This is a genomic window from Geodermatophilus sp. CPCC 205506 (genome assembly GCF_051383635.1).
Taxonomy (GTDB): domain Bacteria; phylum Actinomycetota; class Actinomycetes; order Mycobacteriales; family Geodermatophilaceae; genus Geodermatophilus.
The window spans coordinates 57,017-105,074 of the sequence record NZ_JALPKP010000015.1 but is presented as its reverse complement, the minus strand read 5'-3'; the positions used below and the strand labels follow the sequence as shown (position 1 = coordinate 105,074).

Sequence of the window (48,058 nt, the reverse complement as noted above, 5' to 3'; positions counted from 1 at the left end):
CGCCGAGTCCGCCCGCGAGGGCGCCGACGCCGTCACCACCCGGGCGCAGACCCTGGCGGCGCGGGCGGCGGACGTGCGGCGCGGGGCGGCGTCGGTCCACACCCGCCGTGAGGCGCTGCGCACCCGGCACGAGCGCCTGGCGCCGGTGATGAGCGAGCTGCGCCGCCGGTACACGCACGGCGCGTGGGCCGGCGTGGAGCAGGCGCCGCAGCGGGCGGCGCAGGCACTCGCCGAGGTCGACGACGTGCTGGGCCGGCTCGACGGGCTGCTGGCCGCGCCGGTCCTCGACGTGCCGGCCGCGGCCGCCCTGCTCGACCAGGTGCGCGGCGCGGCGGCCCGGGCCGAGCAGGCGATCCGCTCGGCGACCGACCGGCTGGCCCAGCTGGACGCCGCGTCGTCCGACCCCGGCGCCGTGCTCGGCGCGGTGGAGCACGAGCTGGTCGACGCCCGCCGGTTCCTCGCCGCCCTGCCCGAGGGCCGCGGCCAGCGCTACCGGTCGACGTTCGACAACCTCGCCCGCCGGCTGCAGGCGCTGCAGCAGGAGGTGCGGGCGCCCCGGCCGGACTGGGGACACGTGGTCGACGAGGCGCGGTCGGTCACCGCCGGGCTGGACGCCATGATCCGCACCGCCCGCGCCGGCTGAGCCGCGCCCCTCCGCCCCGGCCGGGCCGCGCTCAGCCCGCCTCGGCCAGCAGCCAGCGGAGGATCTCCTCGCCGGCCCGCACGCCGCTGGCCGCGGTCACCTCGACGCCGGCGGCCGACCAGCCCTGCTCGTGCAGCTCCCCGTGCGCCGGCCGGATCGCGGCGTCGGCGGCCGCGAGCATCGGGGCGTCGAGCAGGCTGTCCCCCGCGCAGAGCAGCCGGACCGGGCTCCCGGCGCCGTCGGCCACCTGATCCCGCAGCCGCAGCAGCGCCCCGGCCTTGGTCAGCCCGGCCGGGACCGCGTAGACCTTGCGGCCCTGCAGGCTCACCGTCCACCCGGCGTCCGCGGTCGCCGTCGTCAGGTCGGCCAGCCAGCGCGCGGGGACGGCGGCCCGCGAGCGGGCGACCAGGTAGACGAAGAGGTCCTCGGCGGAGCGCACGGTCTTCACCCACGGCTCGCCGTCGACCGCGGTGAGCAGCCGGAGCACCTCCGGCAGCGGCGCCGACCGTGCGACGACGTCCGCCGCCCAGCCGTCCCAGCCGGGGTCGCGGACGCCGTCGACGAGCAGCGCGCCCCCGTTGGCGCACAGCGCGTACCGCGGCACCGCGGGGAGGCCCACCCGCCGGTACTGGGCCTCGGTGCGGGTGGTGACCGGCACGACGAGCGCCCGGTCCATGAGCTGTCCCAGCAGCGCCCAGGCGCTGTGGGTGACCCGGGACAGCGGCGCGCCGTCGTAGTGCTCGACCACCCGCAGCGGCGGCAGCCCGGCCGGGTCGCCGGCGGAGCCCGCCGAGTAGATGAGCGTGCGGTCGAGGTCGACCGCGACGAGCGCATCGGCCTCCAGCACCGCCGTCACGTGCTCACCGGCCGGATCAGGCCGACGCAGGAGTACGGCAGGTCGGGCACCTCGACCACCGGGACACCCCGGGCCTCGGCGAGGGCGCGGACGTGCCGCAGGTCCTCGGCCCGCCCGGGGTGTGCCAGCACCCGCCAGGGGACCCGGCGCAGCAGCACCCGGGTGGTCTCCCCCACCCCGGGCTTGACCAGGTTGATGTCGGCGATGCCGTGCTCGGCGGCGATCCGCTCGACCGCCGCCCAGCCGGCCCAGGTCGGCCGGCGGTCCGCGGCGGCGTGCGCCGGGAGCGTGGCGGCGACCTGCCCGGCGACCTCGGGGAACCGCGCCGCGACCGTGTCGACGAACAGCCGGGAGACGTCGCCTGCGGCGTGCTCGGCGTAGTACTTCGCACCGTGGAACATGCCCGGTCCGATGAGGTCCCCGCGCAGCACGGTGCGCGACACGAGCCCGGAGACGGTGCTGTTCAGGCAGGCGCTGGGGATGAGGAAGTCGTCGCGGGTGCCGTACAGGTCGGTGCAGCTGCCCGGGTCGGCGAGCACGGCCAGCCGGTCGTCGAGGTCGGCGTGTTCGGGGTGCCGGTCCCGCCAGGCGGCCACCGCGGCGGTCAGCTCGCGCTGGATGGCGCCCTTGCCGGTCCAGCCGTCGACGAAGCGGACCGCGCCGGCGGGGTGCCGGGCGAGCACGGTGGCGAGCGCGACCTCGTCGATGCCCCGGCCGCGGACGATCGAGATCGTGTAGTGCGGCACGTCGGTCCCGGAGGCGGCGGCGAACCAGCGGCGCAGGAGCACACCGACGGGGGTCCCGGCGCGAGCGAGGGAGACCAGCACCGGCCGGTGCCCCGCCTCCGCCGCGGCGGTCCGGACCAGCTCCCCGACGAGGGCGACCGCCTCGGCGAGGCGGTCGGCGCTCTGCGCGAGCGCGGTGTGGAACAGCTCGAGGTAGGCGGCGTCGGGCTGGTACTCGACCGGCAGCATCTCCGAGTAGTGCGTGCCGCCCTGGATCGCCTCCTCGCGGTCCTGCGTGCCACGCTCGAGCGCGACGCCGGACAGGTCGGTGAGCAGCCAGGTGACGTCCTCGACCGGGTAGGACCCGAACCGGCCGGGCACGGCCGCGCGCAGCGCCGGGGCCTCGACGGCGGTCATCGCAGTGCCTCCGGCTCGGCGCCCGGCACGGTCACGAGGTGCACCGCCCGCGCGGCGAACGGCCGCAGCGCGGCCAGCAGCCCGGCGCAGTCGGCCGCGGGCGCGTCCACGACCACGACGACGTCGTCCGCGCGCAGCTCCGACCAGGGCACGCCCGGCGGCGGGACGGCGGCCGGGTCGGTGAGGTTGTGCACCAGCGAGCGCCGCGCAGGGTCGTCGGGCGCGGGGAAGGCCACGGTGCGGCGGACCGCGTAGCCGGGGTCGTCGGCGGCGTGCACCGGGCTGCGGGTGGTCGACTGCAGGAGCACCGGCGTCCCGGGCAGGCGCGTGGCGAGCCGGTCCCCGAGCACCGCGGGGGCGTACATGAGCTCCTCGGTCCCGAGCACCAGCACCCCGCGGCTGCCGATCAGTGCCGGTGCCAGGCGCGCGGCGGCGCTGTCGGCGGCCGCGGCGAGGCGGGCGGTGCCGTCCGGGGTCAGCCCGTGACGGGCGGTGGTCGGGGCGCCGTCCGGCCACAGACCCGGGTGCTCGGCCACCGTGGCGCGTGCTCCGGACGGCGGCGGCGCGGGCGGCGGCAGCGCGTCGCGGGCGGCCGCGGCCCGGCCCAGGACGTCGGGCGGGAAGGTGAGCCGGGCGGCGACGACGGCGGCCACGTCGACCCGGACGCCGAGCTCGGCGGCCCGCTGCTCGAACGCGGCCCGCAGCTCGGGGGTGCGCGCGTCGAGCAGCGCGGCGACGACGTAGCGCGGTCGCGGGAACCGGGCGTGCAGCTCGGCGACGGTGTTCAGCGCCGTGCGGCCGGAGGTCAGCTCGTCGTCGACCAGCACCAGCGGGCCGTTCCCGGCCAGCGAGACCTGACCCGCCGGCTGCAGGGCGTGCGCCACGGCGTGCGAGTGCTCCTCCTCGAACCGGGCGGCGACCGGGACCTCGGGGTGCAGCCGCCGGGTGGTGTGCAGGTAGGCCGCGCCGAGCCGCGCGGCGGCGGCGTGGCCCAGGCCGGTCGCGGTCTCGCAGTAGCCGATCACCAGGTCCGGGGCGTCGGCACCGAGCACCGCCGCGACGGCGTCCCCGACGGCCGCGCCCGCCGCCAGCACCGCGGACGGCGCGGCCGGGACGTGCTTGCCGAGCACGCGGGAGACGACCAGCTGGGCCCGTCGCGGGTTGTCCCGCAGGGCCAGGCCGGCCCACTCGGGGAACGCGGCCGCCCCGGGGCCGGACACCTGCGCGTCCAGGAGGCGGGCGACGGTGGCCGACAGCGGAACCGTGTCCGGCGGCGCCGCGGCGAGGGTGCCGGTCATGCCGGCAGCGCCGGGGCGAAGACGCGGGCCACCTGGCGCTGCCCGGCCCCCAGCAGGTCGACCAGCGCCGACTCGTCGGCGACCACGCCGTACACGGCCGCCCGGCGGCTGATCAGCTCGGCCCACAGCGCGTGCGGCCCGAGCTCGTTCATCCGGCCGTGCGCCGAGGGCAGGACGCCGCCCCGGGCCCCGGCGGTCAGGATGTCCAGCGCGTCGTCGTACTCCGAGCGGGCCACGGTGAGCAGCGCGTTGACCACCGACACGTGCGCGGGGTGGATGACGGTCTTGCCGTGCATGCCGTTGGCCTTGTCGAGGGTGGTCTCCCGGATCAGGCCGTCGAGGTCGTCGTCGATCAGGTGCTGGCGCAGGGCGGTCTCCCGCTGGTCGGAGAAGGGGGTCTGCCGCAGCTGCGGCTTGAACAGGCGGGGGCCGGGGATGTGCTCCCAGACGGCGGCGGTGACCACGTGCTCCCCGTTCCGGGCGAACCGGTTGACGATGTCGGCGAGGCAGTCGCGGACCACGGCGACGTCCCAGATGGTGGTGCCGCGGTCGCGGCGCAGCCCGAACAGGCCGGACAGGTCCGATCCCCCCACCCGCACGCAGAGCACCTCGTCGGCGTACCGGTCGACGACCTCGGCCACGGCGGCCAGAGCCGCGGCCCGGGTCTCGGACCAGGCGACGTCGGGCGTCTCGAGGATCGGCATCGCGTAGAGGGGGTGCGCGCACCCGGCGCTCACCTCGGCGACGGCGGCGAGCATCTCGCCCAGCCCGGCGCCGGTCGCCTTGGGCAGGCTGAACCCGGTGAGCCGGGAGAGCGCCGGTCCGGCGGCCGCGGCCACCCGGTGGATCTGGGCGGCCTCCCGGACGCGGACGAACAGCAGCGGGAGGTCCTCCGCGCGGCCGCGGTCGTGGATCCGGCGCAGGGCGGCGACCACGGTGGCCTCGGCGGCGGCGACCTCGGCGTGCGGGATCGCGTCCTCCAGGCACCAGACCATGCTGGTGGCGCCGATCGCCGCCGCACGGGCGGCGTCGACGTCGAGCGCGGGCCGGGTGCCGGGGCTGTAGAGCGTGGCGCCCAGCGCGAGGGCCAGGGTGGCCCGCGGGCTGGCCGGCGTGACCGTGCCCGGGGGCACGGCGAAGAGCCGGTCGTGCTCGTCGTCGGTCAGGTACGCGAAGTGGCGCACGGCTGGCCTCGCTTCTGGGCTGAACGGTGGGCGAGGGCGGGTGGTGCGGTCGGTCAGCCGGCCAGCAGGCCCTGGGCGCGGGCCCGGCGCAGCCAGTCGGGGTACTCGGTCATGAGCCGGTCGAACAGCTCGTCGTCGCTGATCGGCGTCCGGCCCATGAGGTCCTTCTCGTCGACGGCGAAGAAGTCGGCGTTGTCGGTGAAGCGACCCTCGAGATCGTCCAGCCGCTGCAGGAAGGTGAACTGCCGCGGCGAGCCGATGCCCATGAACTGCCAGAACACCGGCTCGTAGGACGCCGACCGGATCTGCGCCGTCGCCACTGCCTTGTCGCTGGGTGCACCGTCGGTGAGGAACATGACGTACACGGGGACCCGGTCGGACAGCGGCGCACGCCGGTCCTGGCTGGAGCCGAAGTAGTGCTGCCGGACCGCTGACATCGCGGCACCGTATCGAGTGTCGAATTCCAGCCGGTGCTTCTTCGTGACGGCGGAGATGAACTCCTGGTGACCATCCAGTCGCAGTCCGGTCTCGGGCTGGTGCACCTGCTTCCCGAACAGGAAGACGTCGACCACGCCGTCGTCGTCGAAGCGCAGGCCGAGCGCGAGCACCCGCTCGGCCAGCCGCTGGACCGCGCCGGAGCGGTAGAGGCCGGCCATCGAGCCGGAGATGTCCAGCACGAGGGCGACGCGCGCGGTGTGCTCGCCCAGGCCCCGCTTCTCCAGGCTGACGCCGGCGGTCTTGACCAGGGACAGCAGCTGCGGCGCGGAGGTGGCCAGCTTCTTCTCGAGGTCGACCAGCCGGCGCTTCTCCATGCTGATCGGGGGGCCGGCGGGTGGACTCGCCGGCGGGCTCACCGGCGGACTCGCCGGTGTCGCGGCGGCGGCCGGGACCGGGGCCGGTTCCTCGTCGACGTCCACGCCGACGTCGGTGGCCAGCCCCGCGAGGCCGTTGGTGTAGCCCTGCCCGACGGCGCGGACCTTCCACTCCCCGCCCCGGCGGTAGACCTCGGCGAACACGAGCGCGGTCTCCTGCCCGGCGGTCACCTCGCAGCGGACCGCGGCGGGCGCCTGCTCGTCGGCGGCCACCTCGACGCCCACGCCGGCCAGGCCGCCGAAGGTGCCGGGGCCGTCCAGCGAGGCGCCGATGACCACCTTCTCCACGTCGGCGGGCAGCCGGTCGGGGTCGATCCGCACCCGGTCGACGGTGACGGCGCCACGGGTGGACTTGCCCAGGTGCCGGACCGCCCCGCCCGCGCCGTCCGGCTGGTTGTAGAACACGAAGTCGGCGTCGCTGCGGACCTTGCCCGCGCCGGTGGTGAGGAAGGCGGACAGGTCGGCGTCCAGCCCAGGCGCCGGCTGCCAGGTCAGGGTGACCACGACCGGCCCGCGGAGGCCGACGGCGGCCAGGCCGACGTTGCCCCCGCGCGGGAGGAGGTGGGTCACTTGCGGCCCGCGGTCCAGTTCATGCCCCACCCGTAGGCGGCGTCGAGGTCGCGCTGGACACCCGGCAGGTAGCGGATCTCCCGCTGCACGGTCAGCGCCCCGCCCGAGTTGGTGAGCAGCGCGATGGCGCAGGACCGGGCGTTCGAGGCGTGCTCGTCGAGCCGGACCTCGATGGGGGCCGCCCCCTGCGGGAACAGCGTGACGACGGCGTCGGCGGCGGCCCAGTTCGGCACGCCCTCGTAGATGTAGGCGAAGACCAGGATGCGCTTGATGGCGTCGAGGTGGTCCAGGTTCACGACGAGGTTCTCACCGCCGGAGACCTTGCCGGAGCGGTCGTCGCCGTCGAGGAACACGTAGGGCGGGCGGTCCAGCGAGCCGAAGGCGTTGCCGAGCGCCTGGACGACGCCCTTCTTCCCGTCGGTCGTCTCCCAGAGACACGCCAGGTCCAGGTCGACGGCGGGGGTCTTGCTGAACAGTCCGCGCTTCTGCGCACCGGAGTTCCAGTTGAGGTTGATCCGCATCTGGCCGCCGGCGCCGCGCCCCTTGGTGAGCGACACCGAGGGCGCGCCCTTGGTGAGGGTCACCTTGGACATCGAGACGCCGCCGGAGGGGGTGGCCGGGGGCTGGGACGGGCGGGTGTAGTCGACCATGACGGGACCTTCCTGGGTGCTGGGGTGCGGGAGGCGCGGGGCGGCCGGGCCCGGACGGCGTCCGGGCCCGGCCACGCCGGTCAGCCGACGTTGACGCCGAAGTCCTGGGCGATGCCGCGCAGGCCGGAGGCGTAGCCCTGGCCGACCGCGCGGAACTTCCAGTCCGGGCCGTTGCGGTACAGCTCGCCGAAGACCATGGCGGTCTCCACCGAGGCGTCCTCGGTCAGGTCGTAGCGGGCGATCTCCTGCCCGTTGGCCTGGTTGACGACGCGGATGAAGGCGTTGCGGACGGCGCCGAAGTTCTGCTTGCGCGTGTCGGCGTCGTAGATGGACACCGGGAAGACGATCTTCTCGCAGGTCGGCGGGACGCCGGCCAGGTTGACCTGGATGACCTCGTCGTCCCCCTCGCCCTGCCCGGTGAGGTTGTCGCCCACGTGCACGACGGAGCCGTCGGGGCTGCGCAGGTTGTTGAAGAAGACGAACCCCGAGTCGTCGGGGGTGACCCGGCCGCCGGCGTCGAGCATGATCGCCGAGGCGTCGAGGTCGAAGTCGCCCCCGGAGAAGGTGTTGACGTCCCAGCCCAGACCGACGTTGACCGCGGTCATGCCGGGCGCCTCCTTGGTCAGTGAGACGTTGCCGCCCTTGCTGAGGCTGACACCCATGTGGAGAACTCCCAATCCATCGCCAGGATGAGCGCAGCGGCGGTTGCCGCTCCGCGAGCGCGGGGGACGGCCGGCCCTCGGGACCGGCCGGAGCCGCCCCTGGTGGTCCGGGCGGAGCGCGCCCGGACCGGTTCCCCCCGCTTCCGTTCCTCGTGGACGGGCCACGAGCAACGGACGTTCGTCGGATACTGCCGCACCTGCTCCGGCGGCGACAGGTTCGGTGGAGCGCCCGCTCAGGGGTGCACCGGCCGGGTCGGCGTCCCGCGGCGGCGCACCGGAGCGGACCTCACCGGCGCTCGTCGTCGGCCGAGCGGACCGCCGCCGTCCGGCCGGTGGGCGGCGCGTCGCCCCGGCCGGAGGTGGGCAGGTCGTCGTGCGTGTGCGGCGCGGCGACCGCGCGGCCGTCGGACCCGGCGCCCGCGTCGGCGGCCTCCGTGTGCCCGGTCCGGCCGGCGGCGGCGTCCTTCTTGTTCTTCCGCAGGCTGGCCCAGGTGGTCACCAGCAGGGTGACCACGATGACGGCCAGCGACAGCCAGGTCGGGATCTCCGGGACCGCGGTGACGTGCTCGCCGCCGTTGATGAACGGCAGCTCGTTCTCGTGGAGCGCGTGGATGACCAGCTTGACGCCGATGAAGCCGAGGATGACCGCGAGGCCGTAGGCCAGGTAGACCAGCTTGTCCAGCAGCCCGTCGAGCAGGAAGAACAGCTGGCGGAGGCCGAGCAGGGCGAAGGCGTTGGCGGTGAAGACCAGGTAGGTCTCCTGGGTGAGACCGAAGATCGCCGGGATCGAGTCGACGGCGAAGAGGATGTCGGCGCTGCCGATCGCGATGAGCGCGATGAACAGCGGGGTGATGTACCGCTTGCCCTTGACCTTCGCGGTCAGCCGGTCGCCGTGGTAGTCGTCGGTGGTCGGCAGCAGGCGACGGGTGAGCCGCAGGAAGCTGTTCTCCTTGAACTCCTCCTCGTCGTCGTGGCCGCCGCTCCTGGCCTGCGCCCACGCGGTGTAGATGAGGAAGCCGCCGAAGATGTAGAAGACCCAGCTGAAGTTCTCGATGGCCGCGGCGCCCAGGAAGATGAAGATCGTCCGCAGCACGAGGGCGAAGGCGATGCCGAAGAGCAGCACCTTCTGCTGCAGTTCCCGGGGCACGGCGAAGCTCGCCATGATCAGGACGAAGACGAACAGGTTGTCGACCGAGAGGCTCTTCTCGGTGATGAAGCCGGCGAAGTACTCACCGCCGTACTGCGGGCCGGCGAACCAGAGCACCAGCAGCCCGAAGACGATGGCGATGCCGACGTAGACCGCCGACCAGGTGGCCGACTCACGCAGCGTCGGGGCGTGGGGCGTGCGGACGTGGCCGACGAAGTCGAACACGAGCATGCCGATGATCGCGGCGATGGTGATCGCCCAGATCCAGAGCGGGACATCCATACAGGGGTACCTCCGGAGGACTGGCAGCTGTCAGCACCGGAGGTCTCTCCCGCCGCCCGGAAGGACCGGACGACCGGCAGCGCCGGGGATCACTGGACCCCGTGTTGACGACGCTGCCGAGTGGGGATACTCCCCTCCACGGGACCGGCCAGCCTGCGTCGAGGCGTGCCCGGTCCCAGAGGGTCCAACGGCCGGGCCGGCGGCGGGGTTCCCGAACTCCCAGGGAACCTCCAGCCGTCGGTCACGCCGTCGGTCACGCCGTCGGTCACGCCGTCGTGGGCCGCCGGCTCCGGGGCAGTGCGGCCACGATCGCGTCGTAGGAGGCGTCGACCAGCTCACGGACCTCGTCGTCGGGCACGGGGCCGGTCCAGTCGACGGCGTTCCAGCCGTACCGCCCGACGTAGGCGCTCTGCGTGATCGCCCCCGGGTAGCGGTCCCGCCACTCGGCGGCCTCGGCGGCGTCCCGGCCGCACTTCACGCCGACGGTGCCGCTGTCCAGGCCGATGAACGCGAAGGCCTTGCCGCCCACCTTGGCGACCAGCTCGGCCTCCCCCCAGGGGTAGCTCTCCTCCGCGCCCGGCTTGCCCAGGCAGTGGGCGACCAGCTCCTCCCTGTGCATCAGGCGTGCGCGGCGTCGAGCTGCCGGAGCTCCTTCTTGAGCTCGGTCAGCTCGTCGCGCAACCGGGCCGCCACCTCGAACTGCAGCTCCCGGGCGGCGGCGAGCATCTGCTCGTTCATCTGCGTGATGAGATCGGCCAGCTCGTTGCGCGGCAACCCCTGGACCTCGATCGCGCCGGCCTTCCCGGCCTTCTTCCTCGACGAGAGCCCCGGCACCGGCGACTTCCCGCGGGACTGCTGCCGCCCCGAGCCGCCGAGCAGCTCGGCGGAGGCATCGGTGTCGTCGGCCGCCTGGTAGATGCCGTCGAGGATGTCGACGATCTTCTTCCGCAGCGGCTGGGGGTCGACCCCGCGCTCGGTGTTGTAGGCGATCTGCTTCTCGCGCCGGCGGTTGGTCTCCTCGATCGCGTGCGCCATCGAAGGGGTGATCTTGTCGGCGTACATGTGCACCTGCCCCGAGACGTTGCGGGCGGCGCGGCCGATCGTCTGGATCAGCGAGGTCCCCGACCGGAGGAAGCCCTCCTTGTCGGCGTCGAGGATCGCCACCAGCGACACCTCCGGCAGGTCCAGGCCCTCGCGGAGCAGGTTGATGCCGACCAGGACGTCGTACTCGCCCTGCCGGAGCTCGCGGAGCAGCTCGACCCGGCGCAGGGTGTCGACCTCGGAGTGCAGGTAGCGGACCCGGATGCCGAGCTCGAGCAGGTAGTCGGTGAGGTCCTCGGCCATCTTCTTGGTCAGGGTGGTGACCAGGATCCGCTCGTCCTTCTCGGTGCGGACCCGGATCTCGTGCACCAGGTCGTCGATCTGCCCCTTGGTCGGCTTGATGACGACCTCCGGGTCGACCAGGCCAGTAGGGCGGATGACCTGCTCGACGAACTCGCCCTGCGTGCGGCCCAGCTCGTAGGGGCCGGGCGTCGCGGACAGGTAGACCGTCTGGCCGATCCGGTCGGTGAACTCCTCCCACTTCAGCGGGCGGTTGTCCATCGCCGACGGCAGCCGGAACCCGTGCTCCACCAGCGTCCGCTTGCGGCTCATGTCGCCCTCGTACATGCCGCCGATCTGCGGCACGGTCACGTGCGACTCGTCGATGACCAGCAGGAAGTCGTCGGGGAAGTAGTCGATGAGACAGGCGCCGGCGGAGCCGGGCGCGCGCCCGTCGATGTGCCGCGAGTAGTTCTCGATGCCCGAGCAGAACCCGACCTGGCGCATCATCTCGATGTCGTAGGTGGTGCGCATGCGCAGCCGCTGGGCCTCCAGCAGCTTGCCCTGCCGCTCAAGCTCGGCCAGCCGCTGCTCGAGCTCGGCCTCGATGCTCCCGATCGCCCGCTCCATGCGCTCGGGGCCGGCGACGTAGTGGGTGGCCGGGAAGACGAACAGCTCCTCGACCTCGCGGATGACCTCGCCGGTCAGCGGGTGCAGGTAGTACAGCCGCTCCACCTCGTCGCCGAACATCTCGATCCGGACGGCGAGCTCCTCGTAGACGGGGAAGACCTCGATGGTGTCGCCCCGGACCCGGAAGGTGCCGCGGGTGAAGGACAGGTCGTTGCGGGTGTACTGCTCGGTGACCAGCGTGCGGAGCAGCTCGTCGCGGTCCCGCTCCTCCCCGACCGAGATCTTCAGCGCGCGGTCGACGTACTCCTGCGGCGTGCCCAGGCCGTAGATGCAGGACACCGTGGCCACCACGACCACGTCCCGCCGGGTGAGCAGCGCCTGCGTCGCCGAGTGCCGCAGCCGCTCGACCTCCTCGTTGATCGAGGAGTCCTTCTCGATGTAGGTGTCGGTCTGCGGGACGTAGGCCTCGGGCTGGTAGTAGTCGTAGTACGAGACGAAGTACTCGACGGCGTTGTCGGGCAGCAGCTCGCGGAACTCGTTGGCCAGCTGCGCGGCGAGGGTCTTGTTCGGCGCCATGACCAGCGTCGGCCGTTGCACCTGCTCGACCAGCCAGGCCGTCGTCGCCGACTTGCCGGTGCCGGTGGCGCCGAGGAGGACGACGTCCTGCTCGCCGGCGTTCACCCGCTCGGCGAGCGCGGTGATCGCCGCCGGCTGGTCGCCCGAGGGCTGGAAGTCGCTGACGACGCGGAAGCGCCCCTGGGTCGGCCGGAGATCGGTGGTCGCGCGCACGGGTCGACGGTACGACGGGGGTGTGACAGGACGGCGTCCGTGCGACGCCCGCGCACTCCCGGGGCGGACGGGACCGATCCACTGGCCCCGGGTGCTTGCCCTGGGGTATCCGACCCGCCTAGCGTCCCCGGTCGCAGGAGCGGTCACCGCCGGGGACCAGCGCCACCCGGGGACACCCGGGCGAGGTCGGACCCCGGCGCCGCTGCCGGCCGGACCTGCGCACGACGCCCCCCGTGGAGAACCGCGGGGGGCGTCGTCGTCCGGGGTGAGCGAGATCTCCCCCGCCGGGCACCGGACCGAGGTGTGCGGGCCCCCCGGAGGGGGCAACGGGGGCATGGTGCACCACGTGTGACCCGACCTCCTCGCCCGTGCCCCGCGGCGGGAGGCCACCGGCCCCCGGCCTCCCGGGGGCGCCAGCGCAGGAGGACCTCGTTTCATGACCCAGGTGTGGCCTGGTACCGCCTACCCCCTCGGTGCCACCTACGACGGCACCGGCACCAACTTCGCGATCTTCAGTGAGGTCGCCGAGAAGGTCGAGCTGTGCCTCTTCGACGACGCCGGCAACGAGGAGCGCATCCGCCTGCCGGAGATGGACGGGTTCGTCTGGCACGCCTTCCTGCCCGGCATCCAGCCCGGCCAGCGCTACGGCTACCGCATCCACGGCCCCTACCACCCGTCGCAGGGCATGCGGTGCAACCCGAACAAGCTGCTGCTCGACCCCTACGCGAAGGCCATCGACGGCCGGGTCGACTGGGACCCGTCGGTGTTCGGGTACGACTTCGACAGCGGGGAGCGCAACGACGAGGACTCGGCCGCGCACATGCCGAAGTCCGTCGTCGTCAACCCGTACTTCGACTGGGGCGTGGACCGGCCCCCGCGGACCCCGTACCACAAGTCGGTGATCTACGAGGCCCACGTCAAGGGCCTCACGATGACCCACCCGGACGTGCCGGAGGACCTGCGCGGCACGTACGCGGGCATCGCGCACCCGGCGGTCATCGACCACCTCACCGGGCTCGGCGTCACCGCGATCGAGCTCATGCCCGTGCACCAGTTCGTGCAGGACGACACCCTGGAGCAGAAGGGCCTGCGCAACTACTGGGGCTACAACACGATCGGCTTCTTCGCCCCGCACAACGAGTACGCCAGCAACACCGACAACGGCATGCAGGTGGCGGAGTTCAAGGGGATGGTCCGGACCCTGCACGAGGCGGGGATCGAGGTCATCCTCGACGTGGTCTACAACCACACCGCCGAGGGCAACCACCTCGGGCCGACGCTGTCGTTCAAGGGCATCGACAACCGGGCCTACTACCGGCTGGTCGAGGACGACCCGCAGTACTACATGGACTACACCGGCACCGGGAACTCGCTCAACGCCCGCACCCCGCAGGCCCTGCAGCTGATCATGGACTCGCTGCGGTACTGGATCACCGAGATGCACGTCGACGGCTTCCGCTTCGACCTCGCCTCCACCCTCGCCCGCGAGCTGCACGCCGTCGACCGGCTGTCGGCCTTCTTCGACCTGGTGCACCAGGACCCGGTGGTCAGCCAGGTCAAGCTCATCGCCGAGCCCTGGGACGTCGGCGAGGGCGGCTACCAGGTCGGCAACTTCCCGGCCCTGTGGACCGAGTGGAACGGCAAGTACCGCGACACCGTCCGCGACTTCTGGCGCGGCGAGGACGCGACCGTCGGCGAGTTCGCCAGCCGGATCACCGGTTCCTCGGACCTGTACCAGCACTCGGGCCGGCGCCCGGTGGCCAGCATCAACTTCGTCACCGCGCACGACGGGTTCACGCTGACCGACCTCGTCTCCTACAACGAGAAGCACAACGAGGCCAACGGCGAGGGCAACAACGACGGCGAGAGCCACAACCGCAGCTGGAACTGCGGGGTGGAGGGCGAGACCGTCGACAAGAAGGTGCTCACCCTGCGGGCCCGTCAGCGCCGCAACTTCCTGGCCACGCTGATGCTCAGCCAGGGCGTGCCCATGCTCCTGCACGGCGACGAGCTGGGCCGGACGCAGCAGGGCAACAACAACGGCTACTGCCAGGACTCGCCGCTGACCTGGGTCCACTGGGACGAGGTCGACGAGGGGCTGCTGGAGTTCACCAAGCTGGTCACCCGGCTGCGTGCCGAGCACCCGACGTTCCGCCGTCGTCGCTTCTTCCACGGCCGGCCGGTGCGGCGCGAGCGGGGCGCCCCGGTGCAGGACATCGCCTGGCTCACGCCGGACGGTGACCTGATGACCGAGGACGACTGGGACGCCGGCTTCGCCAAGTCGATCGCCATGTACCTCAACGGGCACGGCATCCGGTCGACCGACGAGCGCGGCGAGGACGTCGTCGACGACCACTTCTACCTGGCGTTCAACGCGACGCACGAGCCGATGGACTTCACCCTGCCGGCCGAGGAGTACGCCGCGGCCTGGACGGTCGTCCTCGACACCGCCGAGATGGAGGCCGTCGAGCCGACGCAGCTCAAGCCCGGCGAGACGATCACCGTGGAGGACCGGTCGATGGTCGTGTTCAGCGCCCCGCGTCGCGCGTGAGCGGGCCCGAGATGAGCGAGCCGGGCACGAGCGAGCCGCTGAGCCGGGAGCGCCGGCGCGCGGTGCCCACCGCGACCTACCGGCTGCAGGTGACGGCGGACTTCACCCTGGACGACGCCGCGTCGGTCGCCGGCTACCTGGCCGACCTCGGGGTGAGCCACGCCTACACCTCTCCCCTGTTGCGCGCGGCCGCCGGCAGCACGCACGGCTACGACACCGTCGACCACGCGCACGTCGACGAGTCGCGGGGCGGGCAGGCCGGCTTGGACCGGCTGGTCGCCGCGCTGCACGCGCAGGGGCTGGGCCTCGTGCTCGACCTGGTGCCCAACCACATGGGCGTGGCCGATCCGGCCGAGGCGCCGTGGTGGTGGGACGTGCTGCGGCACGGCCGGGACAGCGCGCACGCCGGCGCGTTCGACATCGACTGGGACTTCGGCGGCGGCAGGGTGCGGCTGCCGGTGCTGGGCTCGGCGGACGACGTCGAGAAGCTGGAGGTGGTGGACGGGGAGCTGCGGTACTACGACAACCGCTTCCCGATCGCGCCGGGCACCGGGCAGGGCACCCCGCAGGAGGTGCACGCCCGCCAGCACTACGAGCTGGTCGACTGGCGGCGGGCCGACGCCGACCTGAACTACCGGCGGTTCTTCGCGATCAACACCCTCGCCGGGCTGCGCGTGGAGGACCCGGAGGTGTTCGCCGCGACCCATGAGCTGGTCCTGCGGCTGGTCGAGGTCGGCGCCGTCGACGGCCTGCGGATCGACCACCCCGACGGCCTGGCCGACCCCAAGGGCTACCTCGACCGGCTGGCCGAGGCCTCGGGCGGGCGCTGGACCGTGGTGGAGAAGATCCTCGAGCCCGGGGAGGACCTGCCGGAGAGCTGGTCGACGGCCGGGACGACGGGCTACGACGCGCTGGCCGAGGTGGACGACGTGCTCGTCGACCCGGCCGGCGAGGCGGCGCTGACCGCGCTGGACACCGAGCTGTCCGGCGCGCCGGTGGACTATGCGCGGTTGGTGCACGACTGCAAGCGCGAGGTGACCGACGGGATCCTCGGCTCGGAGGTGGCCCGCCTGGTGCGGGTCATCGGCGAGTTGCCCGGCATCGACGTCGCGCAGCAGACCGAGGCGCTGGCCGAGCTGCTGGCGGGCTTCCCCGTCTACCGCACCTACCTGCCCGACGGCCGCGAGCACCTCGACGCGACCGTGGCCGCGGTCCGGGAGCGCCGTCCCGACCTCACCGACGCCGTGGACGCACTGCACACGGTGCTGTCGCAGGCGGGGACCGAGGCCGCCACCCGCTTCGAGCAGACCAGCGGTCCGGTGATGGCCAAGGGCGTCGAGGACAGCGCCTACTACCGCTGGGCGCGGTTCGTCGCGCTCAACGAGGTGGGCGGCGACCCGGCGCGCTTCGGCAGCACGGTCGAGGAGTTCCACGAGGCGCAGCAGCGCCGCCTGGCGCGCAGGCCCGAGTCGATGACCGCGCTGTCGACGCACGACACCAAGCGCAGCGAGGACGTGCGCGCCCGGCTGGCGGTGCTCGCCGAGCTGCCCACCGAGTGGGCGCAGCTGGTGCGACAGCTGCTCTCCCGGCACCCGCTGGCCGACCGACCGCTGGCCCACCTGGTGTGGCAGAACCTGGTCGGGGCCTGGCCGCTGTCCCGCGAGCGGGCGCACGCCTACGTGGAGAAGGCCGCCCGCGAGGCGGGGACGTCGACGACGTGGACCGACCCGGCCGAGGAGTTCGAGAACCGGCTGCACGCGCTGGTCGACGCCGCGTTCGACGACGAGCAGACGAACGGCGCGATCGAGGACCTCGTCGCCCGGATCGCGCCCTTCGGGAGGTCCAACTCTCTGGCGCAGAAGCTCCTGCAGCTCACCATCCCCGGCGTCCCGGACGTCTACCAGGGCACCGAGCTGTGGGACCTCTCCCTCGTCGACCCGGACAACCGCCGTCCGGTCGACTACGAGCTGCGCCGCCGGCTGCTGGCCCGGCTGGACGGCGGCGAGGTGCCCGCGGTCGACGAGAGCGGCGCGGCCAAGCTGCTCGTGGTCTCCCGCACGCTGCGGGCCCGCCGCGAGCACCCGGAGTGGTTCGCCGGCTACCAACCGGTGGCGGCGACCGGCGCGACGGCGGGGCACGTGGTCGCCTTCGACCGCGGGGGTGCGGTGACGGTGGCCACCCGGCTGCCGGTCGGGCTGGCCGGCGCCGGCGGCTGGGGCGACACCGCGCTGCAGCTGCCGAACGGCGCCTGGCGGGACCTGCTCACCGGAGACTGCTTCGTCTCCGACGCCGCCGGGATGCCGGTGCGCGACGTGTTGGGGCGGCTGCCGGTCGCCCTGCTGGTCCGCGACTGAAAGTGAGGGGCCTGGGACGGTGCGCCGTCCCCGGCCCGGCCTGTCGCGCCACGCCGGGGTGACACGCCGGGTGCCGCGGAGTCGCTCGATGGCCTCCGCCTACCGTCCCCCGGGTGCCCGGCCGACCGGCCGGGCACGGCGCCGTCCCGCCCAACCCCGTCCGGCGGCGTCCTGACCACAGCACAACCGTGGACGGGGGTGGGGGAACCACATTCGACGCCACGTGCGTCTCGGGGTGAAGCCGCGTTCCGCGGCCGGGCACCGATCGTCCGAACCCGACAGCTCACCCCGCAGGCGGTCGATCGGAGGATCCCCTTGTCCCAGCACGATCGTTCCTGCCTGCCTGCCCGCGGTCTGCGCCGCGGTGCCGTCGTCCTCACCGGCGCGGCGGCCCTCTCCCTCGGCGCCCTCGCCGGCCCGGCGCTTGCCGCCGGCCCCAACAACTGGGACGCCGTCGCCCAGTGCGAGTCCGGCGGCAACTGGAGCATCAACACCGGCAACGGCTACTACGGCGGCCTGCAGTTCAGCCCCGGCACCTGGGCGGCCTACGGCGGCACCGCGTACGCGGCCCGCGCCGACCTCGCCTCCAAGGAGCAGCAGATCGCCGTCGCCGAGCGCACGCTCGACGGCCAGGGCCCCGGCGCCTGGCCGACCTGCGGGAAGGGCCTCGACCCGGCCGCGCCCGAGTGGGGCGCCCCGGCCCCCGCGGCCGCCCCCGCACCCGCCGCGGCGTCCGCCGGGACCTACGTGGTCAAGCCCGGCGACACGCTCGGCAAGATCGCCGCCGCGCACGGCACCCCCGGTGGGTGGCAGGCGCTGTACGAGAAGAACAGGAACGTGCTGAGCAGCCCGCACGTCCTCCAGGTCGGCCAGACGCTCGTGCTCTGACGCCGGTGTCCGGGATCCGGGGCGCCGCCGTCGGCGGCGTCCCGGAGCCCGGTGGGTGAGCGCCGCGCAGGTCACGATTGGCCTCCGGTCGGACGGGCATGTTCTGGCCGCCGGTCCCCCGGCCGATCCGTCCCACCCCGCCTGGAGGCCCCCGCATGTCCGCACCCGTCGACTTCTCCGTCTGGGCACCGCTGCCGAAGCGGGTCCGGCTCCAGGTCGACGGCACGGTGCACGAGATGCACCGCGGCGACGGCGGCTGGTGGCGCGCCGAGGTCGAGGCCGGGCCGGAGGCGGACTACGGCTTCCTGCTGGACGACGACGACACGCCTTGGCCGGATCCGCGCTCGCGGCGCCAGCCGAACGGCGTGCACGGACTCTCCCGCCGCTTCGACCCGGCGGCGTACCGCTGGGTCGACCGGGCGTGGACCGGGCGGCCGCTCGCCGGCGGCGTGGTCTACGAGCTGCACGTCGGCACGTTCACCCCCGAGGGCACCCTCGACGCCGCCGTCGGCCGACTGGACCACCTCGTGGAGCTCGGCATCGACTTCGTCGAACTGCTCCCGGTCAACGGCTTCAACGGCACGCACAACTGGGGCTACGACGGCGTCCTCTGGTACGCGGTGCAGGAGGAGTACGGCGGCCCGGCGGCCTACCAGCGCTTCGTCGACGCCTGCCACCAACGCGGCCTGGCCGTGATCCAGGACGTCGTCTACAACCACCTCGGTCCGTCGGGGAACTACCTGCCGCTGTTCTTCCCGGTCTTCGCCGAGGGCGGCGCCACCACGTGGGGCAACTCGGTCAACCTGTCGGGGCCGGACTCCGACGAGGTGCGCCGCTACATCGTCGACAACGCCCTCATGTGGCTGCGCGACATGCACGTCGACGGGCTGCGCCTGGACGCCGTCCACGCGCTGGTCGACGAGCGGGCCACCCACGTGCTGGAGGAGATGGCGCAGGAGGTCGACCGGCTGTCGGTCGCCGAGGGCCGCCCACTGACGCTGATCGCCGAGAGCGACCTCAACGACCCGCGCCTGGTCACCCCGCGCGTGGCCGGTGGCATGGGGCTGACGGCGCAGTGGAGCGACGACTTCCACCACGCGCTGCACGCGACGCTGACCGGCGAGGGGCAGGGGTACTACGCGGACTTCGCCGCCGCCGGGCTCGCCGGCCTGGCCAAGACGCTGACCGGCGCGTACTTCCACGACGGCGCGTGGTCGAGCTTCCGGCGGCGGCACCACGGCCGGCCGGTGGACACCAACGTGCTGCCGGGCTGGAAGTTCCTCGCCTACCTGCAGGACCACGACCAGATCGGCAACCGGGCCGTCGGCGACCGCATCTCGGCCTCGCTCTCCCCCGACCTGCTGGCGGTGGGCGCCACCATCGTGCTGACCAGCCCGTTCACCCCGATGCTGTTCATGGGCGAGGAGTGGGGGGCCGCGACGCCGTGGCAGTTCTTCACCAGCCACCCCGAGCCGGAGCTCGGCAAGGCCACCGCCGAGGGCCGGATCGGCGAGTTCGCCGAGCACGGGTGGGACGCCGCGGTGGTCCCCGACCCGCAGGACCCGGAGACCTTCACCCGCTCCAAGCTGGACTGGAGCGAGCTCGAGCGGGAGCCGCACTCCCGGCTGCTCGGCGCGCACCGGGCGTTGCTGGCGCTGCGCCGGGCGCACCCCGACCTGCTCGACCCCGACCTGTCGGCGGTCGACGTCAGCTGGGACGACGCCGACCGCTGGCTGGTGGTGCACCGGGGCTCGCTGCGGGTGGTGGCGAACCTGTCCGGCGAGCCCCGCGAGATCGACCTCGACGCCCCCGCCCGCGAGGTGCTGTTCGCCAGCGGCGAGCTGCCGGTCCTGGACGGCAGGACGGTGACCGTGCCCCGGGAGAGCGCCGTCGTCCTCTCCACCCGCTGACCGTGCGCCGGCTGCTGCCCACCCCGGCCGGGGACCTCCGGGACGACGAGCTGCCCGACCACTACCGGCTGCCGCCGGGCCGCGCGCTGCGGGTGAACTTCGTCGCCTCGCTCGACGGAGCGGTCACCGTCGAGGGGGTGAGCGAGGGGCTCGGCTCCCCGGGTGACCGGCGGGTGTTCCAGGTCCTGCGGTCCCTGGCCGACGTGGTGCTCGTCGGGCACGGCACGGCGGCCGGCGAGGGGTACCGGCCGGTGGCGGCGGACTCGACCGTGGGCCGGCTGCGCGCCGCGCTCGGCCGGCCGGCCGAGCTGCCGATCGCGGTGGTCTCGCGGCGGGCGTCGCTGGCTCCCGGGGACCGGCTCGCGGCGGCCCCCACGCTGCTGGTCACGTGCGCGACGGCCGATCCCGGGCGGCGGGCGGCGCTCGCCGCGGCCGGCGTGACCGTGCTCGTGTGCGGGGAGGACGACGTCGACCTGCCGCTGGCGCTGGACCGGCTGGCCGACCTCGGGCACGAGCAGGTGCTGTGCGAGGGCGGCCCGGCGCTGCTGGCCTCCGCGCTGGCGGCCGGGGTGGTCGACGAGCTGGACCTCACCGTCGCGCCGGCGCTGGTCGGCGGGCAGAGCCGGCTGCTGCCCTCGGCGCTGCCCGCCGTGGTCCGGCCCCGGCTGGTGCAGCTGCTCGAGGAGGACGGCGTCCTCTTCACCCGCTACGCGATCGGCTGAGCGCCGATCAGCCGGACGACGTCGCCGTAGCCGGTCAGGCGGGCGTCCGCGGTCAGCAGGACGACCCCTTCCACCGAGGCCTGAGCGACGAGGAGCCGGTCGAACGGGTCGCGGTGCACGACCGGGAGGTCCTCGACGGCGGCGGCGTGGTCCGCGGTCACCGGCAGGTGGTCGAGCACCAGCTCGCGGGTCACCCGACGCAACCAGGTCCGGACGTCGGTGCCGAGAGACAGCTTGCGCGGGTGCTGCTTGATGGCCAGCTCCCAGACGCTGACCGCCGACACGATCCGCTGGTCGGCGTCCGCCAGGAGCTCCTCCGCTGCGCCGAGTCGTTCCGGTGTGGTCGCGGCCCACACGAGCACATGGGTGTCGAGGAGGAGCCTCACTCCTCGCCCTCGAAGGCGCGCTGCAAGTCCTCCGGCAGCGGGTCGTCGAAGTCCTCGGCGATCCAGACCCGGCCGCGGTCGAAGCCGAAGTTCGGTGTCCGGCGAGCCGGCCCGACGAGCCGGGCCACCACCCGGCCCCGGTTGGTGATCTCCACCTCTTCCCCGGCGGCGACCTTCTCGAGCAGCCGGGACAGGTGCGTCTTCGCCTCGTGCACCCCGGCGGACGTAGTCACATCACTTGGTCTACTCGCGGACGTCGGTATCCGGCGTCCGGCTTGGAGGCGAGGAACGCCGCGAGGGCGGCCCGGGAGATCCCGGACCGCCCTGGGCGGGTGTGCGAGGGTCAGACCTGCTCGAGCGTGAAGTCCACGTCGAAGGAAGCCGTCTCGCCCTGCACCCGGTCAGGAGCCGACCCCGGCGTCCCGCGCCCGGGCGACGGCCCCCGCGCGCGTGCTCACCCCCAGCTTCAGCAGCACGTTGGACACGTGGTTCTGCACGGTCTTCACGCTGATCCCCAACCGCTCGGCGATGGCGTCGTTCGAGACGCCGGCCGCGATCCGCTCGAGCACGTCGTGCTCCCGCTCGGTCAGCTGGGGGAACGGGGAGCGCTGGGCAGGGCCGCCCGAGAGCAGCGCCCCGGCGACGGCCGGGTCGAGGATCGCCTGGTCGGCGTGCACCGCCTCGATCGCCCGGAGGATGTCGTCGGGCGGGGCGTCCTTGACGACGTACCCGCGGGCACCCGCCCGCAGGGCCTCACCCACCCGCCGCGAGTCGGCGTGCATGGTCAGCACGAGGACCCGCGCGACCGGGCACTCCCGCACGATCCGTTCCGTCGCGCGGACACCGCCGCCACCGGGCATGTCGAGGTCCATGACGACGACGTCCGGCGTCAGCTCCACGACTGCGGCGACGGCTGCCTCGGTGTCGGCAGCCTCGCCCACCACCTCGACGCCGTCGACCGTGTCGAGGAGTCGGCGCATCCCAAGGCGGAAGACCGAGTGGTCGTCGGCCACGACGACCCGGATCGGCTGGGCGGCGTCGCGCACGGGGCATCCTCCAGGGGGAACGTGGCGTGCAGCCGCGAGCCGCCGCCGGGTCGGGAGCCGAGGGTGAACGACCCGCCGAGCTCGAGGGCACGCCGCCGCATCGAGCCGATCCCCACGCCGGCCACGTAGGGCTCGGCCAGCCCCGCGCCGTCGTCGGTCACCTCGATGTCGAGAACCGCGCCGTCGCGCGCCATGCGCACGGTCGCGTGCCGGGCACCGGCATGGCGCACGACGTTGGTCACCGCCTCCAGGACGAGCACGTAGGCGGCCTCCTGGACGTCGTCGGGCAGGCGGTCGGCGACGTCCCCGGTGAGCCGGATGGACGGCGTCCCCTTGAGCTGGGTCAGCCGGTCGAGGTGGTCGCGCACCGCCTCCTGCAGGCCGAGCTCCAGCAGCCGGGCCGGTTGCAGCCGGTCGACGATCTGCCGCACCTCGGCCGACGCGCTGCGCAGCTGTCCGGCGACCTCACCGAGGCCGTCGGCCGCCGGACCGTCGCCGGCAGCGCTCCGGCGCATGGCGTCGACGGTCAGCCCCGTCCCGACGAGGAGGGGCATGAGCCGGTCGTGCAGCTCGCGCCGCAGCCGGTCCCGCTCCGCGCCGGCGGCCCGGGACGCCCGTTCCGCGGCGGCCCGCAGGTCCCGCCGCAGCCGGGCGGCGTGCACCGCCGCGGCCACCTGGTGGGCCAGTTCGGTGAGCAGCGCCGCATCCGCCCGGCCGAACGGCACACCGGGGTCGCGCAGCCCGACGGTCAGCGTGCCCAGCAGCTCCGACCGGTGGACCAGCGGGAAGGAGACGTCGTCCGGGCCGCGGGGGCCGACCCGGCCGATCTCCCGTGGCTCCCCGTCGGTGAGCAGCGCCAGCCCGACCGCCCGCGTCCGCACCAGCCGGGGCACCACGTCGGTCACGACGGCGGCCAGCTCGGCGTCGCCGTCGGCGTCCCCCAGCCGGTCCCGGAGCACCGCCAGCGCCTCGAGCGGTTCGTCCCGGCGACCGAAGAGCAGCCGGGTCGTTGCGCGCTGCAGCCGGCGGCGCGCCGGTTCGGCCAGCGCCGCGACGACGACCGCGGCGACCAGTGCCGCCCGTTCCGACGGGGTCGTGCCGGTGGCCGCGGCGACCGCCAGGTAGGTGAGGAAGACCAGGCCGGTCACCCCGGCGAAGACCGTCGTCCGCCGGATGGCGAGGTCGACGTCGTAGAGCCGGTAGCGCACCACGGCCAGGCCCACGGCGCCGACCAGCGAGAGGGGCACCATCAGGAACGCGGCCTGCCTGGCGTGGTAAGGCAGCAGGTCGGCGACGGCGTACAGCAGCACGACGAGCAGCGCCGCCAGCAGGAGGTACTTGATCTGCTGGCGGGCCAGGCCGTCCGACCTGCGCCACCGCTGGACCAGGCCGGCCACCGCGGCTGCCCCGGCGAGGATCCACAGCGGGCCTCCCACGGTCACCGCCAGCAGGTCGGACCGGAGGGCCGAGCCCGCACCGACGACGACCGTCGCCGTCCAGCCGAGCCAGACGACGGGCCGCCACCGCGGGGTCGGTGCCCGTCCGTCGGGGAAGACGGCGAGCAGCACGGTGGTCAGGGGCACGACGGCGAACGCCCACAGCCACTCGTCCGACGCGCGGCCGACCACGTCCGCCGCCGGCCACCCCCAGCGCAGGCCGGCGACCGCGTACCCGCCGCCCCCGATCGTCGCGGCCATCACCGTCCCGGCCCCGAGGAGCAGCAGCCCGACCGGCCGTCCCTGCGGACGCCGGGCCAGCGGTGTCCCGACGCCCACGAGAACCAGCGCCACGACCACCGGCGTGACCAGACCCCAGCCGAGCGAGGCGCGCAGCCCGTCGGCCGCGACGAGCAGGGCGAGGCCCAGGACCGTCGCGGCCGCGGCTGCCGCGGCTGCCGCGGCGAGCGTCCGCACGGGGTCAGGGTGCGGTCGCGGCCACCGGGCTGTCCACCGACGAGGGGCGCCAGCGGTTCCGGACGACGAGCAGGGTGCCGAGAACGGCGCCGACCACCAGGGCGCCGAACGGCAGCCAGGCCGCCACGGGCAGCGCGATGACCAGGAGTCCCTGCCACCGCGGCAACGCCGGGTCGCGCAGCATGGCGATCCCCGCGAGGACCAGTCCGGGCATCAGCAAGTAGGCCAGCCACTCGACGGCCATGAAGCCCCTCGGCAGATCGCCGCGGCCGAGCACCCCCTGGACCAGCGCGCCGGCCGTGACGACCGCGTAGGTCAGCGGTCCACCGACCAGGTTCAGCCAGGCGCCCACCCGGCCGATCCGGCCGTGGGTCTCCCGGCGGCGGGCCCACAGGATCAGCCCGACCAGGGGAAGGAAGGTCCAATACCACATGACCGTCAGCCTGGCGACCCACTGGGGCCACTCCTCCTGGCCGGGTGCGTGCATGTGCACGACCAGCTCGTCGTGCACGGGGATCAGCGCCCCGCCGACGACGAGCAGGAGGGCGACGGCGGGGTCCGGGACGCGGGCGAGGGAGCGCCAGATGGCTGTCATGGCCGAGAGCGTCGGGGCGGTTCTTCCCGGAGGGACAGGGAGCAGGACCCCGGGCCACCGGGAGGATGCGGCGGGGGTCCTCTCCTGCGGGGCCGTCCTCGCGGTGCGGCCGCCGTCCCACCCGCTCGACGCGCAGTCGGCGCCGGCGCCGTGAGGTCGGCGATCATGGACCGGCGTGGCCTCCACGCAGGCGCCAACTGATTCACTGACCGGCATGGACCTGCCCGTGCTGCCGCCGGTCAAGCCGATGCTGGCCAAGGCGTCGACCAAGCTGCCCACCGCCGAGGGACTGTTCTACGAGCCCAAGTGGGACGGCTTCCGCTGCATCGTCTTCCGCGACGGCGACGAGGTGGAGCTCGGCAGCCGCAACGAGCGCCCGCTCACCCGGTACTTCCCGGAGGTGGTCGAGGCGGTGAAGGCCGCACTGCCCGAGCGCTGCGTGGTCGACGGCGAGATCGTCGTCCCGCAGGGCGACCGGCTGCACTTCGAGGCGCTGCTGCAGCGGATCCACCCGGCCGAGTCGCGGGTCACGCTGCTGGCCGAGCAGACCCCGGCGTCCTTCGTGGCCTTCGACCTGCTGGCGATCGGCGACGATTCGCTGATGGAGACCCCGTTCGGCGAGCGGCAGGCCCGGCTGCGCGAGGTCATCGGCGCGGGCACCGAGTCGGTCCACGTCACCGCCATCACGCAGGACGCCGGCATCGCGCAGCGCTGGTTCCAGGAGTTCGAGGGCGCCGGGCTCGACGGCGTCGTCGCCAAGCCCGCGGACCTGCCCTACGGCCCCGACCAGCGGCTGATGACCAAGGTCAAGCACGTGCGCACCGCCGACTGCGTGGTCGCCGGCTTCCGCTGGCACAAGAGCGGCCCGGTGGTGGGATCGCTCCTGCTCGGCCTCTACAACGACGCCGGGGATCTCCAGCACATCGGCGTCGCGGCGTCCTTCCCGATGGCCCGGCGGGCCGAGCTGGTGGAGGAGCTGGCGCCCTACCGGGCCGACGCGCTCGCGGGGCACCCCTGGCAGGACTGGGCGAACGCCGAGACCAACGGCGACGGCGAGCACCGCATGCCGGGGGCGCAGAGCCGCTGGAACGCCGGCAAGGACCTCTCCTGGGTGCCGCTGCGCCCGGAGCTGGTGATCGAGATCAAGTACGACCAGCTCGAGGGGCGCCGGTTGCGGCACACCGGCCACTTCCTCCGCTGGCGCACCGACCGGGAGCCGCGCAGCTGCACCTACGACCAGCTGGAGGTGCCGGTGAGGTACGACCTGGCCGAGGTCTTCGCGGGGTGACCGGCCTGTCGCGGACCCGGCGGAGCCGTTTCGCGACCTAGAGTCACCACCCGTGTCGAATCGCGCGGGAGACCTGGTGCGGACGACGGCCCGCGGTGTGGGCCAGGCGTTCCTCACCGTCGGCTTCGTGCTGCTGCTCTTCGTCGTCTACGAGCTGTGGGTGACCGACCTCCAGAGCGCCGCCGCCCAGGAGGAGCTCACCACCGACCTGCGCGAGGAGTGGAGCCGGGCGACGCCCGCCGACCGGGCCGTGCCGACCGAGCTGACCTCCGGCGAGGCGTTCGCGTTCCTGCACATCCCGCGGCTGGGCGAGGACTACGCCCGCGCCGTCGTCGAGGGCACCGCCGCCGAGGACCTGGAGCAGGGTCCCGGCCACTACACCGGCACCGCGATGCCCGGCGAGCAGGGCAACTTCGCCGTCGCCGGCCACCGGGTGGGCCGCGGGTCGCCGTTCCTGGAGCTCGACGAGATGCGCCCCGGTGACCCGATCGTCGTGGAGACCGCCGACAGCTGGTTCGTCTACCGCGTCCTCGGCGACCCCGTGACCGGGGACCCGGCCGGCGGCCCCGTGCCGGGCCAGCACATCGTGTCGCCGAGCGACGTCTCGGTGATCGCCCCCACCCCCGGCGGCGTGGACGACGGCCCGACGACCGGCGCGTACCTGACGCTGACCACCTGCCACCCCGAGTACTCCGCGCGGCAGCGGCTGATCGTGCACGCCGTCCTCGACGGTGCGCCGATCGCCCGCGCCGAGGCCCCCGCCGGTCCGCCGGCACTGCGCGGAGAGTGAGGACGACCGACCGTGTACACCTGGATCTGGCGGCACCTGCCGGGCGGCACCGCCGCCAGGACGTTGCTCTCCCTCGTGCTCGTGGTTGCGGTGAGCGCGCTGTTGCTCTTCGTCGTCTTCCCGTGGGCGGAGCCGTACGTGCCCTTCGCCGACGTCACCGTCGACCAGTGACGGCCCGCCGCCGGGAGCTGTGACCCGGCGGACTACTCGGTGCGGGGCGGCGCCCCGCCTCATACGCTCGTGATCATGCGCCTGTCCCCCGGCCTCGTCGCCGCAGCCTCCGCGCTGCTCGTGGCGGTCTCCGGCTGCACCTCGTTCTCCGACTCGACCGCGCCGGAGTCGTCCCCGGCGACGGAGTCCTCACCACCGGCCGAGCCGGAGGCGGCGGACATCACCTGGACCGACTGCAACGACCAGATCCAGCCGCTGGTCGCCGGCCGGCCGGGCAGCGAGCGGCCGCTCACCTTCGAGTGCGGCCGGACCGAGGTCCCGATCAGCTACGACGAGCCCGACGGCGCGACGATGCCGATCTTCCTGGTCCGCGCGCGGCTGGCCGGCCAGACCGACCGGATCGGCTCGCTCCTGCTCAACCCCGGCGGCCCTGGCGCCTCCGGCGCGGACGCCGCGATCGGGCGGGCGCTGACCCTCCCCGAGGACGTGCTGCGCCGCTTCGACCTCGTCGGCTTCGACCCGCGGGGCGTGGCGCTGTCGACGCCGGTCGAGTGCATCCCCGACGAGCTCAAGGACCGCATGATCGCCGCCGAGCCGCGCCCGGTCTCGGAGGAGCAGCTCGACGCGGTCTTCACGCTGACCCAGGAGGCCGCCGACGGGTGCGCCGAGGAGTACGGGGACGCGCTGGGCACGTTCAGCACCACCGCCACCGCCCGGGACATGGACCTGCTGCGCCAGGGACTCGGCGACGAGCAGCTGACCTTCCTCGGCTACTCCTACGGCACCACGCTGGGGTCGACCTACGCCGAGCTGTTCCCCGACCGGGTGCGGGCGCTCGTGCTCGACGCCGCGGTCGACCCGGACGCCGACCAGCGGGCCGACGCCGAGGCCGGCGCGGCCGGGTTCGAGGCCGGCTTCGACGCCTTCGCGGCCAACTGCACGCAGCTGGTCGCCGGCTGCCCCCTGGGTGGCGATCCGCGGGGGTTCGTCAACGACCTGCTGGCCCAGGCCGGCGCGGCCCCGATCCCCAGCGCCCGCGCGGGTGAGACACGGCAGGCCACTCCCGGCGTGATCATGACCGCCATCCAGGCCGCGCTCTACAGCACCACCGCCTGGCCGCAGCTGGCGCAGGGCCTGGCCGCCGCGGCGCAGGGCGACTCGCAGGCGCTGTTCTCGCTGGCCGACACCTACTACGGCCGGCTGCAGGACGGCACCTTCTCGAACCTGATCGACGCCAACATCGCGATCACCTGCGCCGACCGCGACCCCGGCCAGGAGCTGGCGGAGGAGGACATCCGGGCACTGGCCGCCGACTGGGGTCAGCGGTATCCGCTGTTCGGCGCCGGCGCCGCGGCCAGCCTCTACACCTGCACGGTGTGGGAGGCCGAGCGGACGCCGCTGCCCGAGCGGGACGCCCAGGGGGCGGCGCCGATCCTCGTCGTCGGCAACTCCGGTGACCCGGTCACGCCGTTGCCCGGGGCGGTGGACCTGGCCGAGGACCTCGAGTCCGCCGTGCTGCTCACCTGGCAGGGCCAGGGGCACACCGCCTACCCGAAGACCGACTGCGTCAGCGGGGCGGTCAACGCGTACCTGATCGACCTGACGGTGCCCGCGGAGGGGACGACCTGCCCGCTCTGACGGGGGTTCGTCCTAGGGTGCCCGGGTGACGAGCCACGGGTCGGGTCGGTGATGGCGTCGGCGAAGGACGCCGTCGTGCTGCAGGTGGACGGGCGGGAGGTGCGGGTCTCCAGTCCGGAGAAGCCGTACTTCGGCGAGCGCGGGATCCGGAAGATCGACGTCGTCGAGTACTTCATCAGCGTGGGCGACGGCATCCTGAACGCGCTGCGGAACCGGCCGACGACGCTCGAGCGGTGGCCCGGGGGTGTGTTCGAGGGAGCCCGCATCTCGACCCGCGTGGACAACACCGGCGACGCCTTCTACCAGAAGCGGGTGCCCAAGAACGCCCCCGACTGGGTGCCGACCGCGCACATCACCTTCCCCAGTGGCCGGACGGCGGACGAGATCGCGCCCGACTCGGTCGCCGTCGTCGCCTGGTGCGCCAACCTCGGCACGCTGACCTTCCACCCGTGGCCGGTGTCCAAGACCGACGTCGAGTCCCCCGACCAGATCCGCATCGACCTCGACCCGCAGCCGGGCACCGACTTCTCCGACGCGGTGTGGGTCGCCCCGCACGTGCGCGAGCTGCTGGCGGAGTTCGGCATGCAGGGCTGGCCGAAGACCTCCGGCGGCCGCGGGGTGCACATCTACGTGCCGATCCAGCCCCGCTGGACCTTCCCCGAGGTGCGCCGGGCGGTCATCGCATTCGGCCGGGAGCTGGAGCGGCGCCTCCCCGACCGCGTGACGATGTCGTGGTGGAAGGAGGAGCGCGGCGAGAAGATCTTCATCGACTACAACCAGATGGCCCGGGACCGCACGATCGCCTCGGCGTACTCGATCCGGCCCAAGTCGCACGCGCCGGTCTCCGCTCCCCTGGACTGGGACGAGCTGCCCGACGTCACGCCGTTCGACTTCGACGTCCTGACCATGCCGGCCCGCTTCAAGGAGGTCGGGGACAAGCACGCCACGCTGGCCGACCACGCGTTCGGGATCGAGCCGCTGCTGGAGCTCGCCGAGCGGCAGGAGAAGGACGCCGGCCTGGGCGACCTGCCCTATCCCCCGGACTACCCGAAGATGCCGGGCGAGCCGATGCGGGTGCAGCCGAGCCGCGCCAAGCGCGTGAGCAGCGAAAACGAGTGAGTTCTCGGTCCTCGACGGGCTAGCACAGCGCTCACTCGCCCGATAACCTGCCGCCGTGGCGATCCGGCTGGAGGACCTGCTGGCGTCCTTCCGGCGGCACCTGCGGGCCGCCGCCAAGGCACCCCGGACGATCGAGCTGTACAGCCAAAGCGTGCAGTACTTCAGCCGCTGGCTGACCGACCGCGGGCGCGAGCCGGTACTCGACGAGCTGACCCGGCACGCGATCAGCGCCTGGCTGGCCGAGCTGGCCGAGACGTGCGAGCCCTCCACAGTCGGCACGCGGCTGCGCGGGATGCGCCGGTTCTGCCGCTGGCTGGTCACTGAAGGAGAACTGGAGAAGGCCCCCACCGACGGCATCGAGATCCCCAGCCCGCCCGATAAGCCGGTGCCGATCCTCACCGACGACGAGATCGCCGCCCTGCTCAAGGCCTGCGCAGTCGGCCGCGGTCGGCCGGGCGTCTTCGACCGCGCTGTCTTCCTCGGCCGCCGCGACGAGGTGGTGCTGCGGCTGCTGCTAGACACCGGCGTGCGGGTGTCCGAGCTGTGCGGGCTCGCGCTGACCGACGTCGACCTGGACCGGGAGCTGGCCTACGTCACCGGCAAGGGCTCCCGCCCCCGGGTCGTGCCGTTCGGCGCCAAGACCGCCCAGGCCGTCGACCGCTACCTGCGGGTGCGCGCCCTGCATCCGCACGCCCGGTCCCCGCTGCTGCTCCTGGGGCAGCGCGGCCCGATGACCCCCGACGGAGCCCGCGACGTGCTGCACATCCGCGCCGGGCAAGCCGGCGTCGCCGACGTCCACCCGCACCGCTTCCGGCACACCTTCGCCCACCGCTGGCTGGCCGGCGGCGGGCAGGAGCGGGACCTGATGATGCTGGCCGGCTGGCGGTCGGACGACATGCTGTCCCGCTACGCCGCATCGACTGCCGTCGAGCGCGCCCACGACGCGCACCGGCGTCTCGGCCTGGGAGATCGACTATGAGCCGCGCAGGTGACTCCCAGATCAGCCGGGGATCGGCGCAGCGGGTCGCGCGCCAAGACAACTCGGCTGTGAGGGGCAGTTCTGGGGACACGGCCCATGTCCTTACCGGGACCTTCGAGCTGACCATGCCGGTGAGCCCGGCCAGCCGCTCGACCCGCAACGGCACGCCAGGGCGCCCGTACCGTTCCCGGCGGAGTACTGGAGAAGTAATGGAGGACCGCCCGCGAGGCTGCCCCTTCTCAGCCCTGTGGACCTCTGGTCTCCGCGAAGCAGGTCGCGCATCGGTCACGCCCCCCTCATGCGACCGGTGATCGTCGCGCTCGCGACACGCGCCGACTCGGCGGGCCGGTACGGGGGTCAGTCGGCAGCGCGAAGCTGGAGATGCCGCCGAGCAGCGATCCGCTGAGCGATGTCCTGCGACGTGAGCCCCAGGCGCTCCGCGGCCGCCCGGCTGTAGATGACGACGGCGTAGACGGCGTACTGCCACAGCGGGGTCTGCCACCAGCCGGCATCGCTCAGCAGGTCGGGCTGCAGGCCGCCGCGCATGCAGGCGGCCGCGTACAGGGCGTACTGGCTGTTGCGGTGCTCGACGCGGCCGCGAAAGGTGACCTCGGGCAGGTAGCCCTCGCGTAGCCCCTCGTACTCCAGCGGCTCGGCACCCGGCGGGCAGGCCAGGTCGAGCGCCGCGGCGGCGAGCTCCAGCAGGGCCACGTCCGGCGCGAAGCGGCCGGGCACGTGGTGTGGAGCCACCGCGTCGATGAGCTCATGGACGCTGTCACCCCGAGCAACGCCGGTGAGCATCGCGATCTGGGCCCGGCTGTGCAGAACGTCGAGGTTGATACCTACCCGTTTCGCCACGACTGCAGTGTCCCGCAGCGGGCTTGCCCACTCGGCTCGAGATCTCAAGGCGCTTGTGGCTACAACAGTCCATCAGGACCATGCTGCGCACCCACAGAACTGGGGCATTTGCCCGTTGGTCGTGCAATCGACATCCATGCGGCTCGGCAAGCGGAACCATTAATCGGGCGATTACCCGGATCTTCTTACCGTGGTTGTCCGCCACGCACCGATTCTGCCCCTGACGTGCAAGGTTCTAGCGACCTCACGTGGCGACCCGTACCGTGACGCACCGCCGATAGCCGCCATTTTTCAGGGGTAGATCATGGGCAGACCCGGTCTGGCGCTCGGGACCGCAGGCAAGATCCGGGTTCACGCCACGCCGTCCGGGCATCGCGCCGTCGCCTGGTACCGCGACTACGACGGCAGGTGCCGCCAGGTCGAACGCCACGCCACGAGCAAGGCTGCGGCTCAGGCGGCGCTGCGGCTCGCCCTTCGAGATCGTGCCCGGTTCGACGTCGGCGGCGAGATCAGCCCCAACACGCGAGTGAACGTGCTGGCCGAGGCTTGGTTCGCCGGCCTGAAGAATCTCAGCCCGACGACGATGCAGGCCTACCGCAACCGGCTGGATCAGCAGGTCCTCCCCGGCCTGGGCAACCTCCGGGTGCGCGAGCTCACGGTGGGCACGCTCGAGCGGCACCTGCGCCTCATCGCCGACAAGCACGGCCCTGCGATGGCGAAGATGACCAAGAGCGTCCTGAGTGGCGTCTGCGGTTTGGCAGCCCGTCATGACGCGCTCGAACGCAACCCCGTCCGTGACACCGGCGGCATCCAAGCCTCGGTCAAGAAGGCGCCCATGGCCCTGACCGCAGACGAGGCACGTCAGCTCCTCACCGGACTCGACGCCGACGTCGCGGCTGGGAAGGCCGACGTGCCCGACCTCGTGGCATTCATGCTCGCCACAGGGTGCCGCATCGGCGAAGCCGCGGCCGTGACGTGGGACGCGTTGGACCTCGACGCCGGGACCGTTGAGATCACCTCGACCATCGTCCGAGTGGCGGGTCAGGGTCTGGTACGCAAGGGCACCAAGACCGCCTCGGGCTCCCGCACGCTGCTTCTTCCGCCGTGGTGCATGGAGAGGCTGCGGAGCAGGGCCTCCTGTGTCGGCCGCTCGAAAGGTGGAGCGAGACACGAGGAGCCGGTGTTTCCTGCTCCGCTTGGCGGCTGGCGAGACCCTTCGAACACGCAGTCCGACCTGCGTGCCGCCTTCCACAACGTCGGCTTCGGCCACATCACCAGCCATGTCCTCCGGAAGACGACAGCGACGGTGCTCGACCACGCCGGCCTGTCCGCCCGTGCAATCGCCGACCAGCTCGGTCACGCCAACCCGAGCCTCACTCAGGATGTCTACCTCGGTCGCCAGGTGGCCTCTACCGGCGCCGCGGTGGCGCTCGAGGCGCTGCGACCCTCCGTCCCCGGCCACGACCGGGACGAGGGGCGACGCTGAATGAGTCGGGCCGTACGCCGCCCGGCGACAGTTCCCCTGCAGTAGTCCTCCAGTACGACGCCACTTTGAGCCTCGTCAACCACGCGGGCTCGTGCACCGCGATGCCTTGTCGAGTACCGGGTGCCTGAACGCGGACAGGAGGAAGACTCCAGACCGGTGGAGGAGCGTGCCTCCATGGACTCCCAAGTCGTGGCCAGAGAACCCGTGGGCCTCCACTCCGCCGAGACCGACGAGTTGCTGACCCCCGGCCAGGCCGGTGACTACCTGCGGACCGGCGAGCGGTTCATCCGCCGCCTCATCGCAGAGCGCCGCATCGACTACATCAAACTCGGCAGGCACGTCCGCGTGCAGCGATCGGTTCTCGACGCATTCATCGAATCCGGGCGGATCCCCCAGGCACCGGAACCCCGCTGACCGGGCGACGCACCGTTTACGTCACAGGGGAATCCACAGCCTGTGCAGACGCGTCCGCGTCGCTCCGCAGGTACTTACTGATCACTTCACCGAGCTGGCGGAGCTTGTTCACGTCGGCACGGTTCCGGGCCCACTCGCGGTAGGCCGTGTCGACGGGTTGGAAGCGGCGCCGAGCCTCAGCGACGGCCGGCCCCGCGCTCTCAGGGGAGACGAGTTCGGCGCGCGTAAGCCCGCCGACGCGAACCCCGTCCCGCCGCCGGTAGCGCTCCTGATAGGCGCCGTACCTGGTCGTCACCTTCACGAGAATGTCGGGTCCCGCGGCGCGGACGACGGTGCCAGTGGCGTGCCGGGCCCGACCGTGATCCGCGGCGGACTCGATGGTGACCGAGTCGCCCGGCGCCAGTGCGGCGAGCTGATCGACGCTCAACCTGTTCTCCGCGGCCACGAGTCCTCCCTCCGGTCCAACAAGCCCGGGGGGAAGCCGTGGCGGCTACAAGACTAGCTCCGCAACCGAGGGCGGCCGGGAGCTCACCTCAGCCGCAGCCGTTCCGGCGGCACCGTCGGCAGGTGCTTCCCCCGGCCCCACTCGTACTCGGCGACATACTCGACATCGGCACGCCAGCCGCGTCCGTCGTCGCACAACCGCCACGCCCGCTGAATGCCCGCCCACCAGCGTCCGTCGTGCTCGACCAGGACCGACCGGGGCGGGTCGTAGCTGCGTTCCTCCAGCAGGCGGATCGGGACGGCCATACCGGTGATGTACCCATGCCGACCCATGCGCCACGAGGCGCCACACGGTCGTGTGACGTGGCGTTACCGAGACGTTCCGTATGCCCGGAGATGAGCCATCGTGGATAGGTGACCCTGACGGCCCAAGCGGCGTACCCGTACGCCAACGAGGAGCGGGCGACCGCAGGGCTGCGGGGTCAGCTGCGGGAGCAGGCGGCAGCGGCCGGCCAACTGCCGGACTGGTCAACCCTCGCGGTGGCCGAGCCCACCGAGCACAGCGGCGCCCATGGCCGCCGCTGGTTCGAGTGGGTGGCCACGGTCGAGACACGGCCCGTGAACGCCGCCCCATGACCACCCAGCGCTGCACCGCCTACGTCACCGTGGCCGCCGGCCGGGACGTTCGTTGCACCGGCCGAGCGGGTCACGGCCCAGCTGAGGACATGCATCAGGGGCTTCTGCGGGTAACGCTCCCGGACGGCCGCGAGCACGCCGCCTCCCTGGTGTGGAGCACCTCGGCGAGCCCCTGGGAAGAAGAGATCCTCAATCGGTCGACGTAGCGACGGCAAGAACAGCCGGGGATGATGGGAATGCGGCACTCGAGGTCTTCGGCGACGTCGGCGCCGCCAATGCGCAAGAACCACGACGGGTGCCGTCAAGCGCAACCACAACTGCGACCAATGTCGACGATCTTCGATAGGTGCGGCCCTTTTCCCCCAGTCACATTCGGGGCATCCGCCGAGGTTCGTAAGAGTGCTCGAAATGCACGTCAACGGCTCCTTGCATCCGTCGCCGTGCGTCCCCATCCGCAGCCGATCGGCGCGCGTTGCTGTACCGGTTTGCTGTACATCTCCCCCACGCTCGGGCGTGTCGGGAGGTTGCAGCCGTGGCTACCCGCGCCGCCTCGGTCGGCCCACGGCGTCATCCCCCACCTTTCGAAGGTCACCCCTTCCAGCGGGGCCCGGGTCCGCTTAAGGCTCTCCTACAGCCAGCCGACTTCCTCCGGTCCTTCTCCAGTAGATCTTTTGGGCTGCGCTCCCGGCATCGCTCAGGGTGAGGGCCGCCGATAATCCTGCGAGTTGATCTTGGCGGCGTGGGGTAGCGGTTGGTCAGCGATGAGTGCGCAGGTCAATGAGGCTCACCATCAACCGACGCCGTTGATTGCCGTCGGCCTGATGGTGATTTGTTTGGTCGGCAGTTCATCCCGTCGCCTCGCCCCTGACTGCGTTCCTTCCCTCACGCCGGGGAGCTGGCCGACGAGCGCACCGTCCAGCTGCCGGGCTGGACGGTCCGTTGCCACCGAGTACACGAGCCATGTTCGTCACCACCACGCTCTGGCCCACCGGGAGAGCGGCGCCGACTTAGAGATCGTTTCACTATGAGTTCGGCGTGCCTGCTTCGTCGGTCGGGTAGGCGTGCCGAGGCTGTGGTGGGTGATCGAGGAGCTTGTCCCTGACGGGCTGTGGGAGCGAGTCGTGCCCCTGCTTCCACCGCCGAAGCCTCGCCGACACCGCTATCCGGGCCGTCGGCCGATCGATGACCGGGCCGCGTTGGCCGGGATCGTGTTCGTGCTCAAGACCGGGATCACCTGGAACCAGCTGCCCACCAGCCTGGTCGGCTGCTCGGGAGTGACCTGCTGGCGCCGGCTCCGCGACTGGACCGAGGCCAGCGTGTGGCCGGCGCTGCACGAGCTCCTGCTGGCCGAGCTGCGCGCCGCCGGCGCGTTGGACCTGGAGGTCTGCGCGGTCGACGGCTCCCACCTGCGAGCGCTCAAAGGGGGGATCACGTCGGCCCCTCGCCGGTCGACCGCGGTCGCCCCGGCTCCAAGCACCACCTGATCTGCGACGCCGCCGGCATCCCGCTCGCGGTCACCCTCACCGGCGGCAACCGCAACGACATCACCCAGCTCATTCCGCTGCTGGACGCGGTCCCGCCGATCCGCGGCCGGCGCGGACGGCCCCGCCGCCGACCGCGGGAGCTGTTCGCCGACCGCGGCTACGACCACGACAAGTACCGGCGGATCCTGCGCGCCCGAGGAATCACTCCACGGATCGCCCGCCGCGGCATTGCCCACGGCTCCGGGCTGGGCAAGAAGCGCTGGGTCGTCGAGCGCGGCTTCGCCTGGCTGCACGCCTTCAAGCGCCTCCGGACCCGCTATGAGCACCGCGCCGACATCCACCTCGGACTGATGCAACTGGCCTGCGCCCTGATCTGCTACCGCCAGCTCTCCGGCGTTCTGAAATGAGTTCTTACTCCCCGGGATGACCAGGCCGCTCTCGCATGCGATCACGACCAGTCAGGCGCGGTTGCGAGCCTCCAGCTTGGTCAGCAGTCGGGAGACGTAAGTGCGTGCCGTGGCCGGCGGGACGAACAGCTTCCGGGCGACCTCCTATTTGGACAGCCCCCGAACCACGAGGGCGAGAACCACCCTCGCTCGCTCGGCGAGCGCCTGCAGCGGCGTGTCGTCCACCGAGCCCTGCAGCCGGTCGGCAAGTGACGCAGCACCGTCCGGGTGACCGAGGGGGACAGCAGCGACTCGACGGCATATGACTGGCGCAATCCGTCCCCGAGTCGGCATTCCCCTACGCGAACCCGCACACCGCACACCGATCCGGCTCGCTGTCCCAGCGGGGACCCCACCTGCTACCAGGTGCAGCCCCGGGGCCCAACTGTCTCGACCGGCGGTCGTGAGGAGCGATTGAGGTCGCGAGCCGAGACAGACCGGTCAATGAGCAGCGGCGGGCAGGTGTCACCCGGACCTCGACCGGTGACTACACGCGAGTCCCGCAGCGGCCGGAACCGACAGATCCCGAATGACCCGAAGCCGGTAAGGCACAGGTCAGGAACGACCGCTGCGGGGCCCACCCCACATCCTGGGTGTCGGTCGCAAATCGTCGAGATCGTTGCAACGGCGCCGAACGCCACCGCTCAGACCAGGCGCCCTAGCGAGGCGCTCCAGGCCGCAGCAACCGGGTGAGGTCCCGGAGGTCGCCGACGTCCTCCAGGTTGAGAACGGCCTCGATCACCGCATCAACCTCGTGATCCGCGAGTACGCCCTTCGCGTTGGTCCGGAACTTCGCCACGAGTTCGTCGGTCGACATGGTGGTCGACGGGTCGGCTGAAGGGGTTCCCTTGGGGAAGGTCCGCTCCTCCACGAATGTCGTTCCACGAGCGTCGATCTCGACTCTTACCGGCCTCGTGGTGGGGTACTGCGTGAGATAGCCGCTGTACTGGGGATGACTGTCGGTGACGACTTTGCCCATGAGCTCGATGACCGAGGGGTCGAACACCACTGCGGGATCCTGCCAAGCCTTGCTGGGTGGGATCCGATGCGCCGCGAGTGCCAGGCCATGGGACATGCTGTTCTGGGCATCGATGACGTGCTCGATCTTGGTGTTCAGCCAGACGGGCTGTCGGTGCCAGCTCTCGCCCCACGCTCGGATCTGGACGATCTCCTCAGGCTTCAGATCGTGTTGCTCGGTGAGTGAGGTGACCGTGTCCATCAGGCCGTGAAGAACGCGGCAATGCGGGTAGGGCTTGTACGTCTGGAGCTTGGGGAAAAGCCACTCGCCGCCGAGATCGCGTGTGATGGCCTGGTGGTCCCAGCGGGACGTGCCGATGAAGCGGGGGAACCCGAACTCAGTGTCGTCCAGCATCTGGAGGTCGCCCCGATGACCGAACCGAGCCATGTAGGCGGCGGTCAGGGCGGTCTGTGTGAACACGCCGGCGACCATGTACTTGATGGTGGTGATGGGCGTGTGCATGCTCCAGGCACCCTGCGAGTGAACAGGCGCGATGCTGCCGGCGATCCCGATCGCACTCGCGGTGGACGGGGTCGAGAGGTGCATCAGCTTCGTACTGGTCGCCGTGGCCCCGAAGACGATGCAGCTGTACCCGACGACGGGGTGCTGGACGATCACCCCGTTCTCGACGTCACGGAGACCGTCCATGGCGAGCGCGATCCGACACGAGATCTCATGTCCGACCGCGATCGCGGTGAGGACTTCGTTGCCGCTTGCGCCGGCCAGCTCTCCGGACGCGAGGGCAACCGGGATGACCACGGGTGCCACATGACCCGGAGCGAGGATAGGGTCGAAATCGAGCGCGCTGATGAGCTCCGCGTTGGCGAAGGCCGCCCCGAACACGGAGCTGGGAATACCGCCGCCGATGACCGTCGCTCCCTCTCCGGCCCCCCCGCTGAGATCGGCCAGATTCCGTCCCACGACGCCCTTGAGCTGGTCCTGCCCGGCGAGTCCGCAGCCGATCGAGTCGAGCAGGACCCGCTTGGCCTCCGCCGCCACGTGCGGCGGCAGGTCCGAGAAGGCGGTGTCACAGGTGAAGTCGGCGAAGGCTTCGACGATCGTCTGCCTCGCCTCTGTGTCTCGTGCAGAGGTCACTGTGAGAGCTCCCAGAGTCGCTGGCCGATGAATGGCGTGATGCCGGGGGGCTGGGCGGTCATGCCGGCATCGACGGGAAGGGCGACACCGGTGACGTACTTGGCGGCGTCAGAGGCCAGGTAGAGCATCGCCTCGGAGACCGCATCGGCCTCGATCCAGGGCACCGGCAGGAGGTTCAGGGTCTGGGCCGGCCACTTCATGTCTTCGATGGTCTTGTCGGGATCGGTTCCGCAGAACGCCTTGATGTGGGCGTCGTTGAGGAACAGCGGGGTCGCGACCGCGGTCGGGCACACCGCGTTGACGCGGATCCATTTCGGCCCGAGCTCGGCGGCCAGCGTCCTCACCAGGCCGATCACGCCGTGCTTGGCGGCGGCGTACGCGGTGTTGCCGAAGAGGGGGACGAGGCCGGCCGCGGACGCGGTCACGATGATCGATCCACCGTTCTCCAACATGTGCGGAACGGTGGCCCTGACGGTCTTGAACACGGCCGACAGGTTGGTGTCGATGATGAGGTCCCAAATCTCGTCTGCGTCCTCGCTGTGGACGTCGTGCCGGGTCGAGATGCCGTGGTTGATGATCACGGTGTCCAGCCGACCGAGCTGTGCCACGGCCTCGTTTACCACCTCGCGCATCCTGCTCACGTCTCGCGCGTCAGCCTCGTAGCTCAGGCAGGTGCGGCCGGACTTCTCGACCAGGGCGACGGTCTCGGCGAGGTCCTCCCGCGTCGACATGTCGTAGTCCACAAACGGAAGCTGCTCGCAGACATCGGTCACGATGATGTCGGCACCCTCCTCCGCCATCCGCACGGCGTGCGAACGGCCCTGGCCCCGCGCTCCCCCCGTGATCAGGACGACCTTGCCGGACATCTTTCCCATGACGATCCCTCTCTCTGTGTGCGCCGATCGGGAGGGTCCCTAGCATTGAGGGCCGCGATTCGGTCGGATTTTGGTCCAGTGACTTCGCCCGTAGAGCTGCCAGCCACGAGCAGACGCAAGAATGGAACTTCGTGGATGGCTTTCTACACTCCGACGCTCGGGCGGACGGCGGTGCGTGGACCCGTCCTCCCCTGATCGAGGCCTTCGCCCCACGATCCGGCGAAGGACTCGAGTCAGGGGAAAGGCCTACAGTCGGTAGACGCTGCGTGCAGTGCCCGCGAACATGGACGCCTTCTCTTCCGCCGAGTAATCGGCAGCGATGATCTTGAACGAGTTCCACAATGTGCGGTAGGAACCGGAGAGCTTGTCTGGGGAGAAGTTGCTCTCGAACATGCAGCGGTCGGGCCCGAAAGACTGGATGGCATGGTCGAAGTACTTCCCGGTCGCGTCGACCAACTGCCGCGAGGACGGACGACGCTCACCCTTGTGCCAGTTGAAGCCGGCAATGAACATGTTCATGCCACCGAGCTTGAGGTAGACGTTGGGCTCCCGTGCAATGGTCGCTATGTCCTCCTTCCACTGCGGAAAGAGCTCGTCCCTGCGCCCGGTCCAGGGACGGATGCCGACCAACCCGCCGAGGTGGTTCAGCACGAACGTGACCTCAGGCAGCGCCCGGACCGTCGCGATCACATCGGCGAGCTGCACCTGGAAGACGTACACGTCGTACGTCATTCCTCGGGCCGCGAGGCGCCGAAGTCCTTCCCGGTACTCCGGCTGCAGCAGGAGGTGGGGATCGCCCGCGACGTTCGCGCGATCGAGCGTGACGGTCATGTCCCGGATGCCGCGGAGACGGTGCGGCGCCGCGGCCTGGTGCGCGTCCAGGACGGCCTCGACAGCGGGACCGAGACCCACGTCGGCATGGGCGACGATCGCGGCGGCTACGCGTGTCGTCATCCCGCGCCGCGCCGCCTCCTCCCCGACGGCGTTGGCGAACTCCGTTTCGCCGACGGAGCGGAGTTCTGGCGGGCCGTCCGAACGGTGGCGGGCTTCCGCCTCGACGAACACCGTGGCCTCGATGTTGTGCCCGCTGGACACGTCTGCGGCCAGGTCGTCGAGGAGGTACTCCTCACGCATCATCGGGACGCTCTCGTCCCAAAGGTGGTGGTGCGCGTCCACGATCGGGAGGTCGGGCTCGAGCACCTCCTCGACGAGATCCGGCTTGGCCGGGCCCCGGGACACCCCGCAGGCTCGACCGGCGGTCACTGTGAGAGCTCCCAGAGTCGCTGGCCGATGAATGGCGTGATGCCGGGGGGCTGGGCGGTCATGCCGGCATCGACGGGAAGGGCGACACCGGTGACGTACTTGGCGGCGTCAGAGGCCAGGTAGAGCATCGCCTCGGAGACCGCATCGGCCTCGATCCAGGGCACCGGCAGGAGGTTCAGGGTCTGGGCCGGCCACTTCATGTCTTCGATGGTCTTGTCGGGATCGGTTCCGCAGAACGCCTTGATGTGGGCGTCGTTGAGGAACAGCGGGGTCGCGACCGCGGTCGGGCACACCGCGTTGACGCGGATCCATTTCGGCCCGAGCTCGGCGGCCAGCGTCCTCACCAGGCCGATCACGCCGTGCTTGGCGGCGGCGTACGCGGTGTTGCCGAAGAGGGGGACGAGGCCGGCCGCGGACGCGGTCACGATGATCGATCCACCGTTCTCCAACATGTGCGGAACGGTGGCCCTGACGGTCTTGAACACGGCCGACAGGTTGGTGTCGATGATGAGGTCCCAAATCTCGTCTGCGTCCTCGCTGTGGACGTCGTGCCGGGTCGAGATGCCGTGGTTGATGATCACGGTGTCCAGCCGACCGAGCTGTGCCACGGCCTCGTTTACCACCTCGCGCATCCTGCTCACGTCTCGCGCGTCAGCCTCGTAGCTCAGGCAGGTGCGGCCGGACTTCTCGACCAGGGCGACGGTCTCGGCGAGGTCCTCCCGCGTCGACATGTCGTAGTCCACAAACGGAAGCTGCTCGCAGACATCGGTCACGATGATGTCGGCACCCTCCTCCGCCATCCGCACGGCGTGCGAACGGCCCTGGCCCCGCGCTCCCCCCGTGATCAGGACGACCTTGCCGGACATCTTTCCCATGACGATCCCTCTCTCTGTGTGCGCCGATCGGACGGTCGCCCGATGGCTGGTCGATCTCAGGTGCAGGGAAGCTGCCGTTCGTTTGAGAGATCCCAGACCACCGCCTTCGTTTTGGGTGTGGTCGAGCATTGCCTCGAAGTCGTCAGCTCCGCCGTATCCGCTCTGCTTCCTGGGCGCCGGGTAACGAGGCGGCGCGTGTGTCGGTCGGCGCCTCAGTCGAAGAGGACGACGCCGCGGATGTTGCGGCCTGCGTGCATGTCCCGATACCCCTGCGCGACGTCGTCCAGCGCATAGCTGTGGGTGACCATCTCGTCGAGCTTGAGCTTGCCCTCCTTGTAGAGGCGGAGCTGCCGCGGGATGTCACTGGTGGGGTTCGTCTCGCCGAACAGGGACCCCACGAGTCGCTTCTCGGACATCACGAAGTCGAACAGCGGGATCTGCGCTCCGACATCGCTCGAGGGAGCGACTGCGGTGAGAACGCACGTGCCGGCCTTGCGAATAGCGGCGACCCCTTGTCCGACGTGCTCAGGCTTGAGGACGCCGACTGTGAGGATGGCCGAGTCCGCCCCCTGTCCGTGCGTGAACTGCCGGGCGAGCTCGGTGGCCTCTTCCATCGACGCGACGGCATGAGTTGCGCCGAAGGCGGTCGCCTTCTCCCGCTTGAAGGCAACGGGGTCCACAGCGATGATCTGTGACGCCCCGGCGTGCGCAGCGCCCTGCAGGGCGCTCGCGCCGATGCCGCCGATGCCCATGACGATCACCGTGTCACCTGGCTGGACCCTCGCGGAGTTGACCGCCGACCCCCAGCCGGTGCCGACTGCGCAGCCGGCGAGGCAGGCCTTGTCCAGGGGGATGTCGTCGTCGATCTTGATGATCGACTCCACGGGGGCGGTCGTGGTCTCCGTGAACGTCGAGATGCCACACATCTGTCCGACCGGAACGCCGTCCGCGGTGTGCAGCCGGTAGCTGCCATCGGTCCATCGCACCCCGGCGAGCATGTTGGCGCTGAGATCGCAGAGCGTCTGCATGCCCGACGCGCAGTAGCGGCAGCGTCCGCACGACGGCATCGCCGAGAAGACGACGTGGTCACCCTCCTTGATGCCCCTGTCGTTGGCGAACGCCTTCGTGACGATGCCGGCACCTTCGTGACCAGTCGCGAACGGGTACGTCCCGACAGGCAGATCGCCCGTGGCGATGTGATCGTCCGAGTGGCACATCCCCGATGCCGCCAGCTTGACCTGCACCTCGCCCGGCCGCGGATCGTCCAGTTCGAGATCCACGACCTCGAACTCACCTGGCGCCTGCCGGAGGATGGCTCCACGGGTCAGCATCAAGGGGTCTCCCATTCCTCAGGTGATCGGGTTCACACATCATATATAGGATGTTCTCTCACTTGCAACGGCTGACCGCCTGGGGGCCAGCCGAGGCGGCCTGTGGCGAGAGGACGTGAGCCGATCCCCCTCGGGCCAGGACGCGTTGTCCATCACGACCCGCAACCTGGAAGGCAGGGTGATAGCCGCCGTTTTGCGGTGCGCCATGTGGCCGCTGACCTCGCGGCCGTACGTACCGGCCCCGCGGGCCACCTCCGGCAGTGGACACTCCGGCCGACGTGACGACGCCGATGAAGGCGGCCGCCGGCTGGGATCTGGTGCTCCTTTCGATCCCGAACCAATGACCGCCACCGCCGGGAGCACCGGGCCGTTCCGCGCCGGCGACATCGTCAACAACGCCCCCGACGCCCGACTGGCACTCAATCTCGGACGCGTCCACCAACGCGTTCAGCCAGTCGGCGGGACGGCGCGCGCATGGCGGACACACGGCCCGGTACGCGACGGGCGGCACCGTGGTCCCCGAGATCATGATTGAGGCCGTCCCACCCGTAGCGGACAGCCTCCGCTGTCGACCCGCGCGTCCCGGGTGGTCGCGCGACGGGAGCGGCCGAGACGAGAACGTCCTTGGCTGGAGCATGGTGGCGCCGAGCCGCTGATCCGTCGGTCAGGACCCGGCCCCGCCACCCCTAGCTGTACAAGCAGATCCACCGCACCCAACCGAGCGCCTCCCTCGGCTGGGTGCGGGTGCGGGTGCTGATGCGGGCGGAGCACCGCGCCGAAGCGTGCCCAGTCTTGTGTCAAATATATGATGTGCCTAGACTGTGAGCTGTGTCGCACGGCGGGCCGCTCTAGAGGGCCATCGCGCGTAACCCTTTTGAAGCCCCGAGGCTAGGAGACGCCTTCATGATCAGCAGAAAGCTCGCAGCAGCTGGCGCCGCAGTGGCCGCCACATCGCTGCTCCTCGCCGGATGCGGGAGCAGCTCGGACGCCTCGAGCCCGGGGGCCGCGGCCAGTAGTGACTCGAAACTGCAGGAGACCGCTCGAGCGAAGGTCGCAGAGTTCGAGGCAGGCCCCGAGACCTACCCCGGTCCGACCGAGGCGTTCGACCCGGGCACCGGCAGGGCAGAGGTGATTGGCTGCGGCTTCGCTGCGCCCGTCTGCGCCGAGCAGTCCGGATACGCCGTCGACGCGCTCCAGGCAATGGGATGGCAGACCGGGCCTCCGGTCGATGGCGAGTTCTCCCCGCAGGTCTGGAGCAGCTTCGTCGACCGGGCCGTGCAGGACGATCTCGACGGCATCATCATCGTGTCGATCGACGTGGGGACCATCAAGGCGTCCGTCGACCGCGCGCTCGCCGCCGAGCTCCCCATCGTGTGCGTCATGTGCACGCCGACTGAGGGGTACGCCGACGAGGTTTTGTACGTCACCACCGACTGGGCGAATCAGGGCGAGATCGCGGCGTGGCAGGTCATGGCCGACGCCGGCGATCAGGCGAGCGTCGTGACCTTCTTCGACCGAGCCTTCCAGTCATCTGTCCTCCGCGCTCAGGGCCTGGAGCAGACGCTGAAGGAGCACTGTCCCGGCTGCACGTATGAGGCGGTCGACTTCCCGTCGTCATCGAACGGGAAACCGGGCCCGCCCGAGTACACGGCGTTCCTCGCCTCGCACCCGGAGGGCACCGTCACGCACGCCATTGGGCACTTCGACGGCATGGCCCTGGCACTGAGCAGGACCAACGTCCAGTCCGGGCGTGACGACATCCTCGTCAGTGGGTACGACGGGAGCCCAGAGTTCGTCGCCGCTCTGGTCTCGCAGAACCCGCCGGTCCACTCCACTGTCGCCGAGGCCTACACCTACGCCTCATGGAGCGGAGCCGACCTCCTCGGCCGCGTCGCGGCGGGCGTCCCGGTGTGGGAGGGATACGACAACCTGCCCAACACTCTGATCACCGAGAGCAACGCTGAGTCGTTCCTCGGCGGCAACCCCTCTCCGTCGACCTTCCCTGCGCCCGAGGGCGACTGGCAGTCCGAGTTCCGGAAGTTGTGGGGCAAGTCCTGATCCGCGGGTGAGGGTGTGCGCCGGTCCACCGGCGCACACCCTCACCCCGCCTCTCCGAACGCGTGACGTGAAGGAACAAAGATGAGCGACGCCAGCTCCCACGACCTCGAGATCCGCCAGCTGAGGAAGTCCTTCGGGCCGAATCAGGTGCTCAAGAGCATCAACCTGACCATCCGTGGAGGTGAGTTCGTCGGCCTGATGGGCCCGAACGGGGCAGGCAAGTCCACGCTCATCAAGGTCCTCGCTGGCGTCTACGAGGCGACGGCGGGTGAGCTCCAGCTTGGTGGCCGAGTCGTGCGATCCCTGGCCGACAGTCCGCACGTCGGGTTCATCCACCAGGACCTCGGGCTGGTTGACGGGTTGACGATTGCCCAAAACCTGAGCCTCGGCACGCCGCCGAAGCGGCTGTTCGGCCCGATCCTCAACAAGCGTGCCGAGCGAGAGGAGGCCGAGCGAGCACTCAGCCGGGTGGGGCTCGACTTGCCCGTCGACACACTCCTCGCGGACCTGACCGCGGGCGAGAAGACCCTGGTGGCCGTCGCACGAGTGATGGACCGCGGCGCGCGCATCCTGGTGATCGACGAGACCACCTCGACGCTCCCCCCCGCGGACGCCAACCGGGTGATCAGGTCGCTGGCGGCCGCGGCCGAGGGCGGCGCGACGGTGATCATGGTGACGCACAAGCTGGCTGAGATCCTCCACGCGACCAAGCGCGTGGTGGTTCTCATCGACGGCGAGCTCGTGCGCGACGCCCCGACGGAGGGTCTCGACCGTGCCGCACTAGTGCGGATGCTCATGCAGCACGAGATGGACGTCCTCGACATCGACCGCGGGACGTCCGACAAGGGCGCGCCCGAGGGAGTCATCGAGCTGCGTGACATACGGGTCGGCAAGGTCGGCCCGGTCAACCTGAGGCTCGACGCGGGCGAGGTCATCGGCATCAGCGGCCTGCCAGGCTCAGGTCTGCACGACGTCGCCTTCGTCGTGAACGGCACCCTCCGGCCCGACAGTGGAGAAGTCGTGCTGCTGCGCCCTGGTCTCAGGCGGGCCCTGGTGCCCCCTCACCGGGAGAGCCAGGGCGGCTTCGGCGAGCTGAGCGTGCGGGAGAACGCGTCGGTGTCGGCGCTGTCGCGCTGGCGGCGGCTCGGCCTCCTCATCGACCCGCGCCGCGAGAGGCGCGACTGCGTCGAGGTGGCCGCTGAGCTGTCCGTCCGACCGCCCTCGGTCGACACGCCGTTCGAGGTCCTGTCAGGCGGCAACAAGCAGAAGGTCATATTCGGCCGGGCGCTGCTGCGCCGGCCGGACGTCTACGTCTTGTGCGAGCCGACCCGGGGCGTCGACGTCGGGACGCGCTCGGAGATCTACCGGTTGATCCGCGGGCTCGCCAGGGACGGCGCCGCCGTCCTCGTGGCGAGCTCGGACGCCGAGGACCTCTTCACCGTGTGCGACCGGGTGTCGCTCGTCGTCGACGGGCGTCTGCAACCACTTCGGCACATCTCTGAACTGAGCGCATCTGAACTGGAGCTGATGGTCTGATGGCGAACCCTGCTACCGGCACGACACCCCAGGCCACCGAGTCCCCCGAGGGCACCGAGGCCCGTACCTCAGCGGCGGCCCTGCAGGCCCGGCTCGTCCGCAGGAAGCTCGTAGAGAATTCGATCACCGTTATCGTCTTCCTCGGCCTCTTCGCAGTCTTCGGGCTCTGGCTCGGCGACCGGTTCCTCAACGCCGATGCACGGCTGCTGGACGTGCACCAGAGCGTGCCGATCCTGCTGCTGGGGCTCGCCGTGCTCGTCACCCTTGTGCCCGGGATGTTCGACCTATCGGTCGCCGGCGTCGCAACGCTGTCGTGCTTCCTCGTCGTCGGCCTCACGGTCCGGGAAGGATGGCCCTTCCCGATAGTCCTGCTGATCGTGCTGGGGGTCGGAGTGCTGACCGGGCTGATCAACGGCTTCCTGGTCGAGCGACTCCGGGTCAACTCCTTCATCGCGACCCTGGGCACGGGGGGTGTCTGTGCCGGCATCTCGGCTGTGTACTCCGGAGGGACGTTCGTCGGACCGCAGCCGGCCGGGCCTCAGCTCCCGAGCTGGTTCGGGTCCTTCGCCGCTTTCAGTCAGAAGGCGCCCAGCTGGATGATCGCGCTGGGTGTTCTGGTCGCCGGCGTCACGATGTTTTTCGGCCTCGACCGTGTGCGCCCCGTGTCGTGGGGCCGAAACCGGTGGCTGACGACGAAGGCCGTCCTGCTGGTCGTCATCGCGGCCGTGCTGGTGTTCGTGTTCGGGCTCGCGGACTGGATCTCGGCGGTGTCGTGGCTGATCTTTTTCCTCCTGCTCACGGCGCTCGTCATCTGGGTCCTGCTGCAGCACACGACCTTCGGGCGCCACCTCCAGGCCATCGGCTCCAACCGCTCGGCGGCACTTCTGGCCGGCGTGAAGGTGCAGCGCCAGGTCATGAAGAGCTTCGTGCTCGGCGGGACCCTCGCGTCGGTCTCGGGCATCGCCCTCGCAGCCAGTCAGGGCACTGCCGCGCCCGACAGCGCCGCAAGCTTCCTGCTTCCCGCGTTCGCTGCGGCATTTCTCTCGACGGTCGTGCTCTCCGACGGCAGGTTCACCGTTCCGGGGACGATCATCGGTGGGGTCTTCGTAGTCTGGGTCGGGCTGGCGCTCATCTTGGGTGGACTGCACCCGACGTGGGTCGCCGTCGTCAACGGTGTCGTGCTCGTCGGGGCGGTCGCGCTCTCGACCGCGATGAGGTCGCACCGATAGCGATCCTCCTGAGGACTCTCTGAGACAGCAACTGCGACTGCGCGCGACGAGGGTCGCCTCCGAGAAGCGCTGCAGAGGTGAAGTCCCCGCCGAATGGTGGATGTAGTGCTCAACCGTGTTGGTCAGCGGCGTGCTGGCCATGACTCGATGAGGGCCGACGGCGACACCTCCTCGTCTGACCGCTACGGGCGGTTGAGCAGGGCCATCGAGCCCTTCGGAAAGGTAGCGGCGGTTGGACACCTGCCATTCTTCGTGCGCTTCGGACGGGACCGCGCCGGCGAGCACAGCAGGGCGTCGGAATTGGACAGGGCGCCGACGACGTCGGTGCCGCGCTTGATCTCCTGGTCCAGCCGCTCCAGTGGATGGGTCGACCAGATCTTGCCCCGACCTGGCACTGTGTCACGCAACGATCGACAAGGGCCTCTACCACAGCGGAAAGGGCGGCCTCTGCAGGACATTGACCAAGAGGCTTCACACCAGCCGACCGCTGGCTAAGCGCCGGCGGAGCGCCCTGGCCGCATGCCCCGGTTCATCCCGCCGGGCCGCTGATCGACCAATGCCCCGTGATGGTCGAGCAGCGCGCGGATCGGAGACTGGGCTTACGACCTCGTCGTC

The 48,058-nt window shown here is 71.6% G+C and carries 42 protein-coding genes, 2 pseudogenes and 1 riboswitch; of the genes and pseudogenes, 19 read left to right on the top strand and 25 right to left on the bottom strand.

Features of this window, described 5'->3' with window-relative positions:
- A partial coding sequence (locus MY520_RS11015; RefSeq protein WP_436692132.1) for a hypothetical protein occupies positions 1 to 643 on the top strand: 643 nt, incomplete at its 5' end.
- A gap of 31 nt (positions 644 to 674) precedes the next feature.
- On the opposite strand, the gene MY520_RS11010 is transcribed toward MY520_RS11015, so the two are convergent.
- The 10 genes from MY520_RS11010 to uvrB form a co-directional block, all read right to left on the bottom strand.
- Positions 675 to 1,499 (bottom strand): hypothetical protein, encoded by an 825-nt coding sequence (locus MY520_RS11010; protein ID WP_436692131.1) that lies wholly within the window; start codon positions 1,497 to 1,499, stop codon positions 675 to 677.
- Entirely contained in the window at positions 1,496 to 2,641 is a 1,146-nt protein-coding gene (locus MY520_RS11005; RefSeq protein ID WP_436692130.1) for a cysteine protease StiP family protein, read from the bottom strand. Before MY520_RS11005 ends, MY520_RS11010 begins: the two co-directional genes overlap by 4 nt.
- Positions 2,638 to 3,939 (bottom strand): phosphoribosyltransferase domain-containing protein, encoded by a 1,302-nt coding sequence (locus tag MY520_RS11000; RefSeq protein WP_436692129.1) that lies wholly within the window; start codon positions 3,937 to 3,939, stop codon positions 2,638 to 2,640. The genes MY520_RS11005 and MY520_RS11000 overlap by 4 nt, the downstream gene beginning before the upstream one ends.
- Positions 3,936 to 5,123 (bottom strand): HpcH/HpaI aldolase/citrate lyase family protein, encoded by a 1,188-nt coding sequence (locus MY520_RS10995; RefSeq protein WP_436692128.1) that lies wholly within the window; start codon positions 5,121 to 5,123, stop codon positions 3,936 to 3,938. The genes MY520_RS11000 and MY520_RS10995 overlap by 4 nt, the downstream gene beginning before the upstream one ends.
- Before the next feature lie 53 nt (positions 5,124 to 5,176).
- Positions 5,177 to 6,565, bottom strand: a complete 1,389-nt coding sequence (locus MY520_RS10990; protein ID WP_436692127.1) for a VWA domain-containing protein — start codon at positions 6,563 to 6,565, stop codon at positions 5,177 to 5,179.
- The gene (locus MY520_RS10985; RefSeq protein ID WP_436692126.1) at positions 6,562 to 7,215 is read right to left on the bottom strand and encodes a TerD family protein; all 654 of its coding nucleotides are present in this window, start codon (positions 7,213 to 7,215) and stop codon (positions 6,562 to 6,564) included. The genes MY520_RS10990 and MY520_RS10985 overlap by 4 nt, the downstream gene beginning before the upstream one ends.
- Before the next feature lie 80 nt (positions 7,216 to 7,295).
- Entirely contained in the window at positions 7,296 to 7,877 is a 582-nt protein-coding gene (locus MY520_RS10980) for a TerD family protein (RefSeq protein WP_436692125.1), read from the bottom strand.
- A 286-nt stretch (positions 7,878 to 8,163) separates the two neighbouring features.
- Positions 8,164 to 9,306: a TerC family protein gene (locus MY520_RS10975; protein WP_436692124.1), complete on the bottom strand. Its 1,143-nt coding sequence runs from the start codon at positions 9,304 to 9,306 to the stop codon at positions 8,164 to 8,166.
- Between the two features lie 265 nt (positions 9,307 to 9,571).
- Entirely contained in the window at positions 9,572 to 9,925 is a 354-nt protein-coding gene (locus MY520_RS10970) for an MmcQ/YjbR family DNA-binding protein (RefSeq protein WP_436692123.1), read from the bottom strand.
- A complete protein-coding gene (gene uvrB, locus MY520_RS10965) occupies positions 9,925 to 12,045 on the bottom strand; it encodes an excinuclease ABC subunit UvrB (protein ID WP_436692122.1) in 2,121 nt (706 codons plus the stop codon). Before uvrB ends, MY520_RS10970 begins: the two co-directional genes overlap by 1 nt.
- Positions 12,046 to 12,481: 436 nt before the next feature.
- On the opposite strand from uvrB, the gene glgX reads away from it, so the two are divergent.
- The 5 genes from glgX (at position 12,482) to MY520_RS10940 (ending at position 20,470) form a co-directional block, all read left to right on the top strand.
- Positions 12,482 to 14,596 (top strand): glycogen debranching protein GlgX, encoded by a 2,115-nt coding sequence (glgX, locus tag MY520_RS10960; RefSeq protein WP_436692121.1) that lies wholly within the window; start codon positions 12,482 to 12,484, stop codon positions 14,594 to 14,596.
- Entirely contained in the window at positions 14,593 to 16,950 is a 2,358-nt protein-coding gene (gene treY, locus MY520_RS10955) for a malto-oligosyltrehalose synthase (protein WP_436692120.1), read from the top strand. Before glgX ends, treY begins: the two co-directional genes overlap by 4 nt.
- A gap of 169 nt (positions 16,951 to 17,119) precedes the next feature.
- A riboswitch (cyclic di-AMP (ydaO/yuaA leader) is annotated at positions 17,120 to 17,263 on the top strand.
- Positions 17,264 to 17,265: 2 nt separating this feature from the next.
- On the top strand, positions 17,266 to 17,838 hold the full coding sequence (locus MY520_RS10950) for a transglycosylase family protein (RefSeq protein WP_436692119.1): 573 nt from the start codon (positions 17,266 to 17,268) through the stop codon (positions 17,836 to 17,838).
- A 155-nt stretch (positions 17,839 to 17,993) separates the two neighbouring features.
- Positions 17,994 to 19,748, top strand: coding sequence for a malto-oligosyltrehalose trehalohydrolase (treZ, locus tag MY520_RS10945; RefSeq protein WP_436692118.1), 1,755 nt, complete (start codon positions 17,994 to 17,996; stop codon positions 19,746 to 19,748).
- A 2-nt stretch (positions 19,749 to 19,750) separates the two neighbouring features.
- A complete protein-coding gene (locus MY520_RS10940; protein WP_436692117.1) occupies positions 19,751 to 20,470 on the top strand; it encodes a dihydrofolate reductase family protein in 720 nt (239 codons plus the stop codon).
- Here MY520_RS10940 and MY520_RS10935 read toward each other — a convergent pair.
- The 5 genes from MY520_RS10935 to MY520_RS10915 form a co-directional block, all read right to left on the bottom strand.
- On the bottom strand, positions 20,455 to 20,856 hold the full coding sequence (locus MY520_RS10935; protein ID WP_436692116.1) for a type II toxin-antitoxin system VapC family toxin: 402 nt from the start codon (positions 20,854 to 20,856) through the stop codon (positions 20,455 to 20,457). The genes MY520_RS10940 and MY520_RS10935 overlap by 16 nt on opposite strands.
- A complete protein-coding gene (locus tag MY520_RS10930) occupies positions 20,853 to 21,089 on the bottom strand; it encodes a type II toxin-antitoxin system Phd/YefM family antitoxin (RefSeq protein WP_436692115.1) in 237 nt (78 codons plus the stop codon). Before MY520_RS10930 ends, MY520_RS10935 begins: the two co-directional genes overlap by 4 nt.
- 168 nt (positions 21,090 to 21,257) lie before the next feature.
- Positions 21,258 to 21,836: a response regulator gene (locus MY520_RS10925; RefSeq protein WP_436692114.1), complete on the bottom strand. Its 579-nt coding sequence runs from the start codon at positions 21,834 to 21,836 to the stop codon at positions 21,258 to 21,260.
- Positions 21,746 to 23,815 (bottom strand): sensor histidine kinase, encoded by a 2,070-nt coding sequence (locus MY520_RS10920; protein ID WP_436692113.1) that lies wholly within the window; start codon positions 23,813 to 23,815, stop codon positions 21,746 to 21,748. The genes MY520_RS10925 and MY520_RS10920 overlap by 91 nt, the downstream gene beginning before the upstream one ends.
- A gap of 4 nt (positions 23,816 to 23,819) precedes the next feature.
- Entirely contained in the window at positions 23,820 to 24,410 is a 591-nt protein-coding gene (locus tag MY520_RS10915) for a hypothetical protein (RefSeq protein ID WP_436692112.1), read from the bottom strand.
- A 214-nt stretch (positions 24,411 to 24,624) separates the two neighbouring features.
- On the opposite strand from MY520_RS10915, the gene MY520_RS10910 reads away from it, so the two are divergent.
- The 6 genes from MY520_RS10910 (at position 24,625) to MY520_RS10885 (ending at position 30,395) form a co-directional block, all read left to right on the top strand.
- On the top strand, positions 24,625 to 25,698 hold the full coding sequence (locus MY520_RS10910) for an ATP-dependent DNA ligase (protein WP_436692111.1): 1,074 nt from the start codon (positions 24,625 to 24,627) through the stop codon (positions 25,696 to 25,698).
- Between the two features lie 52 nt (positions 25,699 to 25,750).
- The gene (locus MY520_RS10905; protein WP_436692110.1) at positions 25,751 to 26,488 is read left to right on the top strand and encodes a class E sortase; all 738 of its coding nucleotides are present in this window, start codon (positions 25,751 to 25,753) and stop codon (positions 26,486 to 26,488) included.
- 12 nt (positions 26,489 to 26,500) lie between these two features.
- Positions 26,501 to 26,659, top strand: coding sequence for a hypothetical protein (locus tag MY520_RS10900; protein ID WP_436692109.1), 159 nt, complete (start codon positions 26,501 to 26,503; stop codon positions 26,657 to 26,659).
- 75 nt (positions 26,660 to 26,734) lie between these two features.
- Positions 26,735 to 28,297 carry an alpha/beta hydrolase gene (locus MY520_RS10895; protein ID WP_436692108.1) on the top strand — a complete coding sequence of 521 codons (1,563 nt, stop codon included), beginning with the start codon at positions 26,735 to 26,737 and terminating at the stop codon, positions 28,295 to 28,297.
- 51 nt (positions 28,298 to 28,348) lie between these two features.
- Complete coding sequence (locus MY520_RS10890; RefSeq protein WP_436692107.1) at positions 28,349 to 29,416, top strand: DNA polymerase domain-containing protein; 1,068 nt, start codon at positions 28,349 to 28,351, stop codon at positions 29,414 to 29,416.
- 55 nt (positions 29,417 to 29,471) lie between these two features.
- Positions 29,472 to 30,395, top strand: coding sequence for a tyrosine-type recombinase/integrase (locus MY520_RS10885; RefSeq protein ID WP_436692106.1), 924 nt, complete (start codon positions 29,472 to 29,474; stop codon positions 30,393 to 30,395).
- Positions 30,396 to 30,752: 357 nt separating this feature from the next.
- Here MY520_RS10885 and MY520_RS10880 read toward each other — a convergent pair whose 3' ends face one another.
- Positions 30,753 to 31,253 carry a hypothetical protein gene (locus tag MY520_RS10880; protein ID WP_436692105.1) on the bottom strand — a complete coding sequence of 167 codons (501 nt, stop codon included), beginning with the start codon at positions 31,251 to 31,253 and terminating at the stop codon, positions 30,753 to 30,755.
- 304 nt (positions 31,254 to 31,557) lie between these two features.
- On the opposite strand from MY520_RS10880, the gene MY520_RS10875 reads away from it, so the two are divergent.
- Positions 31,558 to 32,739, top strand: coding sequence for a site-specific integrase (locus MY520_RS10875; RefSeq protein WP_436692104.1), 1,182 nt, complete (start codon positions 31,558 to 31,560; stop codon positions 32,737 to 32,739).
- A 174-nt stretch (positions 32,740 to 32,913) separates the two neighbouring features.
- A complete protein-coding gene (locus MY520_RS10870) occupies positions 32,914 to 33,153 on the top strand; it encodes a helix-turn-helix domain-containing protein (protein ID WP_436692103.1) in 240 nt (79 codons plus the stop codon).
- Positions 33,154 to 33,169: 16 nt separating this feature from the next.
- On the opposite strand, the gene MY520_RS10865 is transcribed toward MY520_RS10870, so the two are convergent.
- Positions 33,170 to 33,598 carry a hypothetical protein gene (locus MY520_RS10865; RefSeq protein ID WP_436692102.1) on the bottom strand — a complete coding sequence of 143 codons (429 nt, stop codon included), beginning with the start codon at positions 33,596 to 33,598 and terminating at the stop codon, positions 33,170 to 33,172.
- 83 nt (positions 33,599 to 33,681) lie between these two features.
- Positions 33,682 to 33,903, bottom strand: a complete 222-nt coding sequence (locus tag MY520_RS10860) for a hypothetical protein (protein ID WP_436692101.1) — start codon at positions 33,901 to 33,903, stop codon at positions 33,682 to 33,684.
- A gap of 108 nt (positions 33,904 to 34,011) precedes the next feature.
- Between MY520_RS10860 and MY520_RS10855 the strand changes: the two genes are divergently transcribed.
- Entirely contained in the window at positions 34,012 to 34,233 is a 222-nt protein-coding gene (locus MY520_RS10855; protein ID WP_436692100.1) for a hypothetical protein, read from the top strand.
- A gap of 1,079 nt (positions 34,234 to 35,312) precedes the next feature.
- Positions 35,313 to 36,124 (top strand): IS5 family transposase gene (locus MY520_RS10850; protein ID WP_436692099.1). Its coding sequence is split into 2 segments (ribosomal slippage): positions 35,313 to 35,661 and positions 35,661 to 36,124, totalling 813 coding nucleotides; the frame shifts between segments, so codons are not numbered across the junction.
- A gap of 51 nt (positions 36,125 to 36,175) precedes the next feature.
- Here the strand turns inward: MY520_RS10850 and MY520_RS10845 are convergent.
- The 6 genes and pseudogenes from MY520_RS10845 to MY520_RS10820 all read right to left on the bottom strand — a co-directional run.
- A pseudogene (locus tag MY520_RS10845) lies at positions 36,176 to 36,256 on the bottom strand (hypothetical protein); the annotation flags it as partial.
- Positions 36,257 to 36,821: 565 nt separating this feature from the next.
- Positions 36,822 to 38,276: an MmgE/PrpD family protein gene (locus tag MY520_RS10840; protein WP_436692098.1), complete on the bottom strand. Its 1,455-nt coding sequence runs from the start codon at positions 38,274 to 38,276 to the stop codon at positions 36,822 to 36,824.
- Positions 38,273 to 39,142, bottom strand: a complete 870-nt coding sequence (locus MY520_RS10835; RefSeq protein ID WP_436692096.1) for a mycofactocin-coupled SDR family oxidoreductase — start codon at positions 39,140 to 39,142, stop codon at positions 38,273 to 38,275. The genes MY520_RS10840 and MY520_RS10835 overlap by 4 nt, the downstream gene beginning before the upstream one ends.
- A gap of 255 nt (positions 39,143 to 39,397) precedes the next feature.
- Positions 39,398 to 40,414, bottom strand: a complete 1,017-nt coding sequence (locus tag MY520_RS10830; RefSeq protein ID WP_436692097.1) for an amidohydrolase family protein — start codon at positions 40,412 to 40,414, stop codon at positions 39,398 to 39,400.
- Positions 40,411 to 41,280 carry a mycofactocin-coupled SDR family oxidoreductase gene (locus MY520_RS10825; protein WP_436692096.1) on the bottom strand — a complete coding sequence of 290 codons (870 nt, stop codon included), beginning with the start codon at positions 41,278 to 41,280 and terminating at the stop codon, positions 40,411 to 40,413. Before MY520_RS10825 ends, MY520_RS10830 begins: the two co-directional genes overlap by 4 nt.
- A 221-nt stretch (positions 41,281 to 41,501) precedes the next feature.
- Positions 41,502 to 42,620, bottom strand: a complete 1,119-nt coding sequence (locus tag MY520_RS10820) for an NDMA-dependent alcohol dehydrogenase (RefSeq protein ID WP_436692095.1) — start codon at positions 42,618 to 42,620, stop codon at positions 41,502 to 41,504.
- A 903-nt stretch (positions 42,621 to 43,523) separates the two neighbouring features.
- Between MY520_RS10820 and MY520_RS10815 the strand changes: the two genes are divergently transcribed.
- The 3 genes from MY520_RS10815 to MY520_RS10805 all read left to right on the top strand — a co-directional run bounded on the left by MY520_RS10815 (position 43,524) and on the right by MY520_RS10805 (position 47,443).
- Positions 43,524 to 44,678, top strand: coding sequence for a sugar ABC transporter substrate-binding protein (locus tag MY520_RS10815; protein WP_436692094.1), 1,155 nt, complete (start codon positions 43,524 to 43,526; stop codon positions 44,676 to 44,678).
- A gap of 81 nt (positions 44,679 to 44,759) precedes the next feature.
- Positions 44,760 to 46,214, top strand: coding sequence for an ATP-binding cassette domain-containing protein (locus tag MY520_RS10810; RefSeq protein ID WP_436692093.1), 1,455 nt, complete (start codon positions 44,760 to 44,762; stop codon positions 46,212 to 46,214).
- Positions 46,214 to 47,443 (top strand): ABC transporter permease, encoded by a 1,230-nt coding sequence (locus MY520_RS10805; protein WP_436692092.1) that lies wholly within the window; start codon positions 46,214 to 46,216, stop codon positions 47,441 to 47,443. The genes MY520_RS10810 and MY520_RS10805 overlap by 1 nt, the downstream gene beginning before the upstream one ends.
- A 213-nt stretch (positions 47,444 to 47,656) precedes the next feature.
- Here MY520_RS10805 and MY520_RS10800 read toward each other — a convergent pair.
- Positions 47,657 to 47,823, bottom strand: a pseudogene (locus tag MY520_RS10800) (transposase); the annotation flags it as partial.
- Positions 47,824 to 48,058 lie beyond the last annotated feature (235 nt).

Excerpts from the sequence above, each read along its gene's own strand:
- MY520_RS11005 (WP_436692130.1), bottom strand. The coding sequence starts at position 2,641 with ATGACCGCCGTCGAGGCCCCGGCGCTGCGCGCGGCCGTGCCCGGCCGG.
- MY520_RS11000 (WP_436692129.1), bottom strand. The coding sequence starts at position 3,939 with ATGACCGGCACCCTCGCCGCGGCGCCGCCGGACACGGTTCCGCTGTCG.
- MY520_RS10985 (WP_436692126.1), bottom strand. The coding sequence starts at position 7,215 with ATGGTCGACTACACCCGCCCGTCCCAGCCCCCGGCCACCCCCTCCGGC.
- MY520_RS10980 (WP_436692125.1), bottom strand. The coding sequence starts at position 7,877 with ATGGGTGTCAGCCTCAGCAAGGGCGGCAACGTCTCACTGACCAAGGAG.
- MY520_RS10975 (WP_436692124.1), bottom strand. The coding sequence starts at position 9,306 with ATGGATGTCCCGCTCTGGATCTGGGCGATCACCATCGCCGCGATCATC.
- MY520_RS10970 (WP_436692123.1), bottom strand. The coding sequence starts at position 9,925 with ATGCACAGGGAGGAGCTGGTCGCCCACTGCCTGGGCAAGCCGGGCGCG.
- glgX (WP_436692121.1), top strand. The coding sequence starts at position 12,482 with ATGACCCAGGTGTGGCCTGGTACCGCCTACCCCCTCGGTGCCACCTAC.
- treZ (WP_436692118.1), top strand. The coding sequence starts at position 17,994 with ATGTCCGCACCCGTCGACTTCTCCGTCTGGGCACCGCTGCCGAAGCGG.
- MY520_RS10925 (WP_436692114.1), bottom strand. The coding sequence starts at position 21,836 with ATGCGCCGACTCCTCGACACGGTCGACGGCGTCGAGGTGGTGGGCGAG.
- MY520_RS10915 (WP_436692112.1), bottom strand. The coding sequence starts at position 24,410 with ATGACAGCCATCTGGCGCTCCCTCGCCCGCGTCCCGGACCCCGCCGTC.
- MY520_RS10910 (WP_436692111.1), top strand. The coding sequence starts at position 24,625 with ATGGACCTGCCCGTGCTGCCGCCGGTCAAGCCGATGCTGGCCAAGGCG.
- MY520_RS10895 (WP_436692108.1), top strand. The coding sequence starts at position 26,735 with ATGCGCCTGTCCCCCGGCCTCGTCGCCGCAGCCTCCGCGCTGCTCGTG.
- MY520_RS10890 (WP_436692107.1), top strand. The coding sequence starts at position 28,349 with ATGGCGTCGGCGAAGGACGCCGTCGTGCTGCAGGTGGACGGGCGGGAG.
- MY520_RS10875 (WP_436692104.1), top strand. The coding sequence starts at position 31,558 with ATGGGCAGACCCGGTCTGGCGCTCGGGACCGCAGGCAAGATCCGGGTT.
- MY520_RS10870 (WP_436692103.1), top strand. The coding sequence starts at position 32,914 with ATGGACTCCCAAGTCGTGGCCAGAGAACCCGTGGGCCTCCACTCCGCC.
- MY520_RS10860 (WP_436692101.1), bottom strand. The coding sequence starts at position 33,903 with ATGGCCGTCCCGATCCGCCTGCTGGAGGAACGCAGCTACGACCCGCCC.
- MY520_RS10835 (WP_436692096.1), bottom strand. The coding sequence starts at position 39,142 with ATGTCCGGCAAGGTCGTCCTGATCACGGGGGGAGCGCGGGGCCAGGGC.
- MY520_RS10825 (WP_436692096.1), bottom strand. The coding sequence starts at position 41,280 with ATGTCCGGCAAGGTCGTCCTGATCACGGGGGGAGCGCGGGGCCAGGGC.
- MY520_RS10820 (WP_436692095.1), bottom strand. The coding sequence starts at position 42,620 with ATGCTGACCCGTGGAGCCATCCTCCGGCAGGCGCCAGGTGAGTTCGAG.
- MY520_RS10815 (WP_436692094.1), top strand. The coding sequence starts at position 43,524 with ATGATCAGCAGAAAGCTCGCAGCAGCTGGCGCCGCAGTGGCCGCCACA.
- MY520_RS10810 (WP_436692093.1), top strand. The coding sequence starts at position 44,760 with ATGAGCGACGCCAGCTCCCACGACCTCGAGATCCGCCAGCTGAGGAAG.
- MY520_RS10805 (WP_436692092.1), top strand. The coding sequence starts at position 46,214 with ATGGCGAACCCTGCTACCGGCACGACACCCCAGGCCACCGAGTCCCCC.